Consider the following 56583-nt stretch of genomic DNA (forward strand, 5'->3'; position numbering starts at 1 on the left):
AGCAGAGCAGAGCAGAGCAGAGCAGAGCAGAGCAGAGCAGAGCAGAGCAGAGCAGAGCAGAGCAGAGCAGAGCAGAGCATCAGCCATCGTGGGATAGGGGGGCAGAGGTCAGCGCATATGGCTGCTGTCAGGTGACGTCACACCAATGAGCCTGCTAGTCAGATAGCAAGAAGGGAGCCTGAGGCTCCCTTCTTTGTTGGCGGTAATTTGATGGCCACTGGCTAGAACCAGAAGCCGATGATAAAGGAGCCCGCTAGGGTCAGCATCACGTTGGCCACCGCATAGGTACCGGCGTAACCGAGCGCAGGAATGGAGCTGTTGGCGGCCTCGTTGACCACATCCATCGCCGGTGCGCAGGTACGGGCACCGGTGATAGCACCGAGCAGCAGAGCGGGGTTCATTTTCAGTACCCAGACCCCGAACAGATAGCCCACCAGCACCGGCAAGGTGGTCACCAGCATGCCGGAGAAGAGCACCACCATACCGACCTCGCTGAGGTGGTCGAGGATGCCGCCACCGGCTTTCAGACCCGTGCTCACCATAAACACTGCAAGACCGAGATCCTTGGCCAATCTGAGTGCGCCGGGCGGCACATAGCCGACCGTCGGGTGGTTGGCCCGCAGGTAACCCATCAGAATGCCCGCCAGCAGCAGGCCGACGGCGTTGCCGAGGCCAAATTCGATCTGGCCGAACACCAGCGAGACGGAGCCGATCAGCAGGCCGAGTACGAAGAAGGTGGTGAAGGCCACCAGATCCGTGGTCTGGCTGTGGATGCTGATAAAGCCGATCTTGTTGGCCAGCAGTTTGACCCGCTGCTTCTCGCCACTGATCTGCAACACGTCGCCTTTTTGCAACATGATGTTGCGATCGAACGGCATCTCGATCTGGGAGCGCACCACCCGGTTGAGGAAGCACCCTTTCTCGGTGAGGTTGAGCTCTACCAGATGGCGGCCGACCACGGAGTCGTTCTTTACCACGATCTCTTCAGTGACAATCTGCAGGTCGAGCAGGTTGCGATCAAACACCTCTTTACCGTTGCGGTAGTTGACGTCCAGCTTCTCGTGGCTCTCGGGATAGCCCACCAGAGCGATCTCGTCCCCTTCCTGAATGACGGCGTCACCATCCGGGCTGGCCAGAATGCCGTTGCGGCGGATCCGCTCCACATAGCAACCGGTATGGGGGTAGATGCCGGTCTCGCGCAGGGTACGGCCACCGATCCAGGCCGCCAGCTCGGGGCCAACCCGGTAGGCACGGATGATGGGCAGATAGGTCTTGCGACTCTCGCTGTCGGAGAGGCCCCGCTCGCGGGCGATTTTTTGCGCCTCGGTATTGAGGTCGAGGCGAGCCAGCGAGGGGAGGTAGCGCACCACCAGCATCAGGCCCACCAGACCGACCAGATAAGTCAGGGCGTAGCCGATACCCATGTTGTCGAGCACCGCCTGCATATCGGTTTGATGGGGCAGGTTGAGCAGACCGCTGCGCAGGGCATCCTGGGCACCCACCAGCGCCGGTGTCGAGGTGAGGGAACCTGCCAGGATCCCCGCCGCCATGCCCGGCCCCAGATTGAAGAACTTGGCGAGCCCCACCGTCAGCAGCAGGGCGGTTAGCAAGATCACCAGGGTCAGGGTGATGTAGTGGATGCCGTCGCGCAGGAATACGCTGAAGAAGTGAGGGCCCGCCTCGATCCCCACACAGAAGATGAACAGCATAAAGCCGACGTTTTCAGTGGTGGCAGCAAATTCGAAGCCCATCTGGCCGAACAGCAGGGCGGTGAACAACACGCCGATGGTGTTGCCAATCTGGAAGTTGCCAAGACGAACTTTGCCCAGCAGCAGGCCGAAGGCCAATACCACGAACAGCAGCAGGGAGTCGCTTTGATGTAGCAGTGTCACGAAATCTATGGTCATGCCCGGAAAAACCGAGGAAAAAAGTGGGGTCGATATTGTGCCGGATCTATCCCCAATAAAGAAGCGCAACGGGACGATTAATCGGACGTTATCGGACGCTATTTGCGGAGCCGGTGGCGGGATAGGGAGACAAGCGGATGAAATCAGGGGGTTTTTGCTGCCACAGCGGATGTCAATTAGTGAAAAATGCTGCCCGCTACCGACGCGGCCCGGTCGTGGGCAATATTTTAGATTCTGCTGTCCAGCCGGTCGCCGGAGCGCAGTTTCGGCATATTCAACCACAGGTGAGCCGCCGTGCTAACCATGCAAATATCGCTTGATTTTATCCGCTTGCTCACGGGAAAAGGGCTGTCAAAAAGATGTCTCAGGAAAGTGCCAATAGAGCCTGTTGCCGGTCTGTTACCGCGTCCGTGGCAAAACAGCATAAAATCAGGTTTGCTGGCAAAACGGGCTCTTGCCGATGACAACAACGGGCAATCCCGCGTCCTGACAGGGTTTGCTGCACTTACCCACAGAATCTGTGGATAACCCTGTTTATGAATCTTGTTCATCGCCCGCAAAGCCGCGCCACAACTGGGATGCAAGTGCTGTTCAAAAAATACCGGAAGAAAAATGTTTGTATAAAAATCAAATAGTTATAAACGACAGGAGAAAACTCTGTCGGGCCGGAACGGGTAACAAAAGGGAGCGTCAGCAGCAAGAGGGATCTTGTGCATTAAAATTGGCAGGAGAGGGCACTAAAGTGGATAACTTGCACCGAGATGGTGAGGAATTGGCTCCCCCGACTGGACTTGAACCAGTGACATACGGATTAACAGTCCGCCGTTCTACCGACTGAACTACGGGGGAACATCAGGCAAGGAGGAGCACTATACAGAAGGTGCCAAAGGTGGTCAAGCCATTCGCGGGGTGATGGCGCGGGTGTACCGCTGCCAGCCCCTCGGTTACACTGCTCCTCTGCTGTTTTGTGTCGGGAGTGTTCATGAGCAAATTGTTCAAGTTAGCCAGCCAGTTTCAACCCGCCGGGGATCAGCCCACGGCGATTGCCCAACTGCTGGATGGCATCGAGTCGGGGCTGGCCCACCAGACCCTGCTCGGGGTGACCGGTTCGGGCAAGACCTTCACCATGGCCAATGTAATCGCCCCCCTGAACCGCCCTACCATGATCCTGGCACCCAACAAGACCCTGGCCGCCCAGCTCTATGGCGAGATGAAGGAGTTCTTCCCCGACAACGCGGTGGAGTATTTCGTCTCCTACTACGACTACTACCAGCCAGAAGCCTATGTGCCGACCACCGACACCTTTATAGAGAAGGATGCCTCCATCAACGATCACATCGAGCAGATGCGATTGTCGGCCACCAAGGCGCTGCTGGAGCGGCGCGATGTGGTGATCGTGGCCTCTGTGTCGGCCATCTATGGTCTGGGGGATCCCCAGGCCTATCTCAGCATGATGCTGCACCTGAAAGTGGGGGATGTGATCAACCAGCGGGATATCCTGCGCCGTCTCGCTGAGCTGCAATACACCCGCAACGACATGGCCTTCCAGCGCGGCACCTTCCGGGTGCGCGGCGAAGTGATCGACATTTACCCCGCCGAATCGGACAAGCTGGCGCTGCGGGTGGAGCTGTTTGATGAGGAGGTGGAGCGGCTCTCCCAGTTCGATCCCCTGACCGGCTCCATCGAGCAGACGGTGGTGCGCTACACCATCTACCCCAAGACCCACTACGCTACCCCGCGCGAGACCATTCTGGGGGCCATCGAGCATATCAAGGAGGAGCTGCGCAGCCGCCGCGAGCAGCTGTTGTCCCTCAACAAACTGGTGGAAGAGCAGCGCATCAGCCAGCGCACCCAGTTTGACATGGAGATGATGCAGGAGCTGGGCTACTGCTCCGGCATCGAGAACTACAGCCGCTACCTCTCCGGCCGGGCGCCGGGGGAGCCGCCGCCCACCCTGTTTGACTACCTGCCGGGGGATGGCCTGCTCATCATCGACGAATCCCACGTCACCGTGCCGCAGATCGGCGCCATGTTCAAAGGGGACCGCTCCCGCAAGGAGACCCTGGTGGAGTACGGCTTCCGGCTCCCCTCGGCGCTCGACAACCGGCCACTCAAGTTTGACGAATTTGAAGCGCTGATGCCGCAGACGGTGTTTGTCTCGGCGACTCCCGGCCCCTACGAGCTGGAGAAGTCCGGTGGCGATGTGGTGCAGCAGGTGGTGCGCCCTACCGGCCTGCTCGATCCGGAGATCGAGGTGCGCCCGGTGACTACCCAGGTGGACGATCTGCTCTCCGAGATCCGCAAGCGGGTCGCGGTGGAGGAGCGGGTGCTGGTGACCACTCTGACCAAGCGGATGGCGGAAGACTTGACCGAGTATCTGGCGGAGCACGACGTCAAGGTGCGCTACCTCCACTCCGACATCGATACGGTCGAGCGGGTGGAGATCATCCGCGATCTGCGCCTTGGCAAGTTCGATGTGCTGGTGGGCATCAACCTGTTGCGGGAAGGTCTCGACATGCCGGAGGTGTCGCTGGTGGCGATTCTGGATGCGGATAAAGAGGGCTTCCTGCGCTCGACCCGCTCGCTGATCCAGACCATCGGCCGCGCGGCGCGCAACCTCAACGGCAAGGTCATTCTCTACGGCGATACCATCACCAACTCGATGAAGGTGGCGATCGAGGAGACCGAGCGGCGCCGCGCCCTGCAACATGCCCACAACCTCAAGCACGGCATCACCCCCAAGGGGCTCAACAAGTCGGTGGGGGACGTGATGGACATGGGGGGCAGCCGCAGTGCAGGCAAAGCAGGCAAGGGGAGTCGCAAGGCCGCCGAGCCGCAAGGGGAGTACCACGCCCGCTCAGCCAGCGAGATTGCCAAAGAGATCAAACGGATGGAGGAGCAGATGTTCCAGCATGCCCGGGATCTGGAGTTCGAACAGGCGGCGGCACTGCGGGATCAGATCCAGCGGCTGCGCAGCGAGTTGATCGAGTCATGAGCCGCAAACGCTGGCTTATCTGGCAACGACTGCGTCGTCTCTATCAGGGTTTTCGTCACCCTGCCACCCCCTGGTGGGCGAAGGGACTGGTGATCCTTATCCTGCTCTATGGCATCAGTCCGGTGGATCTTGTTCCCGATGTGGTGCCCCTGCTGGGCTGGCTCGATGATGTGACCCTGCTGCTGGTGTTGTTGTGGGGCTGGGAGCGTTGCCTGCCCGTCACTGTGCGCAGCGATCTGGAGCAAGCGCCTCATCGATAGGGAGGTCCGCTTCTTCGGGTTGCTCCTGATACATCGCGTGGCAAGCTGCGGTAAAACGGTTTTATTTGACCTCTGCCGCAGCGGGATGAAAAAGAGGCAGTTCTGAAGATTGTGACCCTGATCGCATTGGCGTAGACTCCACGCCGTTCACTTTATGGGTATGGAAAAAATGGATCTGATCCTCTTTGCTATCGACTTTATCCTGCACGTTGACGTGCATTTGAAAGAGCTGTTCGAGAACTATGGCGTCTGGGTTTACGCCATCCTGTTTCTGATCATCTTCTGTGAAACCGGGCTGGTTGTGACGCCGTTCCTGCCGGGTGACTCCCTGCTGTTTGCCGCCGGTGCCCTCACCGTGGGCAGCGTGCTGGATGTCCACACCCTGGCCGGGGTACTGATCATCGCGGCCGTGCTCGGCAACGTGGTCAACTACACCATCGGTCACTTCTTCGGTGAGCAACTGTTCCGCAATCCCGATTCCAAAATCTTCCGTCGCGACTATCTGGACAAGACTCACGCCTTCTATGCCAAGCATGGCGGCAAGACCATCATCATCACCCGTTTCCTGCCTATCGTGCGTACCTTTGCACCGTTTGTAGCGGGGATGGGGGCCATGACCTATCCGCGTTTCCTGGCGTTCAACCTGGTTGGCGGTCTGCTGTGGGTACTCTCCTTCGTTTATGCCGGCCACTTCTTCGGCAATTTGCCGGTGGTGCGTCAGAACTTTACCCTGCTGATCTTCGGCATCATCGGTATCTCGCTGTTGCCCATGGTGATTGGCGCGGTCAAGGCCAAGATGGGCGCCGCCAAGGCGTAATCGACCGTCAGACAAAATACGGTCAGACAGAACGAGAAGGGGGAGCCACAATGGCTCCCCCTTCTTATATCCACGCAGAGATGCAGATCAGTTGCAGCAGCGTCCTTTCACCAGATTGCCGATGGCCACCACGGTGAAGACCAGCAGATAGGCGGCGAAGATGACGACCAGCCACTGGGGCATGGAGTAACCGAAGAATTGCCAGGTGATCTGGGCACAATCCCCTTCCGGCATAAAGAGCCAGGGGAGCCACTGATCGAGCGGAGCCCAACTCGGGAAGTCGGCAAACGGGCTGCAGACGTTGAACGGGGAGGGGTTGACCTGATAGTCCACATGCTGGAGTGCCAGCTGGAAGCCACGGAAAGCACTGTAGCCCCACAGCAGCATGGCGCTCCAGCGAACATACCACTTATCCGGCGCCACCATGCCGAGCAGACCGGCGGCCAGCACACCCAGGGTCGCCAACCGTTCGTAAACGCACATTACGCACGGGGAGAGGCCCAACACATGTTGGAAGAAGAGGGCGCACAACTCGAGGAACAGGGCTGATGCTGCCAGCAGACCCCAAGCCAGCCGATGGGCTGCGATACGGCGGAGAAACTCGATCATCTCATTGATCTCTCAGAAAAAACAGTGGCTGAATTAGAGCAGAGCGGGGCAGAAAAGAAAAGGGCCCTGAAGGGCCCCCGGGATCCGTAGTCACGGATTAATGAAGCGCTGGCTGCACTGCCGGCAGCGCACTCTCCATCACCAGCCATCCGTGCTGATAGAACCACTCGGTGGTCGGGGCGAGCAGCAACTCCACGGCGAAGAAGCCGACCAGTCCCAGCACTATGGTATAGGGCAGCGCCATCCAGACCATGCGGCCATAAGAGAGACGCAGCAGCGGCGCCAATGCCGAGGTGAGCATGAACAGGAAGGCGGCCTGACCATTCGGGGTGGCGACCGATGGCAGGTTGGTACCGGTGTTGATGGCCACCGCCAGCAGATCGAACTGGGCGCGGTCGATGGCACCATTGATCAGCGCAGTCTTCACCTCGTTGATGTAGACGGTGCCGACGAAGACGTTGTCACTGACCATGGAGAGCACCCCGTTGGCCAGATAGAAGAGGGCCAGCTGATTCTCCGGTTTGGCTGCCAGTACCAGCTGGATCACCGGTTTGAACAGCTGCTGATCGATGATGACGGCGACTACGCTAAAGAAGACCGCCAGCAGGGCGGTGAAGGGCAGTGCCTCCTGGAAGGCTTTACCCAGCGAGTGCTCCTCGGTGATCCCGGTCAGGGAGGTCGCCAGCACGATGACCGAGAGGCCAATCAGGCCAACGGCAGCAAGGTGCATGGCCAGACCGACGATCAGCCAGATCGCAATCAATGCCTGAACGATCAGCTTGGCCTTGTCTTGCTGGCTGCGTTTTGCCTCTTCGTAGCGGTTGTACTCCTCCATGATGGCGCGAACCGTGTCCGGCAGGCGGGCACCATAGCCAAACCAGCGGAACTGTTCCACCAACACGCAGGTCAGCAGACCGCAGATAAAGACCGGGATGGTCACGGGGGACATGCGAATGGCAAATTCGCCGAAGTTCCAGCCAGCCTGCTCGCCGATGATGAGGTTTTGCGGCTCGCCCACCAGGGTGCAGACACCGCCCAACGCGGTACCGATGGCGGCATGCATCATCAGGCTGCGCAGGAAGGCGCGAAAATCGTCGAGATCCTGGCGATTGCGCTCGGCGACTTCCTCGTCATGGCTATGGTCGTGGGGATGGCCGAACTCCTTGCCGGAAGAGACCTTGTGATAAATGGCGTAAAAGCCGGTGGCGACGCTGATCACAACCGCAATCACGGTCAGGGCGTCGAGAAAAGCCGACAGGAAGGCGGACACCAGACAGAAGGAGAGGGAGAGCAGGATCTTGGAGCGCACCCCGATCAGCAGCTTGGTGAAGACATAGAGCAGCAGCTGCTTCATGAAATAGATGCCTGCCACCATGAACACCAGCAGCAGCAGCACTTCGATATTGGCGACCAGCTCGTGCTTGACCTGATCGGCGGAGGTCATGCCGATCAACACGGCTTCGATAGCGAGCAGACCGCCCGGTTGCAGGGGGTAGCACTTGAGGGCCATGGCCAGGGTGAAGATAAACTCAACGACCAGTAACCAGCCCGCAATGAAAGGATCGAGGTGGAAGGCGATCGGGTTGATCACCAGAAATAGCAAAATGGCGCTTTTGTACCACTGTGGTGCATTGCCCAAGAAGTTCTTGGCGAATGCCTGCCCTAGGCTTATTGGCATGATAATGGGTCTCAACTTTGTTGTTAGGATCTGCTTCTATGCAGTCAAGGATGATTCGACCTGTGCCTCCGGATGTTGGCCTTTATCTGTCTGATTCCTCGTGATTTTAATCAAAAAGCGTGACGATTATAAATGATAGCCGATGGATCTCTGCCCATGTGCCTGTTTTATAACCACCTTGTCGGGGTTGGCTGGCTCCCCTGTGGTGATTAAATACATATTACTAACACTATATTTGCCATATGTGAGCAGAGGACTGACCTTATGCTTGCCAGCCATCTGCGCTTTGATATCATTCGTCAGCCTTTTTACGCATTACAACAGAGTCAATTCATGGTTATAAAAGCGCAGAGCCCAGCAGGGTTTGCCGAGGAATACATCATCGAGTCCATCTGGAACAATCGCTTTCCTCCCGGATCTATTCTGCCCGCCGAGCGTGAATTATCCGAGTTGATCGGGGTGACGCGGACTACCTTGCGCGAAGTGCTGCAGCGACTGGCCCGTGATGGCTGGTTGACCATCCAGCATGGCAAGCCGACCAAGGTGAACAATTTCTGGGAAACCTCCGGCCTCAATATCCTGGAGACACTGGCTCGTCTGGATCAGGACAAGGTGCCGGATCTGGTAGCCCAGCTGCTCTCCGCCCGTACCCACATCTGCACCATCTTTATTCGCGGGGCGATCCGTCACAATCCGGAGCAGGCCGCCGAGATCCTGCGTGGCGCCGATGGGGTCGAGAACAACGCCCAAGCTTATGCCGAGTTCGATTATCGCCTGCACCACCAGCTGGCGTTTGCCTCCGGCAATCCGATCTACGCCCTAATCCTGAACGGTTTCAAAGGGTTGTATAGCCGCGTCGGCAGCTACTACTTCTCCGACAAGCAGGCTCGCGAGACCGCAGATGCCTACTACAAGACATTGCTCAATCTGGCCGAGACCAAGAACCACGAAGCCGTGTTCATGACGGTGCGTCAGTACGGTATCGAGTCCGGCAAGCTGTGGACCCGCCTGCGTCAGGACATGCCAAGCGATCTGTGCGACAACTGATCCCTTGCCTGTGCTGTCCAAGAAACGCGCCATCCGGCGCGTTTTTTTATCCTTCCTGTTTTGTGTCTATGCTTGATTGGCGGTGGTAATTGCTTGAACTACATGGATATTTGGCCAAAAAGTTTGATCCAGCGCAAATTAACCCTGCATTTATCACTTTGGTGGCATAGGACCCAACCGCTGATTGAGGTCAAATGGAGGCATCAAGAGCGGAGCCAATATCCGCCAGAAGGAACACACCTTTCACCGGATGAAGGACACAACAATGAGTCTTCTTGAACACACCATCTGGACAGTACTGGGATACGGGGCCATGCCCTTTATCTTTCTGAGCGGATTCGTGGCGGTGGCAGTGACCTGTTGCATGCTGCTGAACGCGTTCGGAGTACAGTCCGCCGAGAAGTGAGTCGCTTCTCATGCCGCCAAATGCCAGTCTTCGGACTGGCATTTGTTTTTTGTGTCTTTTAAAGCACTTATCCCGGCAGGGAAGGGGAAATCTTTGGTCTGGATGGTCGAACCCGCCGCCGATTTTGATTACACTGGCGCCCGTATTTTTCAATCATCTTTCTCTTATCCAAGTGTTCAAGGTTTTCTATGGCTCTCAAGGCAACCGTATTCAAGGCCCAGATCAGTTTGTCTGATATGGATCGCAATCTGTATCAGGACTTCTCCCTCACGCTGGCGCGCCACCCCTCCGAAACCGATGAGCGGATGATGATCCGGCTGGCGGCCTTTGCCTGGCACGCCGCCGAGCGACTGGAGTTCACCAAGGGACTGAGCGCCGATGACGAGCCCGAGCTCTGGTGCAAGAACTACTCGGACGAAATAGAACTCTGGATCGAGCTGGGCCAACCCGATGAAAAACGGCTGAAGAAGGCCTGCAACCGTGCCCGCAAGGTGGTGCTCTATCTCTACGGCGGTCGTGGCACCAGCGTCTGGTGGAAGCAGAACCAGGGCAAGCTGAGCCAGCACGACAACCTCAGCATCATCGAACTCTCCGACAGCCAGACCTTGCCGCTTACCGCCATGGTCGAGCGCACCATGCACCTTACCTGCACCATTTCCGATGGTCAGCTCTGGGTCAGCAATGGCGCACTGGAAGTGACGCTGGATCCGGTGGTGCTGATGGGCAAACCGGCCCGCGAACTGTAACGGACGCCGCCCATGCTCAGCGCCCTGCTCAATATCGTCATTCCGGTGTTCGGGGTCGTCGGGCTCGGCGCACTCTATGGGCGATTGCGACCTGGGGCTGCGCTCGGTTACGTCAATCGGGCCAATATCGAGCTGTTTACCCCGGCGCTGGTCTTCTCCGCGCTGGTCAAGTATCCGCTGGCGCTGGCGGAGCATCTACCGCTGATTGCGGCGGGGGCATTGGTTATTCTGCTACCCGGTCTGCTGCTCGCGCTGCTCAAACTCAAAGGGATTGAGCGGGCGGCACTGATCTTGCCCGCCATGTTCCGCAATACCGGCAATCTCGGTATCCCCTTGATGGTGCTGGCCTTTGGCGAGCAGCAACTGGGGGCCATCGTGATCCTCTTTGTGCTCTCCAACCTGCTGCACTTCTCGGTCGGCATGTTTATCCTCTCGGCCAATACCTCTCGCTGGCTGTGGTTGCGCAGCCCTGTGTTGTGGGCCGCGCTGGCCGGTTTGCTGGTGGCCAACCTGCATATCACGCTGCCGGAATATGTGGTCACCACGGCCTCGTTGCTGGGTCAGATCTCGGTACCTCTGATGCTCTTTGCATTGGGCATTCGGCTGATGGAAGGGGAGCTCGATCACCTTGGGCTCGCGCTCAAGTGCAACCTGCTCTATCTGCTGGCAGGGGGATTGTCGCTGCTGCTGGCGATCTGGTTGTTGCCCCTCAAGACGGAGTGGATCCCGCTGTTGATGTTGTCGGTTTCGCTGCCGCCAGCGGTGTTGAATTACATGCTCTGCGAGCAGTATCACTGTCAGCCGGACAAGGTGGCCAGTATCGTGCTCGGCGGCAATGCCCTCTCTGTGCTGGTGATCCCGCTGGCGGTCTGGCTCGCGCTCCATCTGCCGGGTTAAGCCAGAAGTCATCTTCTATATTTCTGTTTTTATTGGTTTTTATCCGCACCTCAAAAGGTTCTGAGAATACCGTCCATTTTCCCTTTTCGTGATCCCCCCCGAAGTAGTTGCTCCTGATATCCCTTAGTATCTGGCCAGCATGACTCCCTTTAGAGGGAGGATAACAAGAACAAAAAGGAATGATGGATGAGATCCGTGAGCAACCAATGTCTGTTGATGCAGATCCAGCCGACCATCTTGCGCTTTGCCAAGATGCTGGCGAGTGTGCTGCAGCTTGAGGTCGAGATTGTGGATGCCGATATGGTTCGGGTGGCTGGCACCGGGCCCTATGGCAAGTTCTTCGGACGTCAGCTGGAAGGGGATTCCCGCCTGCTGCGCTATGTGATTGATAACCAGCGGGAGAAGATCGTTACCCACACCAGCGATGATCCCGTGTGTGACGGTTGTACCTGCAAGGAGAGCTGCCGTGAGCGCGCCTTCCTCGGGGTGCCGATCATGGTGGATGAGCGCTGTATCGGGGTGATCAGTCTGGTGGCCTTCAGCGACGAGCAGCAGGCGCGCCTCAACAACAATCTGCAGGATGTGTGTGACTATGTGCGCCACATCTCCACCATCTTTGTGGCCAAGTTGCTCGATTCGCGCGGGCTGTCGGACGGGGTTAACAAGGTGTTCCTCAATCTGATGGCCAACATGGATCAGGGTTGCCTGCTGCTCGATGACAAGAGCCAGCTGCTCTACGCCAACGAGGCGGCGCTCCATCATCTGGGTTGCCAGCAGGAACAGCTGCAGGGGCGCGAGCTGGGGATCCGTCCGCTCACCTTCTCCCGGCAGGGGCTGAGTGGCCATATCCAGCACATCATCACCTTCGAAGGACGTCAGGAGCTGATCATCGGCCAGCTGCATCATGTGCAGGGCCAGCAGCTCTTTCTGATGGCGTTTCACCAATCCCACTCCGGTCAGGTTCAGGAGCCAGATCCGGATGTGCGGATTGATCAGCTCATCGGCGAGAGCAAGCCGATGCGCACCCTCAAGCGGCTGCTGCACCGCATCGCCCAGAGCCCCTCCAGCGTGCTGATCTGCGGCGAGAGCGGCACCGGTAAAGAGGTGGTGGCCCGCGCCGTCCATCGCCTGAGTCCACGTCAGGACAAACCTTTTATTGCCATCAACTGTGCCGCCATTCCCGAACAACTGCTGGAGAGCGAGCTGTTTGGTTATGTGAAGGGCTCCTTTACCGGTGCCTCCAGCGGTGGCAAGCAGGGCCTGATTCAGGCAGCCCATCAGGGCACCCTGTTCCTTGACGAGATTGGCGACATGCCGCTCACCATGCAGGCCAAGCTGCTGCGGGTGCTGGAGCTGCGGGAGGTGACCCCCATCGGGGCCAGTCGACCGGTGCCGGTGGATATCCGTATCATCGCCGCCACCCACCAGCATCTCGATCAATACATCGCCGAAGGGAAGTTTCGCGAGGATCTCTACTACCGCATCAACGTCATCCCCCTCAACCTGCCGCCGCTGCGGGAGCGGGAAGGGGACGTGGAGCTGCTGACCCACTACTTCCTTAACCTGCACACCAGCCGCATCGGTATCGTCTACCCCGGTCTGGCACCCGAGGTGATGGCGCTGCTCAAGGGGTATCGCTGGCCGGGCAACGTGCGCGAGCTCAGCAACCTCATCGAATATCTGGTCAACGTCAGTCAGGCGGGCGAGGTGATCGACGCCAGCCTGCTGCCCCCCAATATCATCCGCAATCAGGAGCCCCATCGCGTGACGGCCCAGTCGATCCCGGTGACCAACCTGGATGCGGCGTTCAATGTCCCTGCCGCCGCACCGCTCGCGGCCATGTCGGAGAAGCTGCCTGAGTCCGTCCCGGGTGAGAGCGGCCTTGAGAGCATGGAAAAACAGATGATTGAAGAGACCCTGCAGCGGCTTGGCAACAAGAAATTGGCCGCACAGGCGCTGGGGATAGGGATTGCCACCCTCTATCGCAAGATAAAGAAGTACGAGATTGCCGTGCAGAGCTGAAGATCTGGCGGCGTCTATCCGGCCCGTGTCGTTTATCGGATGACACGGGCTTTTTATTGGAACAAGGCTCTGCGCCATTGCCCGGTCGGTGCTGAACGGATTGGCGGGAAGGGGAGTGGCTGGACAGAATGCAAAAAGCCCGCTCGATGAGCGGGCTTTTTTAATTTGGTGCGTCCTAGTGGATTCGAACCACCGACCCCCACCATGTCAAGGTGATGCTCTAACCAGCTGAGCTAAGGACGCAGGGTGCACAATGCGACTTTTGACTTCTTCATGCAGGAAAGTGGTGGGTTTAATTGGATTCGAACCAACGACCCCTACCATGTCAAGGTAGTGCTCTAACCAACTGAGCTATAAACCCACACCTGCAATATTTGCATATCTTTCAAACTGAATGGTGCGTCCTAGTGGATTCGAACCACCGACCCCCACCATGTCAAGGTGATGCTCTAACCAGCTGAGCTAAGGACGCATAATCAGTGTTCTGTAATGGTGCGTCCTAGTGGATTCGAACCACCGACCCCCACCATGTCAAGGTGGTGCTCTAACCAGCTGAGCTAAGGACGCATCACAGAAAAGTGGTGGGTTTAATTGGATTCGAACCAACGACCCCTACCATGTCAAGGTAGTGCTCTAACCAACTGAGCTATAAACCCACTCGATGAAATGAATTCGAACCAACGACACAATCTTCACCATGCCAAGGTCATGCTCTGACCAACCGAGCAACAAACCCACTTCACTGCACCAGCATTGCTGGCGTGGTCGGCATACTACCCATGCCCCCCAAGGCTGTCAACAGGCCATATGCACAAAGGAGACTGTTTGCCCAGTTCTTGCGCAGCCTGTTGATTTTGCAGGCGAGTTGTCGCTTAGCAAGCCCTGTTACTGGGCCCGCGACAGGGTGGTGCAGGCCTCCGGAGTGGCAAAACGGCCGTAGATGTAGCGCAATCTCGCCCCCAGCATCAGGGCGGCACTGGTGAGGCCGACGATAAAGCCAATCCAGAAGCCCTGTGGCCCCATCCGCGGTACCAGCCAGTCGGTCAGACCCAGGATCATGCCGGTGGGCAGCCCCAGTCCCCAGTAGGCGACGATGGTGACGTAGAAGATCGCCTGGGTATCCTTGTAACCGCGCAGCGCAGCGGCCGCGACCACCTGCACCGAGTCGGAGAGCTGGTAGATGGCTGCGAAGAACAGCAAGGTGGCCGCCAGGGCGATGACCTGCAGGTCATCGGTATAGATGCTGGCGATGTGCTCCCGTAGCAGCACGGTCACCGTAGCGGTGAGTGCAGCGACACTCACGCCCAGCATAAGACCGGTGCGGGCGGCCACACGGGCGTGATGGGGCTGGCCTTCACCGATGCTGTGGCCTACCCGGATGGTGACACCCACCCCGATGGAGAGCGGCAGCATAAAGACCAGACTGGAGAAATTGAGCGCAATCTGGTGGCTCGCCACCGTTTCGGCGCCAAAGGGGGCCAGCATCAGCGCCACTACGGCAAACAGGGTCACCTCGCAGAAGATCGCCATGGCGATGGGGAACCCCAAGCGAAACAGGCGCCAGATCTGGCTGCCGTTGGGGCGAACCAGCTGGGAGAAAAGCCGGATCTCGGTGAAGTGACGGGAGAGCTTCACATAGAGGATCATCGCCAGCAGCATGGCCCACAGCACGATGGCGGTGGCCACACCGCAACCTACCCCGCCCAGTTTCGGCATGCCGAAGTGGCCGTGAATGAAGATGTAGTTGGCGGGAATATTGACCGCCAGCCCGACAAAGCCGATCACCATGGTGGGCATGGTGTGGGAGAGTCCTTCGCTGAAGTTGCGCAGCACCTGGAACATCGCAAAGGCGGGCAGGCCCCACAGAATGGCATGCAGATAGCCGCTGGTCTTGGCGGCCATCACCGGCTCCACATCCATAAATTGCAACGCCAGCGGGCTGTAATAGAGCGCGATCATTGCCAGCGGGGTGACGATCAGTGTCAGCCAGAAGCCCTGATGAACGGCCGGGCGCACCTCTTCCCGTTTGCGAGCACCGTTGAGCTGGGAGACGATGGGGGTCAGCGCCATGATGATGCCCTGCACCAGCAGGATCACCGGTAGCCAGAAGCTGGACGCCACCGACACGGCCGCCAGATCGACCGCGCTCACCTGTCCCGCCATCACGGTATCGACGAAGTTCATGGCGACCTGGGCCACCTGGGCGACCAGAATGGGGCTGGCTAGACGGACGAGCTGCTTCGCCTCGGACCAATAACGTTGCACTGACACCTCCGAGTGGATCAGATAAGAGTAAAAAAAGAGCGGAAATCGGGAAGAGCCTTTGCACTTTCGGACGAAAGTGCAAAGGGTGGGGGAGGCATTCTAGCCTGAAATTCATCCAGGACGAAATAGTTGCCACCCCGAGGGGCAGGATCAGGCGTCTTCGTGATCGCTGATCAGCAGGTTGGCCGCGGCATAGGCAGCCTGCTCGCGCAGCTCGGCGGGCACGCGCTCATCGGCGGCAACGGCGTTGAGGGCGCGGATAGTAGCGGCGATGGCGTTTGGCACATAGCCCTGCTCGCCGGAGCCGATCTGGTTATAAGCGATGCGAATAGCTTCACAACATTGATATACCTGCATTTCTTTTTTCCTTGTTTACCCGGATGTGAACGGCGTCACTATAGCGATCGGGCGCAAGCTTGTCAGCCTGTACCCTTGTCTCACTCTCTGCCCGAGGTTAACCTGCCCTTTTTGCCGTCGCAGGAGACGAGAGATATGTTCACTGGCATAGTGCAGGGGACCGCCGAACTGGTGGCCATCGAGCAGCAACCCAACTTCCGTACCCATGTGATCCGCATGCCGAGCCCGGCGTGGGGGGAAGGGCTGGCCCTCGGTGCCTCGGTTGCCCACAACGGCTGCTGTTTGACCGTCACCCGGGTCGAGGGGGATCTGGTCAGCTTCGATCTGATGCAGGAGACCCTGCGCCTCACCAACCTCGGCCTGTTGCAGGTGGGGGACAAGGTCAATGTGGAGCGGGCGGCCCGCTTTGGCGACGAGATCGGTGGCCACGCCATGTCCGGCCATATCATCGGCATGGCAGAGGTCACCTCGGTGATCGACACCCCCAACAACCGTCAGGTGTGGTATCGCCTCGCCCCCGAGTTGATGAAATATGTGCTGACCAAGGGCTACATCGGCATCGATGGCATCAGTCTGACCATCGGTGAGGTGCGCGAGCGGGAGTTTTGCGTTCACCTGATCCCCGAGACCCTGGCCCGCACCAACCTGGGTTGGGTCAAGGCTGGCTGGCAGACCAACATCGAGATCGATCCCCAGACCCAGGCTATCGTCGATACCGTGGAGCGGGTGCTGGCGGCGCGCCAATAGTGGTATCACCGCCCTGGCTCTGTGCAGTGTCAGGGCGGTGATCGCGCATCTCATTTGTTCTCTGCCTGCTCGAAGAGGCATCGATAACCTTCAGCACCAGGTTGGGGCTTATCTCATTCCAACGTTTTGCTGATCCCTGTTTCAACCAGGCTGGATCCTGGACCAGATTGAATACATGGCGGGCAGGAACACGAGCGTCAGGATCGTGCCCGCAAAGGTGCCGCCGATCAGCGTGTAAGCCAGCGTTCCCCAAAACACCGAATGGGTTAGCGGAATAAAGGCGAGGATTGCCGCCAACGCAGTCAGAATGACCGGACGAGCACGCTGCACGGTCGCTTCAACTAGCGCATGGAAAGGGTCTAGCCCGGCCTGCTCGTTTTCACGGATCTGCCCGATCAATATCAGCGTGTTGCGCATCAGGATGCCCGACAGTGCAATCAGGCCAACCAGCGCATTGATGCCGAAGGGCTGCTGGAACAGCAACAGTGTCGGCACCACGCCGATCAGACCCAGCGGACTGGTCAGAAAGACCATGACCATGCCCGCCATCGAGCGCACCTGCAGGATGATGATGAGCAAGGTGATGGCCAGCATGATGGGGAAGACAGGCAACATGGCCGCCATTGCCTTGCCTGACTCCTCGATGGATCCTGCCTCTACGATGCTGTAACCAGCTGGCAGCGCAGCGATGAGGGGTTGCAATTGTCGGGTGATCGCCGTCGATACGTCTGGCGGCTGCAAGTTTTCGGCGATGTCACCCCGTACCGTGATGGTCGGTACCCGATCGCGTCGGCGCATGACCGGCTCTTCCATGCGGACATCGACCTTGCCCACTTGCGACAACGGGATCCGCTGTCCATTGGCTCCAACCACTGTGAAATCGCCAATCCTGGCCGGATCGAGCCGGTTGTTGCCCGCCGATCGCGCAACGACCTGTACCGTGCGAATGTCTTCCCGCACCGCAGTGACCGGTATGCCGCTGAGCAGGAATTGCAGTTGCTGTGCTACCGAGCTTGAGTTCAGCCCCAGCGCTTGCAGTCGATCCTGCTGCAAGGTGAAGTGCAGCGTCGGCACGCGGGCTCCCCAGTCGGTGTTGACCGTGCGCATCAGTGGACTGGCGTGCATGATCTGTTGCACGTCAGCCGCAATGTTGCGCAGCACAGCCGGATCCGGTCCTGCCACCCTGTAGGCAACGGGGAAGGGGGAGTAGGGGCCGAACACCAGTTGGGTGATGCGCACCCGTGCCTCGGGGGCCAGTCCCTCGGCAATGGCTTGGCGTAGTCTTAGTTTTAACGCTTCGCGTTCGTTCTGGTTGTCCGTCCGTACCACTATCTTGGCAAACGACGGATCGGGCAGCTCAGGTCCCATCGAGAAAAAGAAACGGGGAGCCCCCTGGCCAATGTAGGCGGTGACGATCCTGGCCTCCTCCTGCCTGGCCAGCCAGGCTTCCACCTTGCCTGCCGCCAAGCTGGTCTGGGTAATCGAGGTGCCATAGGGCATCTGTACTTCGATCAGGACTTCAGGGCGGTCCGAGATCGGGAAGAACTGCTTCTTCACCATGCTCATACCCAGCACAGATGCGACGAACAGCGCGCTCACCGAGCCTGCCACGAGCCACTTGCGGGCGATGACGTTGCCCAGCAGTTTGCGAAAGCGGTGATAGCGCGGCGTGTTGTAGAGAGCATGGTGGCCGCCTGCGACTTGCTTGACAGCGGGTAACAGCTTGACCCCGAGGTATGGCGTGAACACCACGGCCACTACCCAGGAGGCAATCAGCGCGATGCCGACGATCCAGAACATGTTGCTGGTGTACTCACCCGCCGAGGATCGCGCAAAGCCATTGGGCATGAATCCGACGGCCGTGACCAAGGTGCCCGAGAGCATGGGCGCTGCGGTGTGACTCCAGGCGTAAGCCGACGCCACGATACGGTCATAGCCCTCTTCCATTTTCACCACCATCATTTCGATGGCGATGATGGCGTCATCCACCAGCAACCCCAGGGCCAGGATCAACGACCCCAGGGTGATGCGGTCGAAATTTTTACCGGTCGCGAGCATCACGGCAAAGACCACAGCCAGCGTCAATGGCACGGCAGCGGCGACCACGACACCGACACGCCAGCCCATGCTGACAAAACTCACCAGCATGACCACGAGTACCGCCGCGAAAAACTTGATCATGAACTCATCGACCGCCGAGCTGATGTTGATGGCCTGGTCGGTCACCTTGCTCAAGCTCATGCCAAGCGGTTGCTCGGCATTGATGGCGGTGATTTCGTTATCCAGGGCTTCGCCCAGATCGAGCCCGTTCCAGCCGTCGCGCATCACGACCCCCAGCAGCAGCGCAGGTTCGCCGCCATTGCGGATGATCAAGGTCGCCGGATCTTCATAACCCCGTTTCACCGTCGCGATATCAGATAGCGTCAGCGTGCGTCCCTGCGCCACGACGGGGGTGTCGCGTATTTTTTGCAGTTCGTCAAAGGCACCGTCCAAGCGAATGAACACCTCGGGTCCCCTGGTTTCGATAGCGCCGGCTGGCGTCAAAGCATTCTGGCCGTTCAGGGCCGTGAACACGTCTTGCGGGCTGATGCCTAACGTGGCCAGGCGCTCATGGGAAAACTCGACATAGATCCGCTCAGACTGCTCGCCAACGATGTTGACCTTCTTCACCCCGGGCACATGCAGCAAGCGCTGGCGTAGCATTTCCGCATCCCGGACCAGCTCACGCTGTGGTACGCCCCTTGCCTTGAGTGCGAACAGGGCAAAGGTCACATCGGCATATTCATCGTTGAGAAATGGCCCCATCACGCCGGGTGGCAGATTGCGCACTTCGTCGCCGACCTTTTTACGGGCTTGATAGAACTCATCCTGCACTTGCGACGGCGGGGTGCTATCCAGCAAGGTCAGCGTGGTGAAGGCCAGCCCCGGACGGGTGTAGGTTTCGCTGCGGTCATACCAGCGCAGCTCCTGCAGTCGCTTTTCGATCTTCTCGGCGACCTGATCTTGCATCTCCTGCGCAGTGGCGCCGGGCCAGGCGGTGATGATGGTCATGACCTTGATGGTGAATGAGGGATCCTCGGCCCGCCCCAGTTTGAAGAAGGCCGTGACCCCGCCCAGCGAGATCAGCAGGATCAGAAACAGCGTGATGGCGCGTTCGCGTACCGCAAGCGCCGACAGATTGAAGCGGCGTTCGCTCATGGGCGTGCATCCTCTGTTGTCACATCGGCAGAGGGGGCGAGCGTGCGTACCAACTCCCCTTCATGAAGCAAGTGCGCGCCCATGGCGATCACTAGATCGCCTTGCTTGATATGGCCTGCAACGCGGGCAGCGTCACTGCCAAGGTTCAACACCGTAATAGGGCTCCATGAGACCCTTGTCGGTTGGCCGTGGACACGCCACACGCCAGGGCCTTTACCGGTATCGAACAAGGCGCTGACCGGGATCTGAACGCCCGCTGTTGCCGCAACCGGATCCTCGGTCAGATGGAGGGTAACTGTGGAGCCCAAAGGTGCATTTTGCAGTGAACCCGTCAGCACATATCGTGCTTCAAAGGTACGAGTGCCCGTGTCTGCTGCGTCCGAGAGCTGCCTTAACGTTGCCGCCGATGTGCCATCGCGTCTTCCGAAGAGTGTTGCCTGACCCAGGGAGCCCAATGGCGGGCGCAATGTTTCTGGCAATTGAATGACGGCTTCACGCGCCCCCGCGTGGGCAATGCGCACAACGGCTTGCCCGGCATTAACGACTTGCCCAGGCTCCACCAGCGTTGCGATTACGGTGCCATCAACATCGGCGATCAGATCCGTATAACCGGTGGAATTACGGGCCACTGCCGCTTGTGCTTCAGCGGCTCGCAGTTCGGCTTGGGCTGTATCCATCGCCGCCTTGGCCTGATCGTAAGTGGCAACGGAGATCGCACCCGTACCGCGTAAATTTCGGTAACGGATTTCATCTTCCGCGGTTTGTTTCGCTCTTGCTCTGGCCGCCGCAACGAACGCCTGTTGTGCGTGTGCGGCGAGTTTCAAATCGACAGGGTCAATACGCATCAGCAGTTGACCCTGTTTAACGGTTTGCCCTGTGTCTACGAGGCGTTGCTGCACCTTGCCAGAGACACGAAATCCCAGGTCACTCTCAACGCGAGCTGCGACGACCCCGGTAAAAGAGCGTGATCCAACCTCAGCATCATGGACCGTGACGGTGCGCACCAGCGGTACTTGCGTACGTGGATCAGATGGTTGTTGCTCACCACAAGCCGTCAGGGTCAGCGGTAACGCAGTAATAATTGCAAGTATGCGGTGACGAGACATACACAAGCCTCCATGAAGAACGGTTCAGGAGGCAATGTAATTCAAGTGACCAATTTGGTCAATGGTCACTATCGCTATGGCGCGAGGCTGCGCAGCACCAGGTTAGACAACTGGGTCGGTGCCTTGTCAATGCAGTCGAAGTTGTGTTGCAGCATGAGGGGGTTTAAATAGGGCCTCATAACAAGATAAATTGCCGCAGTTATTTCATCCAACGGGGTTTTTCGCTCAAAGTCACCGGTTTTACGCCCCTCCTGCAGGATATCTTGCAGTAATGTCTGGATGTTCTGCTCATAGACGAGGGTGGCTTGCCAGCGTTCTGCTGCGGCTGAAGCCGCTATTTCATAGAGATTTCGATCAGCGGAGAACAACCGACAACTTGCCTTGATGATCTCTTGAAACATCCGGCGCAGCTTCTCGGGCGGCTGATCAACCTGTTCAATCGCTCTTCGAACATCCTCCTGAATTTCATCGAGGCAGTTTGCACAAATACTCTCGCCAATCGCCTGTTTGGATGCGAAGAATTTGTAAATGTATGCCTTTGAAAATCCTATTGATTTTGCCAAGTCAGACACTGTGGTCTTGCCATAGCCGTAGAGGCGGAAATGCTCGGTGGCTGCAACCATAATCTGATCCCGTACATCGTGATCAACAGGGCCTCGATTCAGCGCAGGAGTGCTGTTTTCTTCACTCATCATCTTTCTCTCTGACTGCCATACAGGGGGTTTGGAATGTTAACGCGCCATAGTCAGATTGACAACGAGTGACCAATTTGAGATTTGGTTTTGGTTGTTGTCTGCAAGTGGTTATCTGCAAGTGGTTATCTGCAAGTTGTTATCTGCAATAAGAATATGTTTCCAAAATACTCATCATCACGTTTGCCATGGTCAGCGTGTTGGCAGGCTGCGTTGATGGGCCTGACGATACCCTTCGGCACTCTCCATTTTTGGACAAGTTGTATGGACAGTTCTCCCGAGTAACCAGTGACGATGAGAAACGCAGCTGGCAACAGACAGGGGCTTGATCTGCGCAGCAAGAAGGCAGGAGGAATACGGCAAGAGCGGTGGGAGGCGCTTCGGACCAACCTGCAGCGCTGGCCGCAAAGCGATTAAAAAGCTAATAAAAACAATGCCAGCCAGACTTGACTGACTGGCATTTTACCCGTTTGGTTGCCTGTGTTCCGGACATCGACTGTTCAGGACCATTGTTCAGGACATAGATTCAAAACATCTGCTCGTCGTCCGCATCCACAAACAACTGCAAACAGTCGCGGGCTTCGTCGCGATGGAGCCGCAGATGGATCGGATTGCAACAGGCCATGCAATCTTCGTAGAACTCCTGATCACCCTGGCTGGCATCCAGCTCGACCATGGTGTGGTGGCCGCAGTGGGGGCAGACGATGCGCTTGCTGGTGTACTCGATCATGATAACCTCCTCGGGCCCTGGGGCCGCCTATCTACCCTGATTCTAGTCGGGCTGAAGGGGGTTAACCGCGAGCAAACGCACGTTTATGACAGAGATCAAGCCAGAGAGATGACCGGTGGCGACTGATTGGGCGGGTCGTGTGCGAGAGGGGTAATCTGGTTGCGAATGACCGGTGAAAAGAGCGGATTGCCAACGGTTGTTTGGCAATAACAGGGGGCTGATACCCCCTGCGAGTATGAGAACGCGTGCGCAACGAGGCGCCGGGAGGCGTTACTCGACTCAGCTGGCCAGCATCTCGCTATTGAGCTCGGCCAGTGAGCCGAGCTGATAGTTGGCGATGGCCAGACGCGGATCTCCGACCAACGCCGGGTACATGGAACGATCAGCGCCTCTCGCTGGCTTATTTGACCCAGCTGTCCAGCATCTCGCTATTGAGTTCGGCCAGTGAGCCGAGCTGGTAGTTGGCGATGGCAAGGCGTGGGTCGCCGACTAAAGCAGGATCCGGCACGATCAGCGCAGTCATGGAGGCCGCCTTGGCTGCCAGCAGGCCGGTAAAGCTGTCCTCGATGGCCAGACAATGAACCGGTTCCACCCCCAACTTCTCGGCAGCGTGGATATAGACATCTGGGTGAGGTTTGCCGAAACGCTCGATTTCCGCAGAGTGAACTGCCATAAAGCGATCGCGAATGCCGAGTTTGCCGAGCACCGCTTCTGCCATGGCAAACGGGGAGGAGGTGGCCAGACCCACTTTCAGCCCGCGCGCTTCGATAAGGTCGAGCGCTTCCAGCACACCAGCCTTGGCCTGACCTTCGGAGAGGATCAGGGCGTTGACCCGATCCAGAATGCGCAGCACCACCTCTTCCTGGCTCGGGCCGCTCCACGGGCGCAGACGATACCAGTGGGCGACCAGCTGATCGATGCGCACGCCGATGGTCGATTCACAATCCTCTACCGTGTGGGGGTGACCCAGTTCGGAGAAAACGGCGATCTGGGCACGTTGCCAAAAGGGTTCCGAGTCGATCAGAACACCATCCATATCGAAGATCACGGCAGCTAACATCTTGTACTCCTGACAAATTTGAAGAGGGGATTATAAGCCTGACGGGGAAATGCAAAAGGGGCATTACCATGCCCCTTGCGCCCGATCACATCGGCAAACGTTTGTTTTGCTGTGGCAAAAAAGCCCTTAGAACAGTACTTCGACCTTGGCGGCCACGGCTTTGGCGTTTTCCACCGCATCCTGGCAATCATCTGCGCGTGCTAGCGCCACGCCAAGACGGCGGCGACCGGCGATCTCCGGTTTGCCAAACAGCCGCAGCTGGGCGCCCGGCACCAGCGCCAATGCCTCGCCAATCCCCTGATAGCGGATATTCTGGCTGTGCCCTTCGCGCAGCACCACGGCAGAGGCGCTCGGCCCGTACTGGGTGATGGTGCCGACCGGCAGCCCCAGAATGGCGCGTACATGCAGGGCGAACTCGGAGAGATCTTGCGAGATCAGGGTCACCATGCCGGTGTCGTGGGGGCGGGGGGAGACTTCGCTAAACCACACCTCGTCGCCCTTGATAAAGAGCTCGACCCCGAACAGGCCGTAACCACCGAGGGCCTCGACTACCTTGGCCGCCACCTCTTTGGAGCGGGCCAGCGCCAGTTCGCTCATCACTTGTGGCTGCCAGGATTCGCGGTAGTCGCCATCTTCCTGCCGGTGCCCGATCGGCTCGCAGAAGTGAATGCCATCGACGGCGCGTACCGTGAGCAGGGTGATTTCGTACTCGAAGGGAACGAAACCCTCGACGATCACCATGCCACGACCGGCGCGGCCGCCTTCCTGGGCGTAGGTCCAGCTCTCATCCAGCTTGGCGAGATCGCGCAGCACGCTCTGTCCTTTGCCGGATGAACTCATCACAGGTTTCACCACGCAGGGCAGGCCGATGGCCTCAACGGCGGCGACAAACTCCTCCTTGCTCTGGGCAAAGCGGTAGGGGGAGGTGGGCAGACCCAGGGTCTCGGCGGCGAGGCGACGGATCCCTTCCCGGTTCATGGTGAGCTGGGTGGCGCGGGCATTTGGCACTACCTTGACCCCTTCTTGCTCCAGAGCGGCCAGGGTATCGGTGGCGATCGCTTCAATCTCGGGGATGATGAGGTCGGGTTTGACCTCGGCAACCAGGGCACGCAGGGCGTTGCCATCGAGCATGTCCAGCACGTGGGCAGCGTGGGCCACCTGCATGGCGGGGGCATTGGGGTAGCGGTCGGCGGCGATCACTTCGATCCCGAACCGTTGCAACTCGATGGCGACCTCCTTGCCAAGTTCGCCGGAGCCCAGCAGCAGGGCACGGGTGGCGCCGGGGCGGGTTGCGGTTCCAAACATACGATCTCTCCTGATGTCGATGGTCACTGTTGATGGCCGCTATCGCACGAATAGCGGACAAAAAAAGAGGCACGCATGGCGTACCTCAGGAAACGGGTTTGTGAGCGCGCTGCTCCAGATGGGTCAGCAAGGTAATGGCGCCAATGATGATGGCGGCGCCAAGCCACAGACGGCCGGGGGGCGCCCAGCCAAAGACCAGCCAGCCCGCCAGCACGTTCATCGGCAGCTTGGCAAAATCGAAAGGCTGCACGAAGGAGGCCTCCGCCACGCTGTAGGCACGAGCGATGGACATCTGGGCCAGCGCCGTCAGCACGCCGGAGGCGGCTACCAGCAGCCATTGGCTCTCGCTCGGCCACTGCCACTCCGGCAGGGCCAGCATGACGTTGAACGGGGTACTGAAAATAAGCAGGTAGACCACAATGGTGTGGGATGATTCGTTGGCCGCCTGATAGCGCACCATCAGGGAGTAACCGGCCCAGAACAGCGCCGCCGCTACCGGCAGCAGGGAGGCCCAGTTGAACTCGTCGGTCCAGGGGGCGAGGATCACCATGGCGCCAGCAAAGCCCGCCAGGGTTGCCAGAAGTCGGGCGCGGCTCACCTGCTCCTTGAGCAGCAGGGCAGAGCCCAGGGTGGCAAACAGCGGCGAGGTCATCAGCAGGGCGATCCCCTGCCAGATGGGGACGGGGAACGCCAGTGCCCACAGCCAGAGCTGGATGCCGATCACCGCCAGCAGCACCCGCAACAGGTGCAGCCGGAACTGATTGGTCATAAGGGATTGACGTAGGCCGTGACGAATCAGCCATGGCAGCAGGCAGATCAGGGCGATCAGGTATTGATGGAAGGCGACCTGAGTAGAGGCAAGGCCGAGTTTGAAGCTGGCATACTGGCTCAGGCTGTTGACGGCGGCGAAGCAGAGCCCTGCCACCATCATCCAGACTGCACCGGCCAGAGGAGAGTGCCTGCGCGAGGGTATCATGGGATCCGGGTCGCTGGAAAAAAGTGCGGCGGATCATAACGGCAATCGTTTGTTCTGCCAAGGGTTGAAGCGCGGCTGCAGGGTTGGCTGGCGAGGAAGTGGCCTTACATCAAAATTTTTGAACAAGTTGAGCATCTATTTTCGCTATCAGCAAATAAGCACAATGTTTAGAGTGACCTCCATCGACAGCAACGCTGTTCAACCGACAACCAAATGGAGTTTCACCATGGCCAATATCCTCGTACTCAAATCCAGCATCCTGGGTCAATATTCCCAATCCAACGCCCTGATCGACGGCTTCCTGGCTGACCATCAGGATGATGCCGTCACCGTGCGGGATCTGGCAGCCCTCAACCTGCCGGTGCTGGATGGCGAGCTGGCCTCCGGCCTGCGCGGTGGTGACAACCTGAGCGAACGTCAACTGGCGGTGATCGCCCAGTCTGACGAGCTGATCGCTGAACTCAAAGCGAGCGATCTGGTGGTGATTGCGGCCCCCATGTACAACTTCAACATCCCGACCCAGCTGAAAAACTGGATCGATCTGGTGGCGCGCGCCGGTGTCACTTTCCGCTACACCGAGACCGGCCCGGTCGGCATGGTTGAGAATACTCGTGCGCTGGTGATCAGCCCGCGCGGGGGCATGCACGTCGGCAGCGCTACCGATCTGGTGACCCCCTACATGCGCATCCTGCTCGGTTTCATCGGTATCAAAGAGGTGGATTTCATCTACGCCGAAGGGATGGGGATGGGCCCGGATGCCCAGAGTAAGGGGATGGAAGCGGCCAAGGCGCAGCTGGAAACCCTGGCTATCTAAGGGCTCTCTACCCAGTCAGGGGTTTTCTCTTCAAGAGGTTGCCCCGCCAGATACCACAACGCAGCCATCAGGCTGCGTTTGTTTTTTGGCTAGATGTGATTGCGACAGACGTTATTGCTACAGAGGGTATCGCGGCAAGCGGGCCATATAGACGCTCTGGCGGAGTCACTACTCCATCATAAAACGGCGACAACCACGCACCAGCAGCGATGCCACCGCGACCAGCAGGCCAAGCAACAGGGTGGTCAGCCACTGTTCGGTGCTTTGCGGCAATTGGGGCGTGAAGAGGCTGATCATCAACAGGGTGCAGAGCGTGATCAACAGGCTCTGTCGGGGCATCAATATCATGGGGTCATCCTTGGTTTGCTCACCTGAAACGATGTTAATGCCCTCTTATGACAGGGTGATGTATCCGTGCATCTCCCTGTTGGGGCTCTTCAGACCATATCAGGTTTTTACCGCAGAGCCAGCGCCATCACTGGCGCTGTGATCCCGATCCCGCTACCTGTCCTTATCTGAACTGTTTCTGCGCTGGCTGGTAGTGAAAATCGCCGCTGGCGAGCCGTGCTTCCAGTGCCGCCTGCTCGATCTCCTGCGCCTTGCAGAGATCATCCAGATCGTCATAGCGATCACGCAGCTGCATATTGACGACGCTCAGCAACATGTTGATATCCATGGTGGCGAACTTTTTCAAATCCATGATTATTTCTCCCGATCCAGCGATTGCAACTGCTCGATGGCGGCGCTGACGCTGTGCAGATGCTGGCGGATCGCCTCGCGGGATTCGCTCGGCAGATAGTCGGTCAGGGTATGTTGCCAGCTGCCAGCTTCGCTCTTGAGCTGCAGGAAGAGGGCGAGACCGGCATTGGTGAGGGAGACCAGGCTGATGCGTTTGTCCTGCTCGCTGCTCTCGGTGAAGATGATCCCTTTTTCGACCAGACGGCGGATCTCGCGGGAGATGCGCACCTTGTCCATGCCGCTCGCCTCGACCAGCTCTTTCTGGCTGATGGGGTAGTTGGGGCCGAGCACCATCATCAGGCGCCACTGCGGCACGGTCAGCTGGTAACGCTGTTCATAAAACTGTTCGAAGGTATCCCGTAGCATCTCGGCGGCATGTACCAACTGATAGGGCGGGTAGTGAGCGAGTAACGCTATGATTTTTGACATATTACACCCTGCTGTGACGGCTGCATCAGATGCAGTTTCTTTTGATACTTTGACATTGATGATACGAAACTCAAGCTGATTTGTCTGACCCGGTTGCGATGAAATGTGCGGTGGCGCACGCCCTCAAGGAAAAACCGGGTCTGACCGACGGGATTTTAAGCCATCGCTGTTCAGCCTTTACGCAACCAGATGAGGGCGTTCTGCTTGAGCCAGGCCTCGCGGGTGTGCAGGGCGTAGAGTGCGGCCTCGTCACGGCTGCCCGCTTGCCAGCTCTGCGGCTCCTGTTTGGGCAGCTTGCGCTGACCCAGCAGGCAGGCCGGAATGTGCGGGTTGGCCTCGATGGCGACCAGCAGATGGGGCTTGGCTGCCTCGGCACCCTCGGTGGCAAAGACCATCAGCGCCTTGTTGTAGAGCAACCAGCTGGAGGCTTCATCGAAGCGCACCAGCAGAGCGGCCAGCGCCTGCCAATCCCCTTGCAGTGTATAGAGGGTGGAGAGGTTGTAGCGGCAACCCGGTTCATCGGCCACGCAGATGGTCAGCAGTTCCAGATACTCCGCTTTGGCCTCAGCCAGCTTGCCAAGGCGCAGCAGGCAGTCGGCGCGTCCGGCTCTGGCGGCCAGCAGGGGGCGCAGCTCGGGGGCACTCCAGCCGTGACCAGCGACTTGCTGCCAGAAGTCCTCGTCAAACAGCGGGGTGGCATCGGCGATGATCTTCTCGAACCAGCCGAGGCGGGCCTGATGATCGCGGCAGCTGTCGGCCCGCTCGAACCAGCTCTGCCACTGCTGGGCCTGCTCGCCATTGATCGCCACATCGGCGCTGGGGGCGGCCTGATACTGGTCGAGGTTGAGCAGCTGGTTGAGGGCGGTCTTCATGTTCTGGCGCTGGTGTTTGCAGAACTCGACAAAGGGGAGTTCGCTGGCGGCGGCGCTATAGAGCATCTGGGCCATCTGTTTGTCGCGAAACAGGCTCAGCTCGGCGGCCAGACTGAAGCGGTACTGGGTAGTCGGGTCGTTCAAATCCTTCGGCTTGGGCCAGGTGACAAAGCCCTGGCTGAAACCGTAGCACCACTGACCGAGGGGATGGCTCTGCTCGAACACCTGCTCCGGGTTATCGCTGGGCAGGCGGCATTGGCTAGGCAGAGCCAGCTGGGCGTCGTCGGCCTGGGCTTCCAGCTCGGCGATCAGGTGGTTGAGGGCCTCTGCACTCTTCTCATCCAGCTCGGTATCCTGTTCCAGCAAACCAGCCAGCGGACGTTGCCAGTCAGGGCTTGTCGGCCCCACCAGACGGGCACAGAGAAAACCGTGCAGGGCCGGGTAGGTCATGTCTTGCTGGCTGTGGCTCTGGATCCATTGATTGAGCAGGCGGGTACGAGTGGATGGGTTCATCGACAGTTCCTCTGGATTTGAACAGCCGCGAAGTCTACCTAAAAGTGGGGTTATTTGCAGTAAATGGCCGCCTGTTTGGCGATTTAATCACCATTGGCGGGTAAGATAGCGGCGAAAGGGCGGCCCGTGGTGGCTTGGGGACTAGGCCAGATCACCGCTCTTGAGGTAACATGCGCGCCCATAGGGGCCATGGATCAGTTGGCCCATCCGGGTAATGAAAAAAGAGAGCACCATGATACAGATTGGCAAGATGAACACCCTCACCGTCGTTGAACTCGAAGACCGTGGCGCCTGGCTTGCGGCCGATGAATACGGTGAACTGCTGCTGCCCAAGCGTCAACTGCCGGAAGGGGTGAAAGAGGGGGATAGCGTGCAGGTTTTCCTCTATCTGGATGCCGATTGCGAGCCGGTGATCACCACCGACAAGCCATTTGCCATGGTGGACGAATTTGCCGGTCTGAAAGTGGTCAATGCCAACAAGATTGGTGCCTTCCTCGATTGGGGCATGAAAAAAGACTTGTTCGTGCCCAGCCGCGAGCAGAACAAGCCGATGCAGGTGGGCCACGTCTATCTGGTGCGTCTGCAACTGGATAACGAAGGACGCATGGTCGGCACCAGCCGCATCGAGAGTTTCCTGACCCCGGCCGGTAGCCAATTCAAGGTCGGTGACGAAGTGACCGCGCTGCCGGGCGAGCACTCGCCCCTTGGCATCAAGGTGATCGTCAACGGCCAGTATCCTGGCATGCTGTTCAAGAACGAAGTGTTTGGCCGGGTGATGACCGGTCGGCCGCAAACCGCCTGGGTCAAGCAGGTGCGTGAAGATGGCAAGCTGGATCTGACCCTGCAAAAGCCGGGTCTGGCGCGGGTTGATGACGCCGGTGAACGCATTCTGAGCCGGATGAGAAAGCAGGGCGGCAGCCTGGCGGTGGGTGACAAGAGCGAACCCGAGCTCATCTACAAGCTGTTCAGCATGAGCAAGGGCACCTTCAAGAAGGCGATCGGCGGCCTCTACAAGCAGGGCAAGATCGTCATCGAAGATAACGCCATCACTCTGGTGGCCACAGAGACCGACTCGGCAGTGGATAGCGAATAAGATGCCGAGCCCCTGTGTTGGCCTCTGCAAGGCAAAGGATGGGCTTTGCCTTGGCTGTGGCCGCACCCTGACCGAGATCGGCCACTGGTCGGTAATGGAGAGCAAGGCCCAGCTGGCGGTGATGGCCGAGCTGAATGGCTCGAAAAGTACCCACTGCTGCCCGGGTTGTGGTGAACCGGCCTATTGCGCTGTCTCTGCCGGTCAAACCATAGCCCAGTGCTGGTGCAGTCAGTTGCCGGTATTGCCGATGCAGGAGGCCAGCGCCTGCTGGTGCCGCCGCTGTCTGGCCAAGGCCATCGCGGCGCAGGATTAGCAGAGAACAGCAATAAGAGAGCACAGAAACAAGAAAGGCGCCGATGGCGCCTTTTTTATGCCTGCTGCTGGCGATGCCAGCGCACATGCACCTGATCTTCAGTCAGCAGACGGGGCAGCAGGAAGGTGGCGAAGATCACCTCAAACTCATCCTGATGATCCAGCAAACCGACCCACACTTCGACCCAGCGCTCCATATCGACCGGCTCACCCAGCTCGGTCGACCAGTCGGCATTGGGCAGGGTTGCCTCCACGGCGCCACGCTGCTCAAACTCCAGGGTGATGTCGACTATTTGTTCGGGGGCCAGCATATCGGCGGCCTGCTCAAGAAACTGATCATAGGCCCATTCGACCAGCTGATCCGGGGTACGCTGTTCCATGAAATCACTCCAGATACATCGAGGTTCGCTACTGTAACAATTATTGGCAGTGGCGGCCAGACCAGTGCGCCGGGCGTGCCTGACCTGTCCAAGTTGCCATTGGGGGAGTATGGTTAAGGCGCGGATCATCTGGCAGGGAGTGGGGGGATGAAACAGCGGGGACGGCGGCAACAGATCAAGCGACGGCGCGAGGCCTGGTGGTGGCACTATCTGCCGCTTCACCGCGAGACGGTGGGCGGTCATCTGGGCCCACCGGAGAAACCTGATGAGCCCTGAAGATCAGTCGGCCTGATGCACCCGATTGAGGGTGATCTGGCCCAGTTGCCCCATTTGGCGGCGGATCCAGACCGAACGCTTCTGCACATAGGGTGAAGGGGGCTTGACCCGATAACGCCACGGATTGGGCAGGGCGGCGGCCAGCAGGGATGACTCGTAGCGGGTCAATCGGCTGGCCGGTTTGCCAAAATAGGTGCGGGCGGCGGCTTCGGCGCCATAGATGCCGGGGCCGAACTCCACGATATTGAGATAGACCTCGAGAATGCGGGCCTTGTCCCAACCCAGCTCCATCAGCAGGGTAAACCAGGCCTCCAGCCCCTTGCGCAGGAAGCTGCGATCACTCCACATAAAGAGGTTCTTGGCGGTCTGCTGGCTGAGGGTGCTGGCGCCGCGCACCCGTTCGCTGTGCTGGTTGTGCTTGAGGGCCGCGTTGATGGCATCCATGTCAAAGCCGTTGTGCTCGGCAAAGCGCTGATCCTCGGCGGCGATCACCGCCAGTTGCAGCTCCTTGGAGATGGACTCCAGATCCACCCACTCATGGCGCACCTGGGTGATTTTGGCGGGCGGAAATAGAGCCCGCTCGATACGCCAGCTCCACATCGGCGGATCAATAAAACGCAGCAAGGCGACCGAGCCGACCGAGCAGAGCAGCCCGGCCAGCGCGATCTTGCCTGCCCACCTCAACACGCGGCGCCCAAACGATGCAGATGGGCGCTCGGGGGCCACGGCGTCAGGGTCTGACGCCCACTGATAGTGGCTGGGATCATCGGGATCCGGAATTATTGGGGCAGCCATTCGATGTGGCAGAACTTCTCGTCAACACGGCGGGAGAGCAGCATGCGGGCAAACAGGTGCTCATACTCTTGTTCTTCGTTGCCAAGGCCGACCCAGATCTCGGCATAGTCGGTGTCGCTCACCGCAAAACCCACGTCCGCCTCCCAGTCATCGGCCGGATCGGTTTCGGCCAGCAGGCCGCGATCGTTGAACTCCTGATTGAAGCGGGCGATCTCCTGCTCCGGCAGGTTGTCAGAGGCCAGCTCCATAAAGAGTTCGAGGGCGGTATCGAGCAGTTCCTCGACGCTGTGCATTTCGTCATTCATCGACATAAGCGGTCTGTTCCAGAAAAGAGAAAAAGGTGCCATCGCAGATCACAGCCTGCGGGGCGGCGCTATTCTAGCGGTCGGCAGACCCCTTGGCGAGATGAGGCGAGCCGCTGTGGCCTGTTTTTGTGCCAATAAAAAACCGGATCCAGTGACAGGATCCGGTCTTCATTGGGGGAAGGGGTCACGCATAGGGCGTCAGCTCATCCCTTCTTGTCATCGGCGAAGGTGATGTTGAGCTCCAGTACCGACAGCTCATCACTCTTCTGATCCAGTTGGACGGTTATCTTCTCCGGATCAATGTTGACGTATTTGCGGATCACATCGAGGATATCCTGCTTGAGCTGGGGCAGGTAATCCGGCCCCCCTCTGGATGAACGCTCGTGAGCAACAATGATCTGCAACCGCTCTTTGGCCAGTTGTGCGGTGTTCTGTTTCTTGTTGGAACGAAAATAATCCAATAATGACATGTTTAACTCCCGAACAGTCGGCTAAAGAAGCCCTTCTTCTCTTCTTCCAGAAAACGAAATTCCTTGGCATCGCCCAGCAGGCGGGACACCGCATCTTCGTAGGCCTGACCGGCATCGGACTCCTTGTCCAGAATAACCGGTTCGCCGGAGTTGGAGGCGCGCAGCACCGCCTGGGACTCCGGGATCACCCCGAGCAGCGGGATGGCCAGGATCTCCTGCACATCCTGCACGCTCAGCATGTCGCCGCGGTTGACGCGGGTCGGGCAGTAGCGGGTCAGCAGCAGGTGCTCCTTGATGGGGTCTTCGCCACGCTCGGCGCGGCGGGACTTGGAGGCCAGGATGCCAAGGATGCGGTCGGAGTCACGCACGGAAGAGACTTCCGGGTTGGTGGTGACGATCGCTTCGTCGGCAAAATAGAGCGCCATCAGCGCGCCCGCCTCGATCCCCGCCGGGGAGTCGCAGACGATGTAATCGAACTTCATCTCTGCCAGCTGATCCAGGATCTTCTCAACCCCCTCACGGGTGAGGGCATCTTTGTCCCGGGTCTGGGAGGCGGGCAGGATAAACAGATTTTCCGAGCGTTTGTCCTTGATCAGCGCCTGATTGAGGTTTGCTTCCCCATTGATGACGTTGACGAAGTCATACACCACGCGCCGCTCGCAGCCCATGATGAGATCCAGGTTTCTCAGACCGATGTCAAAGTCAATGACCACTGTCTTGTGACCACGCTGGGCTAAGCCGGTGCTCAGGGCCGCACTGGTTGTGGTCTTGCCAACGCCACCTTTACCCGATGTAACGACTATGATTCGCGCCATTCTCGCTTCCTTGTAACTCTATTTGATACGGTCTATTCGGAGTTGTTCGTTGTCCAGCCGGACGTGTACCGGTTGCTGGATCAGGCCTGCCGGCAATGCATCGCTCAGCTGGAATGTGCCCGCGATGGAGAGCAGCTCGGCCTGTAATTGCTGGCAATAGATCCGGGCCTGGGTGTTGCCCCGGGCACCGGCAATGGCTCTGCCACGCAGGGTGCCATAAATATGAATGCTGTCATCGGCGAGCACTTCAGCTCCCGGACTGACGGACCCCAGCACCACCAACGAGGTGCCGGCGGCATAAATCTGCTGGCCGGAACGAACCGGTCCCACATGTACCTTGCTCGGGATCAAGGGGGCGGGTTCGGGCTCGGGAACCACCTCAGGGGCGACTGGCGCGGGGGCCGGCTCGGGTTCCGGTTCGCTCTTGCGACTCTTGCCCGAGGCCATCACGGCCAGTCCCACCGCCTTGGCGGCCGTCTTCATCTCTTCGCTGCGCGCACCCGTGATGCCGACCAGCACAAATTCTTCGGACTCCACCAGCTCCTTGAGCTGTTCGAAATCGGGAATATGTTCCAGTCGGGAAACATTGATCACCAGCGGCGCACAATTAAAAAAGTAGGGTGCCTGGGCCACTTTTTCGGCCAACAACTGACGTATCCGCTCAGGCTCGCCATCGCTGATATGCAACACAGAAATAGTGAAGGTGGTCCCTTTCAATTCGTTATCGCGCTCAACCATGAATCTTCCCCGAGGCAGAGATGCTAATCCGTTATTGTTATTCAATTCCTGATGTTATAGTTTGCCCCCATCAGAGGCAATAAACTCGTCGGATTATATCAATTTCCATGTTGTGTGCAGTCTATAAAAGTCGCAAAAAAGCCGAGACCTACCTTTTTGTTGAAAAAAGAGAGGATTTCTCCCGTGTTCCCGAGCCATTGCTGAGCGCATTCGGGCGTCCCGAGCTGGTGCTGATGACCAAGCTGGACCCGGCCAAGCCCTTGGGGCTGGCTGATGTAGGCAAGGTGATGGCCGCGCTGACCAACCAGGGGTTCTACCTGCAGGTGCCGCCGCCTCCCGAGAATTTGCTGGAACAGCACAAGGCCAGCCTGAAAAAACCATCCTGAATATCCAGCCCCGTGGTGTGTTCTGCCCAGCGGGGCTAATTCTTTGTGACTGTGCATGACGCATTCCTAGCCCGGTGAGGTGGTTGGCGATAATCCCGTGACAGGGACTGGCCAAATTAAACCCTCCCTTTGGTGATATTCACTTTTCGCTGTTTAAATAGAAAGTCAATCTACCCTCAACACCATATCGTCAACCTTTGCTGGCGCTCACAAAAATAGCGAGCGGCGCATACTCATATCCGCCATTTCAACGGCTATTGGCTCATTCATCGATTATTTTCAGCTCCTTCCTTGGGATCTCTTTTTGACCTCTACGGCGCGGTGAGTTGTCCATAAAATGGGGCGCAAAAAGGGGCGATGATAACTGCGCTAAACCAGGTTTGTGCGATGATTTGTGGCCGAAACGATGAGCTAACCCCCTGTTTGTGCTCTGGATTGTTTGCCCATATTGAGCAGGCTATTCTGCATTCGCTATACAACTGGCAATCAGCGCAGTGGGCGCCGGAGGATAATCCGCGAGCGTGAGCGGTAACCACATCTTGCCAAACAAAGGGATGCCAAAGGGGCGGATATAGGGTTGCGGGGTCATCCCGATATGGGTCAGTTGGCAAACGGTGGCGGGGGAAATAGCGGGTAAATGTTTTTGGCAGGGGCAGAACGCCGCTTTCAATGCAGTGGAATGCTGTAATCAAGGCATGCCATCAGAGAGGCATTCAGACAAGGCAACCAGCCACGCGGTGGCGTAGTTGGGTCGTGTCAGCGATGCCGTGTCGTGCAATGGTCGGTATCAGGTGCCTTGGCATTTATTTCGGGCAATAAAAAAGGCGGGATATCCCGCCTTTGTTCAGATGAGGGTAACAACCCTTATTCGCAAGCAACCTGCATCACCTTGATGGCCAGACCACCACGGGAAGTTTCACGGTACTTGGAGTCCATGTCCTTGCCGGTGATGTACATGGTCTCGATCACCTTGTCTAGGGAGACGCGCGGCTGGGAGGTACGACGCAGGGCCATACGGGAGGCGTTGACCGCCTTCATGGCTGCGATAGCGTTACGCTCGATGCAAGGCACTTGTACCTGACCGGCAACCGGATCACAGGTCAGACCCAGGTTGTGCTCCATGCCGATTTCGGCGGCTTCACAGACGTGCTCCGGGCTACCGCCCATCAGCTCGGTCAGACCGGCAGCGGCCATGGAGCAGGAGACACCCACTTCACCCTGACAGCCCACTTCGGCGCCGGAGATGGAGGCGTTCATCTTGTAGAGGATGCCGACGGCACCGGCAGCCAGATAGAAACGGGTGTACTCATCGCGGCCAACCGGCTGGATGAACTTGTCATAGTAGGCCAGGACGGCCGGGATGATACCGGCAGCACCGTTGGTCGGGGCGGTGACCACGCGGCCACCGGCAGCGTTCTCTTCACTGACCGCCAGGGCGAACATGTTGACCCAGTCAACGATGTTCATCGGGTCGTTGGAGAGGTTCTCGTTGGTGTTGAGCTGGCGGTAGAGCGGCGCCGCACGACGGGGTACGCGCAGCGGGCCGGCCAAGACACCTTCGGTGCGGCAGCCGCGCTCGATACCTTCGCGCATGGTGTTCCAGATCTTGCCGAACTTCTTGTAGATCTCTTCCGGGGTGTTGAAGCACTTCTCGTTCTCCAGCATCAGGGCGGAGATGGAGAGACCGGTCTGGCTGCAGTGGGCAACCAGTTCAGCTGCGCTCTTGAACGGATAGCGGACGGACATGTCGCCGCTGTCAGCCTTGCCGAAGTTCTCTTCGTCAACGATGAAGCCACCACCGATGGAGTAGTAGGTCTTGCTGTAAACCACTTCGTCTTCGATCAGGGCGCTCAACTTCATGCCGTTTTCGTGCAGCGGCAGGGCTTCGTCATGGAATACCATGGCATCACGCGGGAAGCTCACGGTGTGGCAGTGCAGGCCGATTGGCAGGCGCTCGGTCTGTTCAACACGGGAGATAAACTCGGGGATCGCATCGATATCGACATTTTCCGGCAGGTTGCCGGCCAGGCCCATGATGATGGCGGTGTCGGTATGGTGGCCTTTGCCAGTCCAGGAGAGGGAGCCGTAGACATCGACATTGATCCGGGTTACATCGCGGATCTTGCCGCCCGCGCGCAGCTCGTCAACAAACTGTTTGGCCGCTTTCATCGGGCCAACAGTGTGGGAAGAAGAGGGGCCTACACCGATTTTGAAGATATCAAAAACGCTGATCATGTCACTATTACCTCAGGGTAGAAGGGGGCGGCATGCCCACTCACAGAAATTTGGGAGATCCATGGGACGCGCTTGTCAGCGCAGGTCACAGAACCAGATAACCGTAGTGTAACGGCTCCAGACCTAAAAAAAGTTGAAATAGATCTATTTTTGTTGAATCTGAGGCGCGAGTATAAAATTTATTTTTGTGCTTATCCATTTTGTTAAGCGTTTGCCCATAAAAATACCCGGCGATGCCGGGTATTTCGGAACCAAATGGAGTCATTTGCCATTTTTTAACATTCGGTAATGTTAACGGCGAGGCCGCCACGGGCCGTCTCCTTGTATTTGGTCTTCATATCGTTGCCGGTCTCCCACATGGTCTTGATCACCTTGTCCAGCGACACCTTGTGCTCGCCGGTGCCGCGCAGGGCGAGGCGGGCGGCATTGATCGCCTTGACCGCTCCCATGGCGTTGCGCTCGATGCAGGGTACCTGCACCAGCCCGCCGATGGGGTCGCAGGTGAGCCCGAGATTGTGCTCCATGCCGATCTCGGCGGCGTTCTCCACCATGGCCGGGCTGCCACCCAGCAGTTCGGTCAGCGCCCCGGCGGCCATGGAGCAAGCGACACCCACTTCCCCCTGACAACCCACTTCGGCCCCGGAGAGGGAGGCGTTCTTCTTATATAAGATGCCGATGGCGGCGGCGGTGAGGAAGTAGCGCACCAGCGTCTCATCATCCACTTTGTGAACGAAGCGATCGTAGTAGTGCAGCACGGCGGGGATGATGCCCGCGGCGCCATTGGTGGGGGCGGTTACCACCCGGCCACCGGCGGCGTTCTCTTCGTTGACGGCCAGCGCAAACAGGTCGACCCACTCCATCACCATCAGCGGATCCTTGTTGAAGTTGGTCTCGCAGCTGAGTTGGCGGAACAACCCCGGGGCGCGGCGCCGCACCTTGAGGCCGCCTGGCAGCACCCCTTCGCTCTTGCAGCCCCGCTCGACGCAGCCCTGCATCGCCTGCCAGATCTTGCGCAGTCCCGCTTTTATCTGCTCATCGCTGCGAAAGACCCGCTCGTTGGCGAGGATCAGCCCCGAGATGGAGAGGCCGCTCTCCTGACAGTGGGCCAGCAACTGGGCGCCGCTATCGAACGGGTAGGGGACCGGATGTTCGGCATCCGATTTGGCGGCTTCCTCCTTGGCGGTGGCAAAGTGGCTCTCTTCGATGATGAAGCCCCCGCCGATGGAGTAGTAGGTCTGACTAAACAGCAGGGCGTTGTCGGCGGCAAAGGCGCGCAGGGTCATGCCATTGGTGTGGGCTGGCAGGGTCTTGCGGCGATTGAAAATGATGGCGCCGCTGCGGGGGAAGTGACTTGGCTGCTCGCCAGCCAGCAGCAGGCTCTGCGCTTGGTCTATCTGGGCCAGCAGATCCGGAATGGCATCGATATCGACCGATTCGGGTTCAAAGCCAGACAGTCCCAGCATGATCGCCTTGCCGGTGCCGTGCCCTTTGCCGGTCTGGCCGAGCGAACCGTAACACTCTACTTCGACCCGCATGACGTGCGGCAGATGGCCTTGCAGCTTGAGCTGCTGGACGAAGGCATAGGAGGCACGCATGGGGCCGACAGTATGGGAAGAGGAGGGGCCAATCCCGATGGAAAACAGGTCAAACACGCTGATCATGACATCAATCCGGTGATGGTTTATGTCTGTTTATTCTAGGATTTTTGCCGTGGATGGAAAGTGGGGATGTGCGGTGCTGTGACATGGACACAGATAAAGGGCAGGCGGTTGCCCAAGAAGGTTGAAGGGGAAGACCCCTTCAACCGGCCGGATCAGTCGAGAAATTCGCACAGATAGGCGGTGGGGGTTTTCACTGCCAGCTTGAAGGAGGAGTGACCCGCGACCAGGAAGGATTCACCCTGATTGTAGGTGTGCCACTCATCTTCATCGGCCAGCTGGATGGTGAGGGCGCCCTTGATCACCGTCATCCGTTCGGGGGCGGCGGTGTTGAACAGGTAGTCACCGCTGTTCATCACCCCGACGGTCGATTTCTCGCCTTTTTGTTCGAAACCGATGGATTTTACATTTCCGTCGAAATACTCGTTAACTTTCAGCATCTTTACATCCCTGTGTGTACGTTTGTGCAGCCAAGCTAGCACAATCTTTTGCCAGTTGTCATGGGGGATGAGGTAAAAATCGCCGAGACCGCTTTGAATCTTTACTTTTTAGCAAACTTATTAATAGTTAAGGTTAACGATTTGCTGATTTAAAACAGCTATTAAATGTGAGATAACACGCGCAAACAGGGGAATGGGCAGCTGCTCATTCCCCTGTTTGGTTAATTGCACTGGGAAAGTGTGAATTTTGCTACATAAAGGAACATATTGTGTTAACTAAAGGGCTCATTAAAAACATCGGCTTCCAGGTTGTGGTGGCCATGGTACTGGGCGCAGTGGTCGGCGCGTTCATGGGTGAACAAGCCACCGTGTTTGCACCGCTTGGTACCCTGTTTATCCAGTTGATCAAGATGCTGGTGATCCCGCTGGTGGCGGTTGCCATCCTCTCCGGCGCCGCCAATCTGGGCGCCAGCCCGGCAGCGGGCAAGATCGGCGCAGCGACGCTGGCCTTCTTCCTGATTACCTCTGCGTTGGCCGTGCTGCTGGCGCTGGTGATGGGGCAAATCTTCAAACCGGGTGTCGGGGTTGATTTCGCTTCCGTCGCCTCCATGTTTGGCGGTGACTACGCCGATAAAGGGGCGCTGCCGGATGCGGTTGCCACCCTGCTTGGCATGATCCCCACCAACGTGTTCCAGTCGCTCAACGAGGCAAACATCCTGCAGATCCTGGTGTTCTGCATGTTCCTCGGCATTGCGCTGGCCAAACAGCCGCGCGAGCGGGCCAAGCCGCTGGTCGATGGGCTCAATACCCTGGTGGATGCCTTCGTCTGGATGATCAACAAGGTGATGATCATCGCGCCGCTCGGGGTGTTCGGTCTGATGGCAGAAGCCATCGGTACTTATGGCTTCGACGTGCTGACCCTGGTGCTCAAGCTGTTCGTGGTCTATGTGGCCGCCATCCTGATCTTCGGCTTTGTGGTCTATCCGCTGCTGGTCGTGATGTTCTCCAACACGCCGGTACGCAAGTACTTCTCGGCCATGAAGAAGCCGCAGATCGTGGCCTTCTCCACCGCCTCTTCCATGGCGACCCTGCCGGTCAATATGGAGACCTGCGAGCATGATCTGAAAGTGACCAACGCGACCGCTTCCTTCGTGCTGCCGCTGGGGGCCACCATCAACATGAGCGGCAACGCCATCTATTACGGTCTGGTCGCCATCTTCTTCGCTCAGGTTTACAACATCGATCTGAGTGTCGGTGCCTGGGCGGCCATCATCGTGACCTCCACCCTGGGGGCGATCGGTCAGGCCGGTGTACCGGGCCCAAGCTTCCTGGTTGTGGCCGTGCTGCTGGCAGCCGGGATCCCCATCGAAGGGTTGCCGCTGCTGTTTGCGCTGGATCGTCTGTTCGACATGATCCGCACCTCCCTCAATATCACCGGCGATGCGGCCTGTGCTGTCATTGTTGACAGCTTCAGCCCGGAATATGACCCAGAGCGTTGGAACAAGGCATAACAGCTTTGAGTTGAACTAAAGCAGCGCTGAGCTAAAACAGCCCCGAGCTGAAACTGCGTAACGCGAGCCCCTGCCATGATGGCGGGGGCTTTTTTATATCTGCCGGACAGATATCAGAGAAAAGGAGTGCACAAGAGGTTGCTGACGAATTTTGCTGTGTTGAATGGAGAGCACAGGAGGGGAAAACAACTGTCGTGGGCATGGGCCTTGTGACGGATGGCTGCCTGTTGTGGCTGCCGGGGCAGGGGGTTGTCAAATGGCGGGTAACAAAAAGGGGAGCTTGGCTCCCCTCGGATATGATCTGCTGCTGGTTCGACTCCATCAGGCCAAACAGAGTGTGGTTAAACCATCCTGGTTACACCCTTGTGGCGAAAGAAGCAGCGTCAACGTGATGAAATCATATCTATGTTGACCATCTCGGCATTGTCACTGAAAAGCGCCAGTTGGTGGCGATTAAACAGACATGCCAGATAAGGTCAGTCCGGATTGATGCCTCTCTATCCGGCTCAGAACTGTGACAGTGAGGGCAGAGAGACAGCAACCAAGGTGAAAAACACCGTGAAAACGGCAGTAACGACAAACTCTTTCATTTTTCTCTCCCCAGGTTGTTGGTTGATGTTGTCAAGATACCATAATAGGGGGTTAAAACAAGAGTAAAATTGATAAAATGGCGCCTTTGAGCGTCAGCGAGGTCGAGGTGGTCATTTTTGACATGTTGCGCTGATTTTATCGCCCGTTGCGACGTTTGACCCATCGAAGATCCATTTGTTTTCATTATTTTGTTTAAATTCAATGCTTTATTGTTTTTCTTATTTATTTTTAGGTGGGTTTTATATGGGGCTTAAATGGAGTTTTATAAGTTATCCCCCTCGTAACTGCGTCATGAAGGCCATCAAAAGTGCATCTGGTTATGATTTGAAGATATCTGACGTAGATAGCTCATCCAAAAAAAGTTGGTGGATGAAATCTGGTTGCCAACCCTTGTCGCACCATGACTTTATCAGGCAGATGTCTCCGTGTTTTTACAGCAACCCTCCGTTTTACAGGGGGGCGAGCCATGGATTGGGGGGATACGGATTGGCAGTTGGCTGTTTTATCAGCGCCAATTGCACCGGCCGGTGGACGAATAGACAAGGTGGCAGCAAGGCTTAGGTGTGCATTAAGCCAGAGGCTTACTCTGTGGCTGGTCTGGCTGGTCTGGCTGGTCTGGCTGGTCTCGAACCGCGTTCTGTGTGGCCGATGGATCTGGCATAAGTAATGTGATTGCAACGCGAGAGCTGGACCGGCGCATGGTTGGGGAACTTGGGGCGATTCAGACATCTGAATACCGTCTACAAGATTGAAATACACACAGCGGTGTATGAAGAGGAGGCTGAACAAGCTCGTTTCAGGGTCAGCAGAGAGGCAGGCCACCGCAAGCCGGTTCAACAGTGATGAAACATCCACGGCAATATCGGAACGGTATCTTTGGCTGATGCCGGTTGGTGCGAGGAGGGGAAGGCTAACGATCAGTCAGATGGCGCAAGGGTTGGGATGCAGGGCAACTTGCAGGGTGAGGGCTGCACACTGTGTCGAGGCATCAGCTTGCGTGAGATATAAAAAAACCCTCCGATGGAGGGTTTTTATCATCAACAACCGGTAAAAAGCCGCGTGGCTTAGAACAGGGTGGTGGAGAGGTTGTAAAGCTCCTGATCGAACGGGCGCTTCATGTTCTCGATGCAGTCGATGATGTCGTGGTGTACCAGCTCGTTGCGCTGGATACCGACGCAGCGACCACCGTGGCCAGCCAGCAGCTGCTCAACGGCGTAAGCACCCATACGGCTGGACATGATGCGGTCACGAGCAGTCGGGGCACCGCCACGCTGGATGTGGCCCAGGATGGTGGCGCGGGTTTCACGGCCGGTCAGGGCTTCGATGTCTTTGGCCAGGGCGTTCACATCGGTGACGTGCTCGCAGATGGTGATGATGGCGTGCTTCTTGCCTTTTACTTCACCCTCTTTGATCTGTTGCAGCAGCTTCTCTTTGTCGAAGGCCACTTCCGGCACGATCACGTACTCGGCACCGCCAGCAACGGCGGCAGACATGGCCAGATCGCCACAGTGGCGGCCCATGATTTCGACCACGGAGATACGGTGGTGGGAGCTGCAGGTGTCGCGCAGACGGTCGATGGCGTCAACGACCACGTTCAGTGCGGTATCAAAACCGATGGTGAAGTCGGTACCGGCGATGTCGTTGTCGATGGTGCCCGGCAGGCCGATGCAGGGGAACCCTTCTTCGGTCAGCTTCTTGGCACCCATGTAGGAGCCGTCACCACCGATCACCACCAAGGCGTCGATGCTGTGCTTTTTCAGGTTTTCGATCGCTTCGGCACGCACGGCCGGATCTTTGAAGGCAGGGAAACGGGCAGAACCCAGGAAAGTACCACCACGGTTCACCACGTCGGAGACGCTGTGACGCTCCAGCTTGACGATGCGATCCTGATGCAGACCGAGGTAGCCATCATAAATACCGTAAACTTCCAGGCCATGATGCAAACCGGCGCGAACCACGGCGCGAATGGCTGCGTTCATACCGGGTGCGTCGCCACCACTGGTCAAAACACCAATACGTTTGATTTGTTTGGTCATGAGTGCCTCTGGATCTGAGTTGTCAAATACGAATGTTTGGAAATAGACAAGCCACTTTTACTATATCGGCTTTCGTATGGGATGCGGGGGCCGCCATAGGAAAAGCGATACAAGAGAGGGGACGTGCCCCTCTCTTTGCCAGTAATGTGAAATTACTTGGCAGCGCCAGCGATGATCTGGGAGAAGTCGTCCACTTTCAGGGACGCACCACCGACCAGGCCACCGTCGATGTCCGGCTGACCGAACAGATCGGCTGCAGTGGCGCCAGTGACGGAACCGCCGTACAGGATCTGTACTTTGGCAGCAACGGCGCCATCAAAACTGGCCAGGTACTGACGGATGTGAGCGTGAACGGATTGAGCGATCTCCGGAGTGGCAGTCTTGCCAGTACCGATGGCCCATACCGGCTCGTAAGCAACAACGGCGTTGTTGAAGGAGGCGATGCCGCAACGGTCGATAACGGCTTTCAGCTGGGTCTCAACCACGTTCTTGGTCACGCCGGCTTCGAACTGCTCCAGAGTTTCACCGATGCACAGAACCGGGATCAGGCCGCCTTTCTGGATCGCTTCGTACTTGGCCGCAACCACGTCGTCAGTCTCTGCGTGCAGGGTACGGCGCTCGCTGTGGCCGACCAGGGAGTAGGTGCAACCGAAGGCTTTCAGCATGGAGGGGGCGTTTTCGCCGGTGAAGGCACCAGACTCGTGAACGTCAGCGTTCTGGGCACCGTAGGCAATCTTGCTGCCAGCGGTCAGTTGCTCAACCAGACCCAAAAAGATAACCGGCGGGCAGACGGCGACTTGTACAGAAGGATGAGCGGCAGCAGCCGGGGTCAGTCCTTTGATCAGAGCTTCAACAGAAGCTTTGGTGCCGTTCAGTTTCCAGTTACCCATTACCAGGTGCTGTCTCATCTTGTATATCTCCTAGGCATTTGATTGCGCGACATTATATGAATTGAACCGAGCCCAAGATAGCTGACCCGGCGGCAAATGACGTAATTTTTTTTCGCTTTCCTGATCCAAATCAGGAATGAATCGCTTGATTGCTCATTCGTTAACCTGCCCTCGCAAGCGAGCCCACCATACCCCAATCCATTCGTGGATGGCAGCTTCGGAATACATCAAATAACGCCCTTTGGGTAAATAACTGTAGAGCGGCTGAGGCACCTGGCTCTGCTTGGCGGTGTAGTCGGTGGGGGCCGGCACGGCATTGAGTCCCTGACCCTGATAGAGCGCCATGGCCCGGGGCAAATGGGTGGCAGAACTGACCAGCGCCACCTCTTTTCCTTTCAGGTGGCGACTGATACTGACCGCTTCGTCATGAGTGTCTTTGTTGTTTTCAAACAACGTCATCCGCGAGCGGGGAATGCCGAGGCTCATCGCCATCCGGGCATTGACCTCGGCGTTGGAGAGGGGATCCCCCGACACATAACCCGAAAAGATCAACTCGGCGTCGGGATAGGCCTGGGCAAGACGCACCCCTTCGAGGGTGCGGGCCAGGGCGATATTGTTCTGCCAGGAACGCTCGGGCACCGCCGGATCGCTGACATGGCCGTTGCCGAGCACCACGATCGCCTCGATCTTGGGATGCTGGCTCACCTCGAACGGCGGGTAGGTCTGCTCCAGCCCGCGGGCCAGTTCATAGCTCACCGGCCGCATCCCCATCAGCGCCACAATGAGCAGCGAGAGGGTGGCCAGCAGTTTGCCGGTTTTCTGAAAACGGGTGAACCAGAGCAGCAGCAGGGCGACAAGCAGCAGGGAGAGGGAGAAGGGGAGCGGCATCAGCAGCTGACCCAGCCACTTTTTAATCACAAACACGGCAGACACTTCCTTGAGTTTTCAGCAAATTCGGGATGTGACAGAATACCCCTCTTTTTTTGGATGGCCAAAGTTGAGTTTCTCTTGAAGCAAGATCAGAGTTTTGACGGTCGCGCCGACAAGTTCGCCCGCAATATTTACGACTCCACCAAGGGGCGCATTCGCACCACCATCGTCTGGAGCGACATCGAAGCCTGCCTGGCGCGCCTTGGCAACCGGCCGCTGCGCATCCTCGATGCGGGGGGCGGTTTTGGCTACTTTGCCCAGAAGCTGGCGGCCATGGGTCATCAGGTCGAGTTGTGTGATCTCTCCGCCGAGATGCTGGATCTGGCCCGCAGCCAGATCGCCGAAAAGGGGCTGGAAGACAACATTCGTCTTATCCATTGCCCCATTCAGGATCTGAAACAACACGTGACCGGCACCTTTGATCTGGTGCTCTGCCACGCGGTGCTGGAGTGGCTCGCCGAGCCGCGCCAGACCTTGCTGGGTCTGTTCCCTTTCGTCAATGCCGGGGGCATACTGTCGCTGCTTTTTTACAACCGTCATGGCCTGCTGTTCCAGAGTCTGGTGGTGGGCAATTTTGACTATGTGCGGCTGGGCCTGCGCAAGAAGCGCCAGACTGCGCTCACGCCCACCAATCCCCAGTTGCCGGAGCAGGTCTATGACTGGATTGGGCGAGGCGGGCTCAAGATCATCGGCAAGACCGGAGTGCGGGTGATCCACGACTATATGCGTCACAAGCAGGATCAGGTCGAGAAGTTCGACGATCTGCTGGCCATGGAGCAGCAATATTGTCGCCAGGAGCCGTTTATCTCCCTGGGTCGCTATATCCATGTAATGGCGCAGAAACCCGCCAGTTGATGGGGCCTGATTTTTCGATGCCACCGGATGTAGCCGCGCGCAAGTTTGTGCGCTCAATTACAACAACGAGATGACAACGTCATGATGAGTACATCCCGTACCCTGCCCGAGCGTTCTTTGCCGGAGATAGTAGGGTGGGTCAGGCAGGAGGGGTTGGCGCTGAGTCTGCCTACCGACCGGCTGGCCTTTCTGATTGCAATCAAGACACTGTCCGAAGATGAGTCGGACTTGTCGGAAGCGGCGCTGCACGATGCCTTTGGCTACGTCAGCAACGCTTTTGGCCAGATGGACGAGACCCTCACCGGTCGCGCCAACAACGCCATCAACGACCTTATTCGCCAGCAGTTGCTGTCGCGCTTCAACACCGACATGGTGGCGGGGGAGAGCCTCTATCGCCTGTCGCGTCTTGGGATCGGCATCGTCGACTTCTTTCTCGATCAGCGTCAGGTCGACTCCATCAAGCTCTCCATTTTGCTCGAGCATTTGGCGGCCGAGCTCGACACCGCCCGCAAGGCAGCGCTCGAGACCAACACCCGCGAGCAGTGGGACGCCGAGGTGCTGCCACGGCTCACCTTCTCGCTGGAGGAGACGCTGGGGCGCATCGATCTCACCCAGCGCGCCATGGATGAGCAGCAGAATCAGGTCAAAAGCGAGATCGCGGCCCTGCTGACCCAGAACTGGGTCGATGCCATTCACAGCTGTGAAAAACTGCTGCACGAGACCGGCCAGACCCTGCGCGAGCTGCAAGATACCCTGGACGCTGCTGGCCACCGCCTGCAGGCGGGGCTGCTCAACATTCAGGAAGCGGCGCAGGGGCGTGACGATCTGTTTCACGTCGAGGAGCTGACCCATGCCTTGCAAGGTCGGCTTGACGTCATCACCAGCTGGGGCCAGCAGTGCATCGAGCTCTGGTCCCGCTACGACAGGCACGTCCACAAGTTCATTCGCAACGCCATCGACATGGACAAGAACCGCGCCTTCAGCCAGCGGCTGCGCGACTCCATCCGCAACTTCGAGCAGCATAACTGGCTGCTGCGCATTGCCGAGGAGCCCCGTCTGCTGGAGCTGCGCGACGAAACCATCGCCATCCACGACGAGGAGGTGACCGGCGAGGTGCCCCTCGAGATGGAGTACATGGAGATGGTGGACATCAACCAGGAGCTGGCGGAGCGCATCGAGCGCTATCTGGCCCGTTATCCCGAGCAGGGCCAGCAGCTGGACTTGGCCGATGTGCTGCGGGAATACCTGCTGGATTACCCGGCTCACGCCCATTTCGATGTGGCGCGTCTTCTGATCGACCAGGCCGTGCGCCTGGGCCATGCCAGCGGCGAGCGCGAGCTGCACCGCCAACCCGCATGGAAACCCATTAACCAAGCTGGATCCAAGGTTCAGGCCTATGTCATTGATCAATACTGAGTTTCCCTTGCCGCTGCGGCTCGCAGAGGCGATTGCCAACCCCTTGTTTCCGCGCATCGACACCGCCTTGCGCTCCGGCCGTCACATCAGTGCCGACGATTTCGAACAGCATTCGGCGCTGGTGGAGTACCACAACGAGCTGGAGATCTTCTACGGCCGTTATCAGGTGGAGCTGATCAAGGCGCCGGAAGGCTTCTTTTACCTGCGTCCTCGTCCCAGTGCCGACATCGGCACCACAGTGCTCTCCGAGCTCGATATGCTGGTGGGCAAGGTGCTTTGCTACCTCTACCTGAGCCCGGATCGCCTCGCCTCGGAAGGGGTGTTCGCCATGGGCGAGCTGCAAGAAGAGGTGCTGAGTCTGGCTGACGAGAAGCAGCTGCTGCGGATGGTCAACAGCCGCTCCGGCGGCACCGATCTCGACAAGAAGAAGCTGCTGGAGAAGATCCGCACCTCCATGCGTCGCCTGCGCCGCCTTGGCATGATCACCGCCCTTGGCAACAGCGACAAATTCCGGGTCAACGAATCGGTATTCCGTTTCGCCGCCGATGTGCGCTCCGATGAAGATCCGCGTGCCGTGCAACTGCGGATGATCCAGGAAGGGGAAGCCATCTTCCACGACGACGAGATGCCGAGCAGCGATTCGCTGTTTGACGATATCGAGGCGGACCTCGATGAAGAACAACTGGATCTGGAGGTATAAACAGTGCGAGGCAAGTTCAAATCCCTGACCATGGTCAACTGGAACGGCTTCTTCGCCCGAACCTTCGATCTCGATCAGCTGGTCACCACCCTCTCTGGCGGCAACGGTGCGGGCAAATCCACCACCATGGCGGCCTTTATTGCAGCGCTTATTCCCGACCAGTCGCTACTGCATTTTCGTAACACCACGGAAGCGGGCTCCAGCAGCGCCTCCCGTGACAAGGGGCTCTACGGCAAGCTGCAGCGCGGACACTGCTATTCGCTGCTGGAAGTGATGAACAGCCGCGAACAGCGGATCTGGGTCGGTGTTCACCTCGAGCAGGTGGCCAACCGTGACAACAAGGTCAATATCACCCCGTTCGCGCTGGTGGATGTGCCGGAGCGGCTGCAACCCACCGATCTGCTGCTGGAAAAGCTCGACGACGGCAAGGGCCGCGTCCGCGCCTTTGCCGATCTGAAAGGGGCTGCGGCGGAGCTTGGCGCCATGAAGGTCGCCAAGTTCAATACGGTGACCGACTATCACAATTTCATGTTCGAGTTCGGCATCACCCCGAAGAAGCTGCGCGACCAGAAGGATCGCGGCAAGTTCTATCGCCTGATTGAAGCCTCCCTCTATGGCGGCATCTCTTCGTCCATCAGCCGTTCCCTGCGCGAATACCTGCTGCCGGAGAACTCCGGGGTGCGCAAGGCATTTGCGGACATGGAGGCGGCCATCTATGAAAACCGCCGCACTCTGGAAGCCATTAAAGAGACCCAGGGGCAGCGGGATCTGTTCAAGAACCTGATCACCGAAACCACCCACTATGTGGCGGCGGACTATGTGCGCAACGCCGCCGAAAAGAGCCGTCTCTCCGAGCTGGCCCTCAAGGCGCGTCAGGAGCTGGCGGAGAAACGCCGCATTCTGGCCGAAGAGCGCCAGCGCGCCATCTATCTGGCTGATGAGGTGGAGCAGCTTACCAACCGCGAGAAGTTGCTGACTGACGAGCTGGAATCTGCCGCCGAGCATCTGGCCAAGGTGATGGCCGCTGTTGCACTGCAGAAGAAGATCGAGATGTATCGCGCCGATCTGGCGGATCTCTCTGACAAACTCGAGCAACAACAAGCGGTGGTGGAGGAGATCCACGGCCAGCTGCTGGAGGTGGAAGAGCGCAAGGAGTTGGCACAGGCCGAGGTAGACAGCCTCAAGACCCAGCTGGCCGACTACCAGCAGGCGCTCGATATCCAGCAGACCCGCGCCATCCAGTATCGTCAGGCGGTGCAGGCCCTCGATGCTGCCCGCGAGCAGTGCGAGCTGCCGGGGCTGACCGCCGAACAGGCGAGCGACACCCTGCACCAGTTCCGAGCAGCCGAGCAGAGCCTCACCAGCCGGGTGCTGGGGGCCGAACAGCAGCTGGCGCTGGCCAAGGCGGCGGTGGCCGAGCATGAAGCGGCGCTGGCGCTGCTTTTGAGCATCGCCCCCGAGACAGTGCGCGAGGCCGCCTGGCCCACCGCGCAGGCGCTGCTCAAGCGTCACATCGAAGACAAGGCTCGTATCGCCCAGGGGCAGGGGCTGCGCGCCGCGCTGGCCCGCCTCGAGAAAGAGAGTGACAGCCAGAAAAATATCTTCAAGTTGCGTGACGAGCTGCTGCAGGCCTCTGGCCAGCATATCGCCAGTAGCGATGAGCTTGAGATCTTCCTCGAAGCCCAGCGCACCCGTCAGGAGGAGCTGGCCGAGCAGCAGGCGGAGGTGAACCAGCGCCGCGCCAGCCTCGAGCATCAGGGCGCCCAGCTGGGCCGCGATATTGCGGAGCTGACCAAGCTGGCTCCGCGCTGGCTCAAATCCTTTGAAAAGCTCGAGCAGCTGCGCGAGCAGAGCGGCCTGCCGCTCACCACCGCCGAAGAGCTTTCGGCCGGCATGCAGACAGTGCTCGACAAGGAGCGCGAGTTCGAGCAGGAGAGCAACCGCATCGCGGCGCAGAAACAGGCGCTGGAGCTGCAAATTCGCAACCTGCAGCTGGGCGCAGGCGAGGCGGATCCGCGTCTTGCCCGCATCGCCGAGCAGGTGGGGGGCGTGCTGCTCTCCGATGTCTACGACGACATCTCCATCGACGATGCCCCTTACTACTCCGCGCTTTACGGCCCGGCTCGCAGCGCCCTGGTGGTGCTCGACCTTGAGGGGGCCATCGAGCGGCTGAAAAAGCTGGAAGATTGCCCGGAAGATATCTACCTGATTCAGGGCAACCCCGACTCCTTTGACGAGGATCTGGTGGAAGCGGACGAGCTGGGGGACGCCGTGCTGGTGCGCACCAGCAAGCGTCAGGTGCGCTTCTCTCGCTACCCCGAGCTGCCGCTGTTTGGTCGCGCGGCGCGGGAAAAACGGATCGAGCAGCTCGACCTTGAGCGCGAAGGGCTGATCGAGGGTTACGCCAAGGCCGCCTTCGAGCAGCAGAAGTACCACCGTCTCTACGGTCACTTCCGCGATTTTATCGGCCAGCATCTGGATATCGCCTTCCGCCCCGACCCGGAAGCTGAAGTGCAGGCCAAACAGGCCGAACTGCGCACGCTGCAAGCAGCCATCGGCGAGTGCGACAAGCAGCTGGTCGAGGCCAAAGCGGCTGCCGCCCAGCTGACCCGCCATATCCAGCTGGTACAGGGGATGCTGCCCTTTGCCCACCTGTTTGCCGAGACAGATCTGGCGACCCGCCTCGAGGCGGCTCACGCCGATGTGGAAGCGCTGAAACAGGCCGAAGCCTTTATCGCCAAACACGGCAAGTCGCTCGAAAAACTCGAAACAGTAGTGCAAGTACTGCGTCAGGATCCGCAGGATCTTGCTGCGCTGCAGGCAGCTTACGATGAGGTGAGCGATCTGCTGGCCGAACAGAAGCGCCGTTGCTACGCCCTCGATCAGCTGGTGGCCCGTCTGCCGCACTTTGCCTATCAGGATGCGCAAGACCTGCTGGGTAAGGCCTCCGAGATGAGCGAGCGACTCAAAGAGAAGCTCAAGGCGGCCGAGCTGGCGGCCCGCACCGCCGGTGAGCAGCACAAGCAGATTGCCCAGCGCCACACCGAGGCGTTGCAGCTGCGCACCGCGCTCGATTCCAGCGCATCGGCCAAGCGCCAGACCCTGACTGAATTTGAGCAGGAGCTGGCGGCCATGGGGCTGACGCTGTCTGACGATATGGAAGAGAAGTCCCGCGCCCACAAGAAAGAGATTGAAGAGCTGCTGATCCGCACCCGTTCCCGTCGCACCAGCGCCGAGGCCCAGCTGCAGGTGACCAAGCGCGAGATCGAATCTCTTGGCGGTCGTCTCATGCTCGAAGGCAAGGATTACTTCAGCGCCCGTAAATCGCTGGTGGGTCACAAGGCGAGCTGGTCGCGGGTGGTGCGTCTGGCGCGGGAGACCGACGTCGAGAAGCGCCTCAACAAGCGCGAGCTGGCGTACCTCGATAGCGACGAGCTGCGCTCCATGTCGGACAAGGCGCTCGGCGCCCTGCGAGTGGCGGTGGCCCACGACGAAGCCCTGCGCGATGCGCTGCGACTGTCGGAGGGCAACCGCAGCACCGAGCAGAAGGTCGCCTTCTACGTGCAGGTCTACCGTTACCTCAAGGATCGCATTCGCAACGATATCATCCGCTCCGATGATCCGGTCGAAGCGATCGAGGAGATGGAGATCGAGCTGGCGCGTCTGGCAGACGAGCTCAAGCAGCGGGAAACCCATCTGTCGCTCTCCTCTCACGAGGTGGCGGCCAAGATCACCAACATCATCCGCCGCGAGCAGAACCGCATCCGGGTGCTCAACCAGGGCTTGCAGAACATCGCCTTCGGTCTGGTGCGCGGGGTGCGCCTCAACGTCAATATCCGCGAGGCCCACACCCGTCTGCTGACGGCGCTGGCCGACCAAACTGCCATGCACAACGATCTGTTCGCCGACAAGGAGCTCAGCTTCTCCGAGGCGATGGCCAAGCTGTTCCAGCGCCTGAACCCGCAAGTAGAGCAGGGAGATCGCAGCTATCAGGTGATGGGCGACGTGCTGCTCGACTATCGCAACTATCTGGAGCTGGAGATCGAGGTGCAGCGCGGCGCCGATGGCTGGCTGCGGGCCGAGAGCGGCGCGCTCTCTACCGGTGAGGCGATCGGTACCGGCCAGGCCATCCTCTTGATGGTACTGATCAGCTGGGAGGAGGAGTCCCGCCGTCTGCGCGGCAAGGATATCGCCCCCTGCCGTCTGTTGTTCCTCGACGAAGCGGCCCGTCTGGATGGCAAATCCATCGCCACCCTGTTCGAGCTGTGCGAGCGGCAGGATATGCAGCTGCTTATCGCGGCGCCCGAGAACATCAGTCCCGAGAAGGGCACCACCTACAAGCTCATCCGCAAGGTGCAGGGCAAGCACGAGCATGTGCATGTGGTGGGCCTGCGCGGCTTCGGCTTTGCCGATGACAAGCTGATCGCCTGACTCTGATGGGCAAATAGCAAGAGAAAAGGGAGGCATTCGCCTCCCTTTTTATTGGAAAAATATGGCAAAGTAGCGGCGCTGCCTGTGATGGGATAAGGCTGCGAATGAACGGGCTTGCCCGGTTCTGGTTAAGTATCCCTCTTGTTGTGCTGCATTGCGGACGCAGATCGGAGGGTGTTTGCGTGCTCTTGTTGGCAAACGAGAGCAGGGAAGTGGCCCCTTGATTGTCTCTTGGGTGCAACAGTGGCGATGTAAAGCCAGTAATTATTGCAACAATCGCGGTGGCCATGGCGTTGGCAACAGGGCTGGGCGCCATGATGGCAAGGGGCCGCTTACATTGCAGTAGCTTGCCGGTATGGGGAGAATCTTCCCGTTACTGCGACGCGATATGATCAGCCGGGCTATCTATCCGGTAAGGTGAGCGAGGAGAAGTAGATGCGCGGCATTGGGAGAGAGGGTGTGGTGCAATCGGCCCGCAAAGGGGGGCTGCTGTTTGTCTGCCTGCTGCTGGCAGCCTGTAGCAGCCGTTATGACGAGAGCCACGGCGGCAGCTGGCGCGGCTATAGCGAGACCGGTTATGCCAGCTATTATGCTGACCGTTATCACGGTAAAAAGACCGCCAGCGGCGAGCTCTATCGCAACAACCTCAACAGCGCTGCCCATATGGAATTGCCCTTTGGCTCCATGGTGCGGGTCACCAACCTCGCCAACGGCAAGAGCGTAGTGGTCAAGGTCAATGATCGTGGCGCCTTTAAAAACGGGCGCATTATCGATCTCTCCAAGTCTGCCTTTAGCTCCATCGGCAATATTCGCGATGGTGTTATCAAGGTAAAGGTTGAGGTGTTGTGACCGCTTACGATGTGCAGAGTCTGGTGGAATATGATGATGGGCTCTGCAGGTCGTAATGTCCTTGCTGCAGATGGAGGCGGGAAACATACACAGGGATGAATAAAGCATGACTATGGACATTTTCGCGTTTCGCAAACAATGGCGCATGACGAAGGCACGCATGCAAGCCACCTGGTTCTGGCGTGTGTTCGGCGTCCGTGCCATGCAAAAGGGGTGGACCAAGTTTCTGGTGGCGGTAGCCATCATGGCTGGCTTCTGGAGCCTTTTTTCATACGTTCAATCACTTAACCCCGTTTTACCGCTAGAACAGTTGACGAAAAATGAAGGGCTGCTTGTGCATGTTTACCAGCCCCTTCGTACTGCACACGGCTCCACGATCAGGATACTGACGGACGCGGGAGAGGAAATAGCCTATCGAGGGAGTATCTTTGATATAACTTTGCTAGTCGCCGCAAAAGGCAAACGGGTCACAGTCTGGAGCCAGCCATTTTACGATCTTTGGTGGCCCTTCTATTACGAACGGGTTTGGCAGATACAAGAAGGCGCACAGGTCTTGATGAGTTATGAGAGTGTGTACCAAAGCCGGAAAAGCAATAAATCAAGCCACATATGGTTAGCTAAGCGCTTGTTGATACTGGCGCTCCTATCCTTAGTTATTGTGGCTCTGGCTTGCCACAAGGGGGTGACAGCAGAGTAATCGTCATATTTAAATAGTTCATCGCCAGTTATGGGGAAATGATCTCTATGAATCACACAATGCCGGGTGAATTTATCCAGCTTTACAGGTAACCAGAGGGCGCTGCAGTTTTATAAGCGTATTGGTTACAAGGTGGTGGAGGGGGATCAGGATTTTATCTCTTTGTCCCGTTCATTGGTATGAACACGATGTCTAATGGAGGAGAGGATGGCCATTCTGGATATTTTGACGGTCCCCGATGTCAGATTGAAAATTAAATCAGCACCAGTTGATGATATTAATGCCGTGCAGAGCTTGATTGATGACATGCTGGAGACCTTGTATGCCACCGAAAATGGTATCGGCTTGGCCGCAACGCAAGTGGGGCGCAAAGAGGCTATCGTCATCATAGATATTTCGGAAAAGAGGAATCAGCCGCTGGTCTTGATTAATCCACAGGTGATTAGCGGTGCTGACAAGGTACTCAGGCAAGAGGGATGTCTCTCGGTACCCGATTATTACGCTGATGTGGAGCGTTATCGTTCAGTGGTGGTATCCGCGCAGGATCGGGAGGGCACACCGATCACCATCGAGAGCCGCGATTTTTTAGCTATTGTCATGCAACATGAAATTGATCATCTTCATGGTAACTTGTTCATTGATTATCTTTCACCGCTCAAGCGACAGATGGCACTGAAGAAAGTGAAAAAAGTTATCAAGTCTGCAAGCTAGAATTATCTGGTGATGACGTCTTGCCGGGTTATTTGCAGAAGAGGGAAAAATTAAACTGACGAACTGTAATACCACGAATATCACGGTGTCCAGAATCATGTCCAGAGTCAAAGCTGGAAAAGATAGTTATCTGTTGCCAAGTGCCTCGGCGGCACGCTATATCTAGAGGTGCCAGGGGGCTGACTGCCCCTGAGAGGATATCTCTGCATTGTCAGAGGGTTACGCAGAGAAGCGTCTGGTCTCGTCAACCACAGCCAATAAGGTAAGCCATCATGTCTTCGCATCAACCGGCTGAAGATCTTGCTTCCTCCCGACCCGAGCTGGAGACCTTCTCTCTGGTGCTGGGCGGCCCGCTGTATCAGTTGTTAAATCGCGCCCATCTTGGCGATGTTACTTCCCATCTTCAATTACGCATTTTGGTGCTAAGCGGCATCTGCTGGTTACCTCTATTCGTGCTGAGTGCCTGGGAAGGTACCTTGTTTGGTAGCGGCGTTGCGGTTCCTTTTCTGCTGGATATTGAATCTCAAAGCCGATTTCTTGTCTGTGTCCCGCTGTTGATTTTTGCTGAACTGATTGTACATCAGCGGATCCGCGGTATCCTGGCGCAGTTTTTAGAGCGGAAACTGATCCCCGATCATGCGTTGGCTAGCTTTCATCGCGCAATAAGCAATGCCATGGTTTGGCGCAACTCTGTGATAGCTGAATTACTCCTGGTGGTGCTTGTATTCTCCAGCGGCTATTTCGTTCGAACCCACACCTTCGTGCTGGATGCGTCGGCTTGGTATAGCTCACTGCGTAATGGCCAGGAAGGTTTCTCCTTTGCCGGTATCTGGTTTTTCTGGATCAGCATCCCCATTACCCAGTTCCTGATACTGCGCTGGTTTTATCGCATCTTTATCTGGAGCCGCTTGTTATGGCAGTTGTCACGCCTTCCTCTTGCGCTCATCCCAACTCACCCTGATCGCAACGCGGGGCTCGGTTTTCTGGGGGCGTCAGCCTATGCCTATTCCCCTTTGCTTACCGTATTTGGCGTCCAGTTTGCAGGTTATATATCCAATCGAATTTTGCATGATGGCGCGGTACTTACTGATTACAAGCCAGAAATCGCCTTGCTGGTTGCGGTCGGACTCGTCCTGGTTTTGGCACCATTAACTGTTTTTGCAGTCAAAATCATGCGAGCCAAACGTGCAGGATTACGTGAATATGGTGCTCTTGCTGCCGAATATACGAGCGGTTTTGAGCGTCGCTGGTTGCATACCGTGGACAGGGATGGAGAAACCCTATTGGGCTCCGCTGATATCCAGTCCCTTGCGGATCTGGGTAACGCATATGCGGTGATCAAAGAGATCCGCCCGCTTCCCTTTAGTCGAGATACGATTATGCAGCTCGTCATGGCAACGCTCATTCCGTTCACGCCGCTGCTGTTCACGCTATTTTCGTTCGAGGTGATACTTGATCGCTTCATCGGTATTGTTTTCTAAGCTCGATGAGCCTTTATGCTTCTGCGAAGCAGGAGGCTCGGTTTCTCATTTACTCATTTTTATAAGAAGGAAGTGAGCATATATACATAATTATAAACGTTAAAAAATAAGAATGTTTATCATTTTTTTATTATCTCGCGAGTTTTTAGCTCTTCAACTGGCATTGCGTCAGACAAGTCATATCATGCCTGACCAGCTCTAAAAAGAGTTAAAGGGACGAGGTAAATTTCAATCCATGGTACCGGTGAGGTCTGCCATGGCGTGCCGAAATAATGTGATGAACCCCAAAGACAGATTAAAAATGTCACGCTATATCGGCTAATCATTTATGTTTAGCTTGATGTGGTACGACTTTTTCTCAATTCCCTATAAAGAAGCATGCGAGCGGAAACATAT

At 57.9% G+C, this 56583-nt stretch carries 51 protein-coding genes, 6 tRNA genes and 1 pseudogene; 23 read left to right on the forward strand and 35 right to left on the reverse strand.

The window, feature by feature from the left end:
* Positions 1-221: 221 nt before the first annotated feature.
* A complete protein-coding gene (locus BSP75_RS02930; protein ID WP_042059020.1) occupies positions 222-1907 on the reverse strand; it encodes an aspartate:alanine antiporter in 1686 nt (561 codons plus the stop codon).
* Between the two features lie 773 nt (positions 1908-2680).
* A tRNA-Asn gene (locus BSP75_RS02935) sits at positions 2681-2756 on the reverse strand.
* Between the two features lie 133 nt (positions 2757-2889).
* Between BSP75_RS02935 and uvrB the strand changes: the two genes are divergently transcribed.
* From uvrB to BSP75_RS02950, 3 genes are all read left to right on the forward strand, one after another.
* Complete coding sequence (uvrB, locus tag BSP75_RS02940; protein WP_075112162.1) at positions 2890-4902, forward strand: excinuclease ABC subunit UvrB; 2013 nt, start codon at positions 2890-2892, stop codon at positions 4900-4902.
* Positions 4899-5162: a DUF1232 domain-containing protein gene (locus BSP75_RS02945; RefSeq protein ID WP_075112163.1), complete on the forward strand. Its 264-nt coding sequence runs from the start codon at positions 4899-4901 to the stop codon at positions 5160-5162. Before uvrB ends, BSP75_RS02945 begins: the two co-directional genes overlap by 4 nt.
* Positions 5163-5331: 169 nt before the next feature.
* Positions 5332-5979, forward strand: coding sequence for a DedA family protein (locus BSP75_RS02950; protein WP_042657456.1), 648 nt, complete (start codon positions 5332-5334; stop codon positions 5977-5979).
* A gap of 87 nt (positions 5980-6066) precedes the next feature.
* On the opposite strand, the gene dsbB is transcribed toward BSP75_RS02950, so the two are convergent.
* Both dsbB and nhaB read right to left on the reverse strand, forming a co-directional pair.
* Complete coding sequence (gene dsbB, locus BSP75_RS02955; RefSeq protein ID WP_058051550.1) at positions 6067-6588, reverse strand: disulfide bond formation protein DsbB; 522 nt, start codon at positions 6586-6588, stop codon at positions 6067-6069.
* 97 nt (positions 6589-6685) lie between these two features.
* The gene (gene nhaB / locus BSP75_RS02960; RefSeq protein ID WP_075112164.1) at positions 6686-8266 is read right to left on the reverse strand and encodes a Na(+)/H(+) antiporter NhaB; all 1581 of its coding nucleotides are present in this window, start codon (positions 8264-8266) and stop codon (positions 6686-6688) included.
* A 333-nt stretch (positions 8267-8599) separates the two neighbouring features.
* On the opposite strand from nhaB, the gene fadR reads away from it, so the two are divergent.
* The 5 genes from fadR to BSP75_RS02985 all read left to right on the forward strand — a co-directional run bounded on the left by fadR (position 8600) and on the right by BSP75_RS02985 (position 13384).
* Positions 8600-9313, forward strand: a complete 714-nt coding sequence (gene fadR, locus BSP75_RS02965; protein ID WP_042059071.1) for a fatty acid metabolism transcriptional regulator FadR — start codon at positions 8600-8602, stop codon at positions 9311-9313.
* 265 nt (positions 9314-9578) lie between these two features.
* On the forward strand, positions 9579-9719 hold the full coding sequence (locus BSP75_RS02970) for a TIGR02808 family protein (protein WP_005345965.1): 141 nt from the start codon (positions 9579-9581) through the stop codon (positions 9717-9719).
* Between the two features lie 188 nt (positions 9720-9907).
* On the forward strand, positions 9908-10465 hold the full coding sequence (locus tag BSP75_RS02975; protein ID WP_075112165.1) for a YaeQ family protein: 558 nt from the start codon (positions 9908-9910) through the stop codon (positions 10463-10465).
* Positions 10466-10477: 12 nt separating this feature from the next.
* On the forward strand, positions 10478-11362 hold the full coding sequence (locus BSP75_RS02980) for an AEC family transporter (RefSeq protein WP_058051547.1): 885 nt from the start codon (positions 10478-10480) through the stop codon (positions 11360-11362).
* A gap of 186 nt (positions 11363-11548) precedes the next feature.
* Positions 11549-13384 (forward strand): sigma 54-interacting transcriptional regulator, encoded by a 1836-nt coding sequence (locus BSP75_RS02985; protein ID WP_075112166.1) that lies wholly within the window; start codon positions 11549-11551, stop codon positions 13382-13384.
* A 166-nt stretch (positions 13385-13550) separates the two neighbouring features.
* On the opposite strand, the gene BSP75_RS02990 is transcribed toward BSP75_RS02985, so the two are convergent.
* The 7 genes from BSP75_RS02990 to BSP75_RS03020 all read right to left on the reverse strand — a co-directional run bounded on the left by BSP75_RS02990 (position 13551) and on the right by BSP75_RS03020 (position 16006).
* Positions 13551-13627 (reverse strand) — tRNA-Val (locus BSP75_RS02990).
* Positions 13628-13668: 41 nt separating this feature from the next.
* Positions 13669-13745 (reverse strand) — tRNA-Val (locus BSP75_RS02995).
* A 34-nt stretch (positions 13746-13779) separates the two neighbouring features.
* A tRNA-Val gene (locus BSP75_RS03000) sits at positions 13780-13856 on the reverse strand.
* Positions 13857-13874: 18 nt separating this feature from the next.
* Positions 13875-13951 (reverse strand) — tRNA-Val (locus tag BSP75_RS03005).
* A gap of 12 nt (positions 13952-13963) precedes the next feature.
* Positions 13964-14040 (reverse strand) — tRNA-Val (locus BSP75_RS03010).
* Positions 14041-14269: 229 nt separating this feature from the next.
* Positions 14270-15649 carry an MATE family efflux transporter gene (locus BSP75_RS03015; protein WP_075112167.1) on the reverse strand — a complete coding sequence of 460 codons (1380 nt, stop codon included), beginning with the start codon at positions 15647-15649 and terminating at the stop codon, positions 14270-14272.
* A gap of 150 nt (positions 15650-15799) precedes the next feature.
* A complete protein-coding gene (locus tag BSP75_RS03020) occupies positions 15800-16006 on the reverse strand; it encodes a YaeP family protein (RefSeq protein WP_005345813.1) in 207 nt (68 codons plus the stop codon).
* Positions 16007-16141: 135 nt separating this feature from the next.
* Here BSP75_RS03020 and BSP75_RS03025 point away from each other — a divergent pair, with 135 nt between their 5' ends.
* Complete coding sequence (locus BSP75_RS03025; protein WP_058051544.1) at positions 16142-16753, forward strand: riboflavin synthase; 612 nt, start codon at positions 16142-16144, stop codon at positions 16751-16753.
* A gap of 141 nt (positions 16754-16894) precedes the next feature.
* Here BSP75_RS03025 and BSP75_RS03030 read toward each other — a convergent pair whose 3' ends face one another.
* The 8 genes and pseudogenes from BSP75_RS03030 to BSP75_RS03060 all read right to left on the reverse strand — a co-directional run bounded on the left by BSP75_RS03030 (position 16895) and on the right by BSP75_RS03060 (position 25772).
* A complete protein-coding gene (locus tag BSP75_RS03030) occupies positions 16895-19951 on the reverse strand; it encodes an efflux RND transporter permease subunit (RefSeq protein WP_075112168.1) in 3057 nt (1018 codons plus the stop codon).
* On the reverse strand, positions 19948-21057 hold the full coding sequence (locus BSP75_RS03035; RefSeq protein WP_075112169.1) for an efflux RND transporter periplasmic adaptor subunit: 1110 nt from the start codon (positions 21055-21057) through the stop codon (positions 19948-19950). Before BSP75_RS03035 ends, BSP75_RS03030 begins: the two co-directional genes overlap by 4 nt.
* A 74-nt stretch (positions 21058-21131) precedes the next feature.
* Positions 21132-21752, reverse strand: coding sequence for a TetR/AcrR family transcriptional regulator (locus tag BSP75_RS03040; protein ID WP_197971428.1), 621 nt, complete (start codon positions 21750-21752; stop codon positions 21132-21134).
* 523 nt (positions 21753-22275) lie between these two features.
* Positions 22276-22479, reverse strand: coding sequence for a CPXCG motif-containing cysteine-rich protein (locus BSP75_RS03045; RefSeq protein ID WP_042059056.1), 204 nt, complete (start codon positions 22477-22479; stop codon positions 22276-22278).
* A gap of 279 nt (positions 22480-22758) precedes the next feature.
* Positions 22759-22848 (reverse strand): annotated as a pseudogene (locus tag BSP75_RS22130) (hexitol phosphatase HxpB); the annotation flags it as partial.
* A 31-nt stretch (positions 22849-22879) separates the two neighbouring features.
* Positions 22880-23539 carry a hexitol phosphatase HxpB gene (gene hxpB, locus BSP75_RS03050; protein ID WP_075112171.1) on the reverse strand — a complete coding sequence of 220 codons (660 nt, stop codon included), beginning with the start codon at positions 23537-23539 and terminating at the stop codon, positions 22880-22882.
* Between the two features lie 126 nt (positions 23540-23665).
* The gene (purT, locus tag BSP75_RS03055; protein ID WP_075112172.1) at positions 23666-24844 is read right to left on the reverse strand and encodes a formate-dependent phosphoribosylglycinamide formyltransferase; all 1179 of its coding nucleotides are present in this window, start codon (positions 24842-24844) and stop codon (positions 23666-23668) included.
* Between the two features lie 85 nt (positions 24845-24929).
* Complete coding sequence (locus BSP75_RS03060; protein ID WP_253186605.1) at positions 24930-25772, reverse strand: DMT family transporter; 843 nt, start codon at positions 25770-25772, stop codon at positions 24930-24932.
* A 274-nt stretch (positions 25773-26046) separates the two neighbouring features.
* Here BSP75_RS03060 and BSP75_RS03065 point away from each other — a divergent pair, with 274 nt between their 5' ends.
* Positions 26047-26634: an FMN-dependent NADH-azoreductase gene (locus BSP75_RS03065; RefSeq protein ID WP_075112174.1), complete on the forward strand. Its 588-nt coding sequence runs from the start codon at positions 26047-26049 to the stop codon at positions 26632-26634.
* A 168-nt stretch (positions 26635-26802) separates the two neighbouring features.
* Here the strand turns inward: BSP75_RS03065 and BSP75_RS03070 are convergent, their stop codons facing one another.
* The 4 genes from BSP75_RS03070 to BSP75_RS03085 all read right to left on the reverse strand — a co-directional run bounded on the left by BSP75_RS03070 (position 26803) and on the right by BSP75_RS03085 (position 29186).
* Positions 26803-26982, reverse strand: coding sequence for a hypothetical protein (locus tag BSP75_RS03070; protein ID WP_075112175.1), 180 nt, complete (start codon positions 26980-26982; stop codon positions 26803-26805).
* Between the two features lie 163 nt (positions 26983-27145).
* Positions 27146-27334: a DUF4250 domain-containing protein gene (locus BSP75_RS03075; protein WP_075112176.1), complete on the reverse strand. Its 189-nt coding sequence runs from the start codon at positions 27332-27334 to the stop codon at positions 27146-27148.
* A 2-nt stretch (positions 27335-27336) separates the two neighbouring features.
* Positions 27337-27801 carry a MarR family winged helix-turn-helix transcriptional regulator gene (locus tag BSP75_RS03080; RefSeq protein WP_005336856.1) on the reverse strand — a complete coding sequence of 155 codons (465 nt, stop codon included), beginning with the start codon at positions 27799-27801 and terminating at the stop codon, positions 27337-27339.
* A gap of 170 nt (positions 27802-27971) precedes the next feature.
* Positions 27972-29186, reverse strand: a complete 1215-nt coding sequence (locus BSP75_RS03085; RefSeq protein ID WP_075112177.1) for a UPF0149 family protein — start codon at positions 29184-29186, stop codon at positions 27972-27974.
* Positions 29187-29418: 232 nt separating this feature from the next.
* Here BSP75_RS03085 and BSP75_RS03090 point away from each other — a divergent pair, with 232 nt between their 5' ends.
* On the forward strand, positions 29419-30279 hold the full coding sequence (locus tag BSP75_RS03090) for a S1-like domain-containing RNA-binding protein (RefSeq protein ID WP_253186604.1): 861 nt from the start codon (positions 29419-29421) through the stop codon (positions 30277-30279).
* 1 nt (position 30280) lies between these two features.
* Positions 30281-30592: a DUF1289 domain-containing protein gene (locus BSP75_RS03095; protein ID WP_075112179.1), complete on the forward strand. Its 312-nt coding sequence runs from the start codon at positions 30281-30283 to the stop codon at positions 30590-30592.
* Between the two features lie 55 nt (positions 30593-30647).
* On the opposite strand, the gene BSP75_RS03100 is transcribed toward BSP75_RS03095, so the two are convergent.
* Positions 30648-30971 carry an HI1450 family dsDNA-mimic protein gene (locus BSP75_RS03100; protein WP_005336851.1) on the reverse strand — a complete coding sequence of 108 codons (324 nt, stop codon included), beginning with the start codon at positions 30969-30971 and terminating at the stop codon, positions 30648-30650.
* Positions 30972-31118: 147 nt separating this feature from the next.
* On the opposite strand from BSP75_RS03100, the gene BSP75_RS22075 reads away from it, so the two are divergent.
* Complete coding sequence (locus BSP75_RS22075) at positions 31119-31247, forward strand: hypothetical protein (protein ID WP_019445852.1); 129 nt, start codon at positions 31119-31121, stop codon at positions 31245-31247.
* A 3-nt stretch (positions 31248-31250) separates the two neighbouring features.
* Here BSP75_RS22075 and mtgA read toward each other — a convergent pair whose 3' ends face one another.
* The 5 genes from mtgA to minC all read right to left on the reverse strand — a co-directional run bounded on the left by mtgA (position 31251) and on the right by minC (position 34370).
* Positions 31251-32042 (reverse strand): monofunctional biosynthetic peptidoglycan transglycosylase, encoded by a 792-nt coding sequence (gene mtgA / locus BSP75_RS03105; protein ID WP_075112180.1) that lies wholly within the window; start codon positions 32040-32042, stop codon positions 31251-31253.
* On the reverse strand, positions 32027-32353 hold the full coding sequence (locus BSP75_RS03110) for an HI1450 family dsDNA-mimic protein (protein WP_005352317.1): 327 nt from the start codon (positions 32351-32353) through the stop codon (positions 32027-32029). Before BSP75_RS03110 ends, mtgA begins: the two co-directional genes overlap by 16 nt.
* A 197-nt stretch (positions 32354-32550) precedes the next feature.
* Complete coding sequence (gene minE / locus BSP75_RS03115) at positions 32551-32817, reverse strand: cell division topological specificity factor MinE (protein WP_005336848.1); 267 nt, start codon at positions 32815-32817, stop codon at positions 32551-32553.
* A 2-nt stretch (positions 32818-32819) separates the two neighbouring features.
* Complete coding sequence (gene minD, locus BSP75_RS03120) at positions 32820-33632, reverse strand: septum site-determining protein MinD (RefSeq protein ID WP_005336847.1); 813 nt, start codon at positions 33630-33632, stop codon at positions 32820-32822.
* An 18-nt stretch (positions 33633-33650) separates the two neighbouring features.
* Positions 33651-34370: a septum site-determining protein MinC gene (gene minC, locus BSP75_RS03125; RefSeq protein ID WP_075112181.1), complete on the reverse strand. Its 720-nt coding sequence runs from the start codon at positions 34368-34370 to the stop codon at positions 33651-33653.
* Between the two features lie 107 nt (positions 34371-34477).
* Between minC and BSP75_RS03130 the strand changes: the two genes are divergently transcribed.
* Positions 34478-34756: a YcgL domain-containing protein gene (locus tag BSP75_RS03130; protein ID WP_005360946.1), complete on the forward strand. Its 279-nt coding sequence runs from the start codon at positions 34478-34480 to the stop codon at positions 34754-34756.
* Positions 34757-35620: 864 nt separating this feature from the next.
* Here the strand turns inward: BSP75_RS03130 and BSP75_RS03135 are convergent.
* The 3 genes from BSP75_RS03135 to BSP75_RS03150 form a co-directional block, all read right to left on the reverse strand.
* Positions 35621-36991 (reverse strand): L-serine ammonia-lyase, encoded by a 1371-nt coding sequence (locus BSP75_RS03135; RefSeq protein ID WP_042062664.1) that lies wholly within the window; start codon positions 36989-36991, stop codon positions 35621-35623.
* 275 nt (positions 36992-37266) lie between these two features.
* Positions 37267-38652, reverse strand: coding sequence for an L-serine ammonia-lyase (locus BSP75_RS03145; RefSeq protein ID WP_042062662.1), 1386 nt, complete (start codon positions 38650-38652; stop codon positions 37267-37269).
* Between the two features lie 152 nt (positions 38653-38804).
* On the reverse strand, positions 38805-39089 hold the full coding sequence (locus BSP75_RS03150; protein ID WP_075112183.1) for a pyrimidine/purine nucleoside phosphorylase: 285 nt from the start codon (positions 39087-39089) through the stop codon (positions 38805-38807).
* Between the two features lie 269 nt (positions 39090-39358).
* Between BSP75_RS03150 and BSP75_RS03155 the strand changes: the two genes are divergently transcribed.
* Positions 39359-40600, forward strand: coding sequence for a dicarboxylate/amino acid:cation symporter (locus BSP75_RS03155; protein ID WP_075112184.1), 1242 nt, complete (start codon positions 39359-39361; stop codon positions 40598-40600).
* A gap of 1655 nt (positions 40601-42255) precedes the next feature.
* Here BSP75_RS03155 and pfkA read toward each other — a convergent pair.
* The 3 genes from pfkA to elyC all read right to left on the reverse strand — a co-directional run bounded on the left by pfkA (position 42256) and on the right by elyC (position 45041).
* Entirely contained in the window at positions 42256-43227 is a 972-nt protein-coding gene (gene pfkA / locus BSP75_RS03160) for a 6-phosphofructokinase (RefSeq protein WP_042062659.1), read from the reverse strand.
* A gap of 152 nt (positions 43228-43379) precedes the next feature.
* Positions 43380-44135, reverse strand: coding sequence for a triose-phosphate isomerase (gene tpiA, locus BSP75_RS03165; RefSeq protein WP_075112185.1), 756 nt, complete (start codon positions 44133-44135; stop codon positions 43380-43382).
* 135 nt (positions 44136-44270) lie between these two features.
* On the reverse strand, positions 44271-45041 hold the full coding sequence (gene elyC / locus BSP75_RS03170; protein ID WP_075112186.1) for an envelope biogenesis factor ElyC: 771 nt from the start codon (positions 45039-45041) through the stop codon (positions 44271-44273).
* An 84-nt stretch (positions 45042-45125) separates the two neighbouring features.
* Between elyC and cmoM the strand changes: the two genes are divergently transcribed.
* The 8 genes from cmoM (at position 45126) to BSP75_RS03210 (ending at position 56187) form a co-directional block, all read left to right on the forward strand.
* A complete protein-coding gene (cmoM, locus tag BSP75_RS03175; RefSeq protein WP_075112213.1) occupies positions 45126-45902 on the forward strand; it encodes a tRNA uridine 5-oxyacetic acid(34) methyltransferase CmoM in 777 nt (258 codons plus the stop codon).
* A gap of 81 nt (positions 45903-45983) precedes the next feature.
* Positions 45984-47318 (forward strand): chromosome partition protein MukF, encoded by a 1335-nt coding sequence (gene mukF / locus BSP75_RS03180; RefSeq protein ID WP_042062655.1) that lies wholly within the window; start codon positions 45984-45986, stop codon positions 47316-47318.
* Complete coding sequence (mukE, locus tag BSP75_RS03185) at positions 47299-48018, forward strand: chromosome partition protein MukE (RefSeq protein ID WP_033135263.1); 720 nt, start codon at positions 47299-47301, stop codon at positions 48016-48018. Before mukF ends, mukE begins: the two co-directional genes overlap by 20 nt.
* 3 nt (positions 48019-48021) lie before the next feature.
* Positions 48022-52449 (forward strand): chromosome partition protein MukB, encoded by a 4428-nt coding sequence (gene mukB, locus BSP75_RS03190; RefSeq protein WP_075112187.1) that lies wholly within the window; start codon positions 48022-48024, stop codon positions 52447-52449.
* A 435-nt stretch (positions 52450-52884) separates the two neighbouring features.
* Entirely contained in the window at positions 52885-53298 is a 414-nt protein-coding gene (locus BSP75_RS03195) for a septal ring lytic transglycosylase RlpA family protein (RefSeq protein WP_075112188.1), read from the forward strand.
* Between the two features lie 106 nt (positions 53299-53404).
* Positions 53405-53995, forward strand: a complete 591-nt coding sequence (locus tag BSP75_RS03200) for a hypothetical protein (protein WP_075112189.1) — start codon at positions 53405-53407, stop codon at positions 53993-53995.
* A 207-nt stretch (positions 53996-54202) separates the two neighbouring features.
* Entirely contained in the window at positions 54203-54706 is a 504-nt protein-coding gene (gene def / locus BSP75_RS03205) for a peptide deformylase (protein ID WP_075112190.1), read from the forward strand.
* Positions 54707-54978: 272 nt separating this feature from the next.
* Positions 54979-56187, forward strand: a complete 1209-nt coding sequence (locus BSP75_RS03210) for a hypothetical protein (RefSeq protein WP_075112191.1) — start codon at positions 54979-54981, stop codon at positions 56185-56187.
* The last annotated feature ends 396 nt before the right edge of the window (positions 56188-56583 follow it).

Source organism: Aeromonas sp. YN13HZO-058, assembly GCF_001921245.1.
Lineage (GTDB): Bacteria > Pseudomonadota > Gammaproteobacteria > Enterobacterales > Aeromonadaceae > Aeromonas > Aeromonas allosaccharophila.

Excerpts from the sequence above, each read along its gene's own strand:
- BSP75_RS02930 (WP_042059020.1), bottom strand. The coding sequence starts at position 1,907 with ATGACCATAGATTTCGTGACACTGCTACATCAAAGCGACTCCCTGCTG.
- uvrB (WP_075112162.1), top strand. The coding sequence starts at position 2,890 with ATGAGCAAATTGTTCAAGTTAGCCAGCCAGTTTCAACCCGCCGGGGAT.
- BSP75_RS02945 (WP_075112163.1), top strand. The coding sequence starts at position 4,899 with ATGAGCCGCAAACGCTGGCTTATCTGGCAACGACTGCGTCGTCTCTAT.
- BSP75_RS02950 (WP_042657456.1), top strand. The coding sequence starts at position 5,332 with ATGGATCTGATCCTCTTTGCTATCGACTTTATCCTGCACGTTGACGTG.
- dsbB (WP_058051550.1), bottom strand. The coding sequence starts at position 6,588 with ATGATCGAGTTTCTCCGCCGTATCGCAGCCCATCGGCTGGCTTGGGGT.
- nhaB (WP_075112164.1), bottom strand. The coding sequence starts at position 8,266 with ATGCCAATAAGCCTAGGGCAGGCATTCGCCAAGAACTTCTTGGGCAAT.
- fadR (WP_042059071.1), top strand. The coding sequence starts at position 8,600 with ATGGTTATAAAAGCGCAGAGCCCAGCAGGGTTTGCCGAGGAATACATC.
- BSP75_RS02970 (WP_005345965.1), top strand. The coding sequence starts at position 9,579 with ATGAGTCTTCTTGAACACACCATCTGGACAGTACTGGGATACGGGGCC.
- BSP75_RS02975 (WP_075112165.1), top strand. The coding sequence starts at position 9,908 with ATGGCTCTCAAGGCAACCGTATTCAAGGCCCAGATCAGTTTGTCTGAT.
- BSP75_RS02980 (WP_058051547.1), top strand. The coding sequence starts at position 10,478 with ATGCTCAGCGCCCTGCTCAATATCGTCATTCCGGTGTTCGGGGTCGTC.
- BSP75_RS02985 (WP_075112166.1), top strand. The coding sequence starts at position 11,549 with ATGAGATCCGTGAGCAACCAATGTCTGTTGATGCAGATCCAGCCGACC.
- BSP75_RS03020 (WP_005345813.1), bottom strand. The coding sequence starts at position 16,006 with ATGCAGGTATATCAATGTTGTGAAGCTATTCGCATCGCTTATAACCAG.
- BSP75_RS03025 (WP_058051544.1), top strand. The coding sequence starts at position 16,142 with ATGTTCACTGGCATAGTGCAGGGGACCGCCGAACTGGTGGCCATCGAG.
- BSP75_RS03030 (WP_075112168.1), bottom strand. The coding sequence starts at position 19,951 with ATGAGCGAACGCCGCTTCAATCTGTCGGCGCTTGCGGTACGCGAACGC.
- BSP75_RS03035 (WP_075112169.1), bottom strand. The coding sequence starts at position 21,057 with ATGTCTCGTCACCGCATACTTGCAATTATTACTGCGTTACCGCTGACC.
- BSP75_RS03040 (WP_197971428.1), bottom strand. The coding sequence starts at position 21,752 with ATGATGAGTGAAGAAAACAGCACTCCTGCGCTGAATCGAGGCCCTGTT.
- BSP75_RS03045 (WP_042059056.1), bottom strand. The coding sequence starts at position 22,479 with ATGATCGAGTACACCAGCAAGCGCATCGTCTGCCCCCACTGCGGCCAC.
- hxpB (WP_075112171.1), bottom strand. The coding sequence starts at position 23,539 with ATGTTAGCTGCCGTGATCTTCGATATGGATGGTGTTCTGATCGACTCG.
- purT (WP_075112172.1), bottom strand. The coding sequence starts at position 24,844 with ATGTTTGGAACCGCAACCCGCCCCGGCGCCACCCGTGCCCTGCTGCTG.
- BSP75_RS03060 (WP_253186605.1), bottom strand. The coding sequence starts at position 25,772 with ATGGTGGCAGGGCTCTGCTTCGCCGCCGTCAACAGCCTGAGCCAGTAT.
- BSP75_RS03065 (WP_075112174.1), top strand. The coding sequence starts at position 26,047 with ATGGCCAATATCCTCGTACTCAAATCCAGCATCCTGGGTCAATATTCC.
- BSP75_RS03070 (WP_075112175.1), bottom strand. The coding sequence starts at position 26,982 with ATGATATTGATGCCCCGACAGAGCCTGTTGATCACGCTCTGCACCCTG.
- BSP75_RS03075 (WP_075112176.1), bottom strand. The coding sequence starts at position 27,334 with ATGGATTTGAAAAAGTTCGCCACCATGGATATCAACATGTTGCTGAGC.
- BSP75_RS03080 (WP_005336856.1), bottom strand. The coding sequence starts at position 27,801 with ATGTCAAAAATCATAGCGTTACTCGCTCACTACCCGCCCTATCAGTTG.
- BSP75_RS03085 (WP_075112177.1), bottom strand. The coding sequence starts at position 29,186 with ATGAACCCATCCACTCGTACCCGCCTGCTCAATCAATGGATCCAGAGC.
- BSP75_RS03090 (WP_253186604.1), top strand. The coding sequence starts at position 29,419 with ATGATACAGATTGGCAAGATGAACACCCTCACCGTCGTTGAACTCGAA.
- BSP75_RS03095 (WP_075112179.1), top strand. The coding sequence starts at position 30,281 with ATGCCGAGCCCCTGTGTTGGCCTCTGCAAGGCAAAGGATGGGCTTTGC.
- BSP75_RS03100 (WP_005336851.1), bottom strand. The coding sequence starts at position 30,971 with ATGGAACAGCGTACCCCGGATCAGCTGGTCGAATGGGCCTATGATCAG.
- BSP75_RS22075 (WP_019445852.1), top strand. The coding sequence starts at position 31,119 with ATGAAACAGCGGGGACGGCGGCAACAGATCAAGCGACGGCGCGAGGCC.
- mtgA (WP_075112180.1), bottom strand. The coding sequence starts at position 32,042 with ATGGCTGCCCCAATAATTCCGGATCCCGATGATCCCAGCCACTATCAG.
- BSP75_RS03110 (WP_005352317.1), bottom strand. The coding sequence starts at position 32,353 with ATGTCGATGAATGACGAAATGCACAGCGTCGAGGAACTGCTCGATACC.
- minE (WP_005336848.1), bottom strand. The coding sequence starts at position 32,817 with ATGTCATTATTGGATTATTTTCGTTCCAACAAGAAACAGAACACCGCA.
- minD (WP_005336847.1), bottom strand. The coding sequence starts at position 33,632 with ATGGCGCGAATCATAGTCGTTACATCGGGTAAAGGTGGCGTTGGCAAG.
- minC (WP_075112181.1), bottom strand. The coding sequence starts at position 34,370 with ATGGTTGAGCGCGATAACGAATTGAAAGGGACCACCTTCACTATTTCT.
- BSP75_RS03130 (WP_005360946.1), top strand. The coding sequence starts at position 34,478 with ATGTTGTGTGCAGTCTATAAAAGTCGCAAAAAAGCCGAGACCTACCTT.
- BSP75_RS03135 (WP_042062664.1), bottom strand. The coding sequence starts at position 36,991 with ATGATCAGCGTTTTTGATATCTTCAAAATCGGTGTAGGCCCCTCTTCT.
- BSP75_RS03145 (WP_042062662.1), bottom strand. The coding sequence starts at position 38,652 with ATGATCAGCGTGTTTGACCTGTTTTCCATCGGGATTGGCCCCTCCTCT.
- BSP75_RS03150 (WP_075112183.1), bottom strand. The coding sequence starts at position 39,089 with ATGCTGAAAGTTAACGAGTATTTCGACGGAAATGTAAAATCCATCGGT.
- pfkA (WP_042062659.1), bottom strand. The coding sequence starts at position 43,227 with ATGACCAAACAAATCAAACGTATTGGTGTTTTGACCAGTGGTGGCGAC.
- tpiA (WP_075112185.1), bottom strand. The coding sequence starts at position 44,135 with ATGAGACAGCACCTGGTAATGGGTAACTGGAAACTGAACGGCACCAAA.
- mukF (WP_042062655.1), top strand. The coding sequence starts at position 45,984 with ATGATGAGTACATCCCGTACCCTGCCCGAGCGTTCTTTGCCGGAGATA.
- mukE (WP_033135263.1), top strand. The coding sequence starts at position 47,299 with ATGTCATTGATCAATACTGAGTTTCCCTTGCCGCTGCGGCTCGCAGAG.
- BSP75_RS03195 (WP_075112188.1), top strand. The coding sequence starts at position 52,885 with ATGCGCGGCATTGGGAGAGAGGGTGTGGTGCAATCGGCCCGCAAAGGG.
- BSP75_RS03200 (WP_075112189.1), top strand. The coding sequence starts at position 53,405 with ATGACTATGGACATTTTCGCGTTTCGCAAACAATGGCGCATGACGAAG.
- def (WP_075112190.1), top strand. The coding sequence starts at position 54,203 with ATGGCCATTCTGGATATTTTGACGGTCCCCGATGTCAGATTGAAAATT.
- BSP75_RS03210 (WP_075112191.1), top strand. The coding sequence starts at position 54,979 with ATGTCTTCGCATCAACCGGCTGAAGATCTTGCTTCCTCCCGACCCGAG.